This window comes from Martinezella sp. CNPSo 3964 (assembly GCF_057784375.1).
This window is the reverse complement of sequence record NZ_JBXSOW010000012.1, coordinates 171,007-222,899: the sequence shown is the minus strand read 5'-3', so window position 1 is coordinate 222,899 and position 51,893 is coordinate 171,007. Positions and strand designations below refer to the sequence as shown.

Annotated in this window: 45 protein-coding genes (1 of these 45 running past the window's edge); 27 read left to right on the top strand and 18 right to left on the bottom strand. The window is 60.7% G+C overall.

From position 1 onward, the window contains the following. The first annotated feature begins 107 nt into the window (after positions 1 to 107). From AC13Q5_RS29360 to AC13Q5_RS29335, 6 genes are all read left to right on the top strand, one after another. Positions 108 to 1,241 (top strand): aminomethyl transferase family protein, encoded by a 1,134-nt coding sequence (locus AC13Q5_RS29360; protein WP_488504074.1) that lies wholly within the window; start codon positions 108 to 110, stop codon positions 1,239 to 1,241. Between the two features lie 10 nt (positions 1,242 to 1,251). After that, the gene (locus AC13Q5_RS29355) at positions 1,252 to 1,857 is read left to right on the top strand and encodes a dimethylamine monooxygenase subunit DmmA family protein (RefSeq protein WP_457877575.1); all 606 of its coding nucleotides are present in this window, start codon (positions 1,252 to 1,254) and stop codon (positions 1,855 to 1,857) included. Next, entirely contained in the window at positions 1,854 to 2,819 is a 966-nt protein-coding gene (locus tag AC13Q5_RS29350; RefSeq protein ID WP_488504073.1) for a PDR/VanB family oxidoreductase, read from the top strand. Before AC13Q5_RS29355 ends, AC13Q5_RS29350 begins: the two co-directional genes overlap by 4 nt. Before the next feature lie 29 nt (positions 2,820 to 2,848). After that, positions 2,849 to 3,889 carry a heme-dependent oxidative N-demethylase family protein gene (locus tag AC13Q5_RS29345; protein WP_488504072.1) on the top strand — a complete coding sequence of 347 codons (1,041 nt, stop codon included), beginning with the start codon at positions 2,849 to 2,851 and terminating at the stop codon, positions 3,887 to 3,889. Positions 3,890 to 3,957: 68 nt separating this feature from the next. Beyond that, positions 3,958 to 5,295: a trimethylamine monooxygenase gene (locus AC13Q5_RS29340; RefSeq protein WP_075855098.1), complete on the top strand. Its 1,338-nt coding sequence runs from the start codon at positions 3,958 to 3,960 to the stop codon at positions 5,293 to 5,295. A 117-nt stretch (positions 5,296 to 5,412) separates the two neighbouring features. Next, a complete protein-coding gene (locus AC13Q5_RS29335; RefSeq protein ID WP_075855140.1) occupies positions 5,413 to 6,012 on the top strand; it encodes a methyl-accepting chemotaxis protein in 600 nt (199 codons plus the stop codon). Between the two features lie 178 nt (positions 6,013 to 6,190). On the opposite strand, the gene AC13Q5_RS29330 is transcribed toward AC13Q5_RS29335, so the two are convergent. Then, positions 6,191 to 6,508: a hypothetical protein gene (locus AC13Q5_RS29330; RefSeq protein ID WP_143525515.1), complete on the bottom strand. Its 318-nt coding sequence runs from the start codon at positions 6,506 to 6,508 to the stop codon at positions 6,191 to 6,193. 283 nt (positions 6,509 to 6,791) lie between these two features. Further along, positions 6,792 to 9,161, bottom strand: coding sequence for a trimethylamine N-oxide demethylase (locus AC13Q5_RS29325; protein ID WP_488504071.1), 2,370 nt, complete (start codon positions 9,159 to 9,161; stop codon positions 6,792 to 6,794). A gap of 241 nt (positions 9,162 to 9,402) precedes the next feature. Between AC13Q5_RS29325 and AC13Q5_RS29320 the strand changes: the two genes are divergently transcribed. Continuing rightward, positions 9,403 to 11,187, top strand: a complete 1,785-nt coding sequence (locus AC13Q5_RS29320) for a trimethylamine N-oxide permease (protein WP_075855095.1) — start codon at positions 9,403 to 9,405, stop codon at positions 11,185 to 11,187. A gap of 93 nt (positions 11,188 to 11,280) precedes the next feature. Here the strand turns inward: AC13Q5_RS29320 and AC13Q5_RS29315 are convergent, their stop codons facing one another. Beyond that, on the bottom strand, positions 11,281 to 12,732 hold the full coding sequence (locus tag AC13Q5_RS29315) for an MFS transporter (protein ID WP_488504070.1): 1,452 nt from the start codon (positions 12,730 to 12,732) through the stop codon (positions 11,281 to 11,283). A 112-nt stretch (positions 12,733 to 12,844) separates the two neighbouring features. Between AC13Q5_RS29315 and AC13Q5_RS29310 the strand changes: the two genes are divergently transcribed. Together AC13Q5_RS29310 and AC13Q5_RS29305 are read left to right on the top strand one after the other, a co-directional pair. After that, positions 12,845 to 13,720: a helix-turn-helix transcriptional regulator gene (locus AC13Q5_RS29310; protein ID WP_075855093.1), complete on the top strand. Its 876-nt coding sequence runs from the start codon at positions 12,845 to 12,847 to the stop codon at positions 13,718 to 13,720. 297 nt (positions 13,721 to 14,017) lie between these two features. Beyond that, positions 14,018 to 14,332, top strand: a complete 315-nt coding sequence (locus AC13Q5_RS29305) for a hypothetical protein (protein WP_488504069.1) — start codon at positions 14,018 to 14,020, stop codon at positions 14,330 to 14,332. A 211-nt stretch (positions 14,333 to 14,543) separates the two neighbouring features. Here the strand turns inward: AC13Q5_RS29305 and AC13Q5_RS29300 are convergent, their stop codons facing one another. Next, positions 14,544 to 15,443 carry a LysR substrate-binding domain-containing protein gene (locus tag AC13Q5_RS29300; RefSeq protein ID WP_488504068.1) on the bottom strand — a complete coding sequence of 300 codons (900 nt, stop codon included), beginning with the start codon at positions 15,441 to 15,443 and terminating at the stop codon, positions 14,544 to 14,546. Positions 15,444 to 15,578: 135 nt separating this feature from the next. Between AC13Q5_RS29300 and AC13Q5_RS29295 the strand changes: the two genes are divergently transcribed. From AC13Q5_RS29295 to AC13Q5_RS29245, 11 genes are all read left to right on the top strand, one after another. Further along, positions 15,579 to 17,129, top strand: coding sequence for an ABC transporter substrate-binding protein (locus tag AC13Q5_RS29295; RefSeq protein ID WP_488504067.1), 1,551 nt, complete (start codon positions 15,579 to 15,581; stop codon positions 17,127 to 17,129). Positions 17,130 to 17,151: 22 nt separating this feature from the next. Continuing rightward, the gene (locus AC13Q5_RS29290; protein ID WP_488504066.1) at positions 17,152 to 18,033 is read left to right on the top strand and encodes a dihydrodipicolinate synthase family protein; all 882 of its coding nucleotides are present in this window, start codon (positions 17,152 to 17,154) and stop codon (positions 18,031 to 18,033) included. Positions 18,034 to 18,067: 34 nt separating this feature from the next. Next, positions 18,068 to 19,027 (top strand): nucleoside hydrolase, encoded by a 960-nt coding sequence (locus AC13Q5_RS29285; RefSeq protein ID WP_488504065.1) that lies wholly within the window; start codon positions 18,068 to 18,070, stop codon positions 19,025 to 19,027. After that, positions 19,024 to 19,995 carry a nucleoside hydrolase gene (locus AC13Q5_RS29280; protein WP_488504064.1) on the top strand — a complete coding sequence of 324 codons (972 nt, stop codon included), beginning with the start codon at positions 19,024 to 19,026 and terminating at the stop codon, positions 19,993 to 19,995. Before AC13Q5_RS29285 ends, AC13Q5_RS29280 begins: the two co-directional genes overlap by 4 nt. Before the next feature lie 5 nt (positions 19,996 to 20,000). Next, positions 20,001 to 20,975, top strand: a complete 975-nt coding sequence (locus tag AC13Q5_RS29275; protein ID WP_488504063.1) for an ABC transporter permease — start codon at positions 20,001 to 20,003, stop codon at positions 20,973 to 20,975. Continuing rightward, positions 20,975 to 21,913 (top strand): ABC transporter permease, encoded by a 939-nt coding sequence (locus AC13Q5_RS29270; RefSeq protein ID WP_488504062.1) that lies wholly within the window; start codon positions 20,975 to 20,977, stop codon positions 21,911 to 21,913. The genes AC13Q5_RS29275 and AC13Q5_RS29270 overlap by 1 nt, the downstream gene beginning before the upstream one ends. 3 nt (positions 21,914 to 21,916) lie before the next feature. Then, the gene (locus tag AC13Q5_RS29265; protein ID WP_488504061.1) at positions 21,917 to 23,722 is read left to right on the top strand and encodes an ABC transporter ATP-binding protein; all 1,806 of its coding nucleotides are present in this window, start codon (positions 21,917 to 21,919) and stop codon (positions 23,720 to 23,722) included. A gap of 115 nt (positions 23,723 to 23,837) precedes the next feature. After that, positions 23,838 to 24,902 (top strand): ABC transporter substrate-binding protein, encoded by a 1,065-nt coding sequence (locus AC13Q5_RS29260; RefSeq protein ID WP_488504060.1) that lies wholly within the window; start codon positions 23,838 to 23,840, stop codon positions 24,900 to 24,902. Positions 24,903 to 24,907: 5 nt separating this feature from the next. Next, on the top strand, positions 24,908 to 25,933 hold the full coding sequence (locus AC13Q5_RS29255) for a FecCD family ABC transporter permease (RefSeq protein ID WP_488504059.1): 1,026 nt from the start codon (positions 24,908 to 24,910) through the stop codon (positions 25,931 to 25,933). Further along, the gene (locus AC13Q5_RS29250) at positions 25,923 to 26,711 is read left to right on the top strand and encodes an ABC transporter ATP-binding protein (RefSeq protein WP_488504058.1); all 789 of its coding nucleotides are present in this window, start codon (positions 25,923 to 25,925) and stop codon (positions 26,709 to 26,711) included. The genes AC13Q5_RS29255 and AC13Q5_RS29250 overlap by 11 nt, the downstream gene beginning before the upstream one ends. After that, positions 26,708 to 27,439 (top strand): molybdate ABC transporter substrate-binding protein, encoded by a 732-nt coding sequence (locus AC13Q5_RS29245; protein WP_488504057.1) that lies wholly within the window; start codon positions 26,708 to 26,710, stop codon positions 27,437 to 27,439. Before AC13Q5_RS29250 ends, AC13Q5_RS29245 begins: the two co-directional genes overlap by 4 nt. A gap of 24 nt (positions 27,440 to 27,463) precedes the next feature. Here the strand turns inward: AC13Q5_RS29245 and AC13Q5_RS29240 are convergent, their stop codons facing one another. Beyond that, complete coding sequence (locus AC13Q5_RS29240) at positions 27,464 to 28,354, bottom strand: LysR family transcriptional regulator (protein WP_457877594.1); 891 nt, start codon at positions 28,352 to 28,354, stop codon at positions 27,464 to 27,466. 172 nt (positions 28,355 to 28,526) lie between these two features. Between AC13Q5_RS29240 and AC13Q5_RS29235 the strand changes: the two genes are divergently transcribed. The 5 genes from AC13Q5_RS29235 (at position 28,527) to AC13Q5_RS29215 (ending at position 33,786) form a co-directional block, all read left to right on the top strand. Continuing rightward, positions 28,527 to 29,303 carry a class I SAM-dependent methyltransferase gene (locus AC13Q5_RS29235; protein WP_488504056.1) on the top strand — a complete coding sequence of 259 codons (777 nt, stop codon included), beginning with the start codon at positions 28,527 to 28,529 and terminating at the stop codon, positions 29,301 to 29,303. 10 nt (positions 29,304 to 29,313) lie between these two features. Next, positions 29,314 to 29,958: a pyridoxine/pyridoxamine 5'-phosphate oxidase gene (locus AC13Q5_RS29230; protein ID WP_457877596.1), complete on the top strand. Its 645-nt coding sequence runs from the start codon at positions 29,314 to 29,316 to the stop codon at positions 29,956 to 29,958. An 85-nt stretch (positions 29,959 to 30,043) separates the two neighbouring features. Continuing rightward, the gene (locus AC13Q5_RS29225) at positions 30,044 to 31,273 is read left to right on the top strand and encodes a DUF2325 domain-containing protein (RefSeq protein WP_488504055.1); all 1,230 of its coding nucleotides are present in this window, start codon (positions 30,044 to 30,046) and stop codon (positions 31,271 to 31,273) included. Positions 31,274 to 31,428: 155 nt separating this feature from the next. Next, positions 31,429 to 31,917 (top strand): peptide-methionine (R)-S-oxide reductase MsrB, encoded by a 489-nt coding sequence (gene msrB, locus AC13Q5_RS29220; protein WP_075855076.1) that lies wholly within the window; start codon positions 31,429 to 31,431, stop codon positions 31,915 to 31,917. Positions 31,918 to 31,935: 18 nt separating this feature from the next. Beyond that, a complete protein-coding gene (locus AC13Q5_RS29215; RefSeq protein WP_488504054.1) occupies positions 31,936 to 33,786 on the top strand; it encodes a cytochrome c biogenesis protein DipZ in 1,851 nt (616 codons plus the stop codon). Positions 33,787 to 33,881: 95 nt separating this feature from the next. Here AC13Q5_RS29215 and dinB read toward each other — a convergent pair whose 3' ends face one another. Then, positions 33,882 to 34,979, bottom strand: coding sequence for a DNA polymerase IV (gene dinB / locus AC13Q5_RS29210; RefSeq protein WP_488504052.1), 1,098 nt, complete (start codon positions 34,977 to 34,979; stop codon positions 33,882 to 33,884). Positions 34,980 to 35,361: 382 nt separating this feature from the next. On the opposite strand from dinB, the gene AC13Q5_RS29205 reads away from it, so the two are divergent. Next, positions 35,362 to 35,685: a hypothetical protein gene (locus tag AC13Q5_RS29205; RefSeq protein ID WP_488504077.1), complete on the top strand. Its 324-nt coding sequence runs from the start codon at positions 35,362 to 35,364 to the stop codon at positions 35,683 to 35,685. Between the two features lie 39 nt (positions 35,686 to 35,724). On the opposite strand, the gene AC13Q5_RS29200 is transcribed toward AC13Q5_RS29205, so the two are convergent. The 7 genes from AC13Q5_RS29200 to AC13Q5_RS29170 all read right to left on the bottom strand — a co-directional run bounded on the left by AC13Q5_RS29200 (position 35,725) and on the right by AC13Q5_RS29170 (position 46,213). Further along, positions 35,725 to 36,285, bottom strand: coding sequence for a GNAT family N-acetyltransferase (locus tag AC13Q5_RS29200; protein ID WP_075855073.1), 561 nt, complete (start codon positions 36,283 to 36,285; stop codon positions 35,725 to 35,727). Positions 36,286 to 36,307: 22 nt separating this feature from the next. Continuing rightward, positions 36,308 to 38,665 (bottom strand): Orn/Lys/Arg family decarboxylase, encoded by a 2,358-nt coding sequence (locus AC13Q5_RS29195; protein WP_488504051.1) that lies wholly within the window; start codon positions 38,663 to 38,665, stop codon positions 36,308 to 36,310. Positions 38,666 to 38,831: 166 nt separating this feature from the next. Next, complete coding sequence (locus AC13Q5_RS29190) at positions 38,832 to 40,184, bottom strand: NCS2 family permease (protein ID WP_488504050.1); 1,353 nt, start codon at positions 40,182 to 40,184, stop codon at positions 38,832 to 38,834. 47 nt (positions 40,185 to 40,231) lie between these two features. Then, on the bottom strand, positions 40,232 to 42,010 hold the full coding sequence (locus tag AC13Q5_RS29185; RefSeq protein WP_488504049.1) for an adenine deaminase: 1,779 nt from the start codon (positions 42,008 to 42,010) through the stop codon (positions 40,232 to 40,234). Beyond that, the gene (locus AC13Q5_RS29180) at positions 42,000 to 42,992 is read right to left on the bottom strand and encodes a LacI family DNA-binding transcriptional regulator (protein WP_457893200.1); all 993 of its coding nucleotides are present in this window, start codon (positions 42,990 to 42,992) and stop codon (positions 42,000 to 42,002) included. Before AC13Q5_RS29180 ends, AC13Q5_RS29185 begins: the two co-directional genes overlap by 11 nt. A gap of 158 nt (positions 42,993 to 43,150) precedes the next feature. Next, complete coding sequence (locus AC13Q5_RS29175; protein WP_488504048.1) at positions 43,151 to 44,983, bottom strand: ABC transporter ATP-binding protein; 1,833 nt, start codon at positions 44,981 to 44,983, stop codon at positions 43,151 to 43,153. A gap of 33 nt (positions 44,984 to 45,016) precedes the next feature. Beyond that, the gene (locus AC13Q5_RS29170) at positions 45,017 to 46,213 is read right to left on the bottom strand and encodes an aminotransferase class V-fold PLP-dependent enzyme (RefSeq protein ID WP_488504047.1); all 1,197 of its coding nucleotides are present in this window, start codon (positions 46,211 to 46,213) and stop codon (positions 45,017 to 45,019) included. A gap of 96 nt (positions 46,214 to 46,309) precedes the next feature. Here AC13Q5_RS29170 and AC13Q5_RS29165 point away from each other — a divergent pair, with 96 nt between their 5' ends. After that, positions 46,310 to 47,143: an IclR family transcriptional regulator gene (locus AC13Q5_RS29165; protein WP_488504046.1), complete on the top strand. Its 834-nt coding sequence runs from the start codon at positions 46,310 to 46,312 to the stop codon at positions 47,141 to 47,143. Positions 47,144 to 47,210: 67 nt separating this feature from the next. Here AC13Q5_RS29165 and AC13Q5_RS29160 read toward each other — a convergent pair whose 3' ends face one another. From AC13Q5_RS29160 to AC13Q5_RS29140, 5 genes are all read right to left on the bottom strand, one after another. Continuing rightward, positions 47,211 to 47,723 carry a RidA family protein gene (locus AC13Q5_RS29160; RefSeq protein WP_425298699.1) on the bottom strand — a complete coding sequence of 171 codons (513 nt, stop codon included), beginning with the start codon at positions 47,721 to 47,723 and terminating at the stop codon, positions 47,211 to 47,213. Positions 47,724 to 47,742: 19 nt separating this feature from the next. Beyond that, a complete protein-coding gene (locus AC13Q5_RS29155; RefSeq protein WP_488504045.1) occupies positions 47,743 to 48,951 on the bottom strand; it encodes an amidohydrolase/deacetylase family metallohydrolase in 1,209 nt (402 codons plus the stop codon). Beyond that, the gene (locus AC13Q5_RS29150; RefSeq protein ID WP_488504044.1) at positions 48,952 to 49,830 is read right to left on the bottom strand and encodes an ABC transporter permease; all 879 of its coding nucleotides are present in this window, start codon (positions 49,828 to 49,830) and stop codon (positions 48,952 to 48,954) included. After that, on the bottom strand, positions 49,830 to 50,771 hold the full coding sequence (locus AC13Q5_RS29145) for an ABC transporter permease (protein ID WP_488504043.1): 942 nt from the start codon (positions 50,769 to 50,771) through the stop codon (positions 49,830 to 49,832). Before AC13Q5_RS29145 ends, AC13Q5_RS29150 begins: the two co-directional genes overlap by 1 nt. Before the next feature lie 87 nt (positions 50,772 to 50,858). After that, positions 50,859 to 51,893, bottom strand: partial view of an ABC transporter substrate-binding protein gene (locus AC13Q5_RS29140; protein ID WP_488504042.1) — the 3' portion only. Its footprint extends 492 nt past the window's final position; 1,035 of the gene's 1,527 nt are visible here — the last part of the coding sequence; the start codon falls outside the window, past its right edge; it ends in the stop codon at positions 50,859 to 50,861.

Below are 51,893 nucleotides of genomic sequence, written 5' to 3'. Positions count from 1 at the left end.
ACACGGTCCGGAGCGTCGAGAAAAAACCTTCGGATCGGCTTGCCAAGGCGTGAAAGACGATTATAGTCAGGAAATAAATATTCCATAGAAGAAAATGAGGGAACGAAATGGCATTATCATGGCGTTTCTCCGCATTGGCGGACCGGCACCGTGCTCTCGGATCGAAACTCGAGGACTGGAGCGGTATGGGAACCGCCTGGACCTACGACAAGGACATGTCGCAGGAACATGTGGCGATCCGCACCAAGGCCGGGCTGATGGATGTTTCCGGCCTCAAGAAGGTGCATCTCGTCGGGCCGCATGCCATTGCCGTGCTCGACTATATCACCACCCGCGACATGTCCAAGATCTATCCCGGCCGCTCGGTCTATGCCGCGATGCTCAACGAGCGCGGCTACTTCACCGACGATTGCATCGTCTACCGCACGGGACCGAACTCCTGGATGCTGGTGCATGGCTCGGGCTCCGGCCACGAGGAGCTCGTCAAGCAGGCCGCCGGCCGCAACTGCGCCGTCCTCTTCGACGACGATCTGCACGATCTGTCGCTGCAAGGCCCCGCCGCGGTCGACTATCTCGCCAAATATGTGCCTGGCATCCGCGACCTCAAATATTTCCATCACATGCAGACGACGCTGTTCGGCGTGCCCGTGATGATCTCGCGCACCGGCTATACGGGCGAGCGCGGCTATGAGATCTTCGTCCGCGGCCAGGATGCGCCGATGGTCTGGGATCGCATCGTTGCCGAAGGCGAGGAAATGGGGATCATTCCCTGCTGCTTCAGCGTTCTCGACATGCTGCGCGTCGAAAGCTATCTGCTCTTCTACCCCTATGATAACTCGCAGATGTATCCCTTTGCCGACCAGCCGCCCGGCGACAGCCTGTGGGAACTCGGCCTCGATTTCACCGTCAGCCCCGGCAAAGCCGGTTTCCGCGGTGCCGAGGAACATGCACGCCTCAAGGGTAAGGAACGCTTCAAGATCTTCGGCATGCTCATCGATGCCGATGGCCCGGCCGATCTTGGTGACGAGGTCTATGCTGAGGGTAAGAAGGTCGGCGTCATCACCTGCCCCTGCTATTCGTCCTTGACGAAGAAATCGATGGCGATCGCCCGTCTCGACGTTGACAAGGCCGTTCAGGGCACGAAACTGGAAGTTCGTGGCAAGAGCCTCAAGGCGAGCGCGATTGCCCATACGCTGCCGTTCGACGATCCGGAAAAGAAGAAGAGGACGGCTATCGGCTAAGGAGGCGCTCATGCTTGTCGAAGGCATCAAGAGCCGACCGGTCTACAGGGGTCTCTCCATTCAGCCGCATGCCCGGCGGCATCTGTTTGCTCTGGAAGGCGAGGGGGCCAATGCCCTCCTCGACCAGACGCCGGCGCTTGACGATGTAGCGCTGTCGCGCAGCGAAATCCTTTATGTTGCGCGCGGCTCACAGGGCAGGGGTCATGACGAGAGCCTGCGCAGGCTTGGCGCCGACATGTTCTTCACTGCGCCGACGATCGCGACGTTGCTTTTCCGCCTGAAAGGCTCGCTTGCAACGGCGCATATGGGCACGCGGCTTTATATCGCCGGTACCGAGGGCTTTATCGGCCAGGCCATGATGGTGGCGCTCGACTACGGCATGGATCATGCCTCGATCATCACGGAACATCGCGGATCGCTGTCCCGTCGCGTGCAATGCGTTCACTGCAAGGGCATCACCGAGGATGTCACGCACAGTCCCTTCGCCTGCGGCCATTGCGGGTTGCCGCTATTGGTGCGCGACCACTATTCGCGTCGTCTCGGCGCTTTCCAGGGCGTCAACATCGATGCGGAAGAGCCGGGCACGGCACCCGATCCTGAGGAGTTGTTCCTGTGAGCGGTGGTACGGAAATTCCGGTTCGCGTCGCGAAGGTGACGCCGGTCGCCGATCGCATCAAGCGCTTCCGCTTCGAGCGTCTCGACGGTGCGTCGATGCCTTATTTTTCCGGCGGCGCGCACGTCATCGTTTCCATGAATGATGAAGGGCATGTGCGTCGCAACGCCTATTCGCTGATGTCGCCGCCGCATGATTGCTCGGCCTATGAGATCAGCGTGCTGCGCGTCGAGGAATCGCGCGGCGGCTCCGCCTTCATGCACGAGAAGGTGAGGGAGGGCGACGAGCTCAAGGTCAGCTATCCCGTCAATCTTTTCCAGCCGGATTGGCGCGGCCGCAAGCATCTGCTGATCGCCGGCGGCATCGGCATCACGCCCTTTATTGCGATGATGCAGCAGTTTTCGCGCGAAGGTGCCAATTTCGAGCTGCACTATGCCGTGCGCTCGCTCGATCGCGGCGCCTATTGCCGCGAACTTATCGAGCAATATGGCCCGCAGCGGGTGAAGATCTATTGCGATGCTGATCGCAATTTCATTCCTGTGGCACGTCTGCTCGAAAGCCAGCCGCTCGGCACGCATCTCTATGTCTGCGGCCCGGCCGGCATGATCGATGGCGTGTTGAGGACGGGTATCGAGGCCGGTTGGCCGGAACAGAACCTGCATTCCGAGCGCTTCCTCTCGTCACAGCCTGGCAAACCCTTCTCCATCATGTTGACGCGGTCGGGCAAGACCGTTCATGTCGGCCACCACGAAAGCATGCTGGAGGCGATCGAGGCTGCCGGCATCGACGCGCCCTTCCTCTGTCGCGGCGGCGCCTGCGGACAGTGCGAGACGAGTGTTGCCGCCTGCGACGGCAAGCTTCTGCATAATGACGTCTATCTGACCGACGAAGAAAAGGCCTCCGGCCGAAAGGTGATGATCTGTGTTTCCCGTTTCGAAGGAAGCGCATTGCATCTCGACCTTTAGGCTTCAGGCCGATACCCAGGAGAACGGACATGGCAATCGCCTTCAAGAATGAAACATTCCGGGACGATTTCAGCTATCGCAACAGTCCGGAAAATGTCCGGCGCTTTCCGTTCCCGTTCGATCGCGACGAGTACATGTATTCGGTCAACATGGAACCGCATGTGAAGGGGCAGAAGGATACGGTCTTTGAAAGCCTGATCGACGTCGACGAGCATTACGTCGCCGAGATGCACGACCGGGCTCTGGTCCTGAAGGAAGATCCACTGCGCTACCAGGCGCTGCCGCACATGATGTCCGCGCAATGGGATACGCTGGAGCTCCTGATGGAGGAGCAGGCCGCCGGCTATCCCGAGCATTTCACGCTCACCAAGAATGGCGACCAGTGGCGCTGGATCAACCGTCCCCTCGGCATCGACGACACCTTTACGTTCGGCGATGCGTCGACGCTGCCTTACGAACCCTTCGAATACATCACGCGACAGGCACAGGGCGATTTCTGCATCGTCGACCAGCGCGACGGCAATCTCTGGATGGATGCCGGCATGGTGACGACCCAAGCCGACTGGTCGCTCGATTTCGACATCGGCATGAACTTCATGGAATGGCACGGACCGGTGCCGCTCGCCCACCAGATCGGGGTCTTCGACCGTGCCCTGAAATTCCTCTTGAACCTGCAGCTGGGCAAGCCGACACGCCGGTTCAACTGGACGATGACCATCAATCCGCGCCTCGATACCAGCCCCGAAAACTATCCGAAATGGGGTCCGGATCGCACCACGGTGACGCCTGAGAATGTCGGCGAAAAGGTGCATCTTCGCGTCGAGCTGCAGAGCTTGTGGCGCCTGCCGCGTTCCAACGCCATCCTCTTCGTCATCCGCTGTTATCTGATGAATATGGACGAGCTCGTCACCGTGCCGAAATGGGCGCGCCGCTTCCCGCGTGTGCTGAAAACCCTGCCGCCGGAGCTCATCGATTACAAGGGCCTGACGCGCTTCCGCCAGACCACCATCGACTGGCTTTCGAGATATGACGACGGGGCGCCGACCAGCCCCGGCATTTTTCCGGATTGATGCCGGGCACCACGCCAAACTTCTGCAGGCAATAAGAATTTCGATAGAATCGAGAAGGGGAATGCGACATGACACGAGTTGCCGTTATCGGTGCCGGCCCTTCGGGCCTTGCCCAGCTGCGGGCCTTCCAATCGGCCGCAAAGAAGGGTGCTGATATCCCGGAAGTCGTCTGCTTCGAAAAGCAGGCGGATTGGGGCGGCCTTTGGAACTATACCTGGCGCACGGGCCTCGATGAATATGGCGAGCCCGTCCATGGCAGCATGTATCGCTATCTCTGGTCGAACGGCCCGAAGGAATGCCTGGAATTCGCCGACTACTCCTTCGAGGAGCATTTCGGCAAGCCGATCGCCTCCTATCCGCCGCGTGCCGTGCTCTGGGATTATATCAAGGGCCGCGTCGAAAAGGCCGACGTGCGCAAATGGGTGCGCTTCAGCACGCCGGTACGCATGGTACGCTTCGATGAAGAGACGAAGAAATTCACGGTGACGGCGCACGATCGCACGCAGGACCGGATGTATGACGAGGTGTTCGACTATGTCGTCGTTGCCTCGGGTCATTTCTCGACACCGAACGTGCCCTATTTCGAGGGCGTGAAGACCTTCAACGGTCGTGTGCTGCATGCACACGATTTCCGCGATGCGCTGGAATTCAAGGGCAAGGACGTGCTGCTCGTCGGCCGCAGCTACTCGGCCGAGGATATTGGCTCGCAATGCTGGAAATACGGGGCGAAATCCGTGACGACGAGCTATCGCTCCAAGCCGATGGGCTTCAAATGGCCTGCCAACTTCGAAGAAAGGCCGCTGCTGACGCGGCTGGAGAACAAGACGGCATATTTTGCCGACGGCTCATCGAAGGATGTCGATGCGCTGATCCTGTGCACCGGCTATCAGCATCACTTTCCGTTCTTGCCGGATGATCTGCGCCTGAAGACGGCCAATCGCCTCTGGGCCGACCACCTCTACAAGGGTGTGATCTTCGACAAGAATCCGCAGCTTTTCTATATCGGTATGCAGGATCAGTTCTACACCTTCAACATGTTCGACGTGCAAGCATGGTGGGCGCGCGATGTCATCATGGGCCGCATCAAGCTGCCGCCGGAATCCGAGCTGCAGGCGAACTTCGACAAATGGCGCGCCCGTGAGGAGACGCTCGAGGATGCCGAGCAGATGATCTGGTATCAGGGCGACTACGTGAAGGAGCTGCTCGCCGAGACCGATTATCCGAGCTTCGACATCGAGGGTACCAACAAGACCTTCATGGAGTGGGAACATCACAAGGCTGAGAACATCATGGGCTTCCGCGACCATGCTTACCGCTCGCTGATGACCGGCACCATGTCGCCGACGCATCATACACCCTGGGTCGACGCGCTTGACGATTCGATGGAGGAATATCTGCGCAACTGATCCGCGGTCATTTCCCCACCTAACCGGCAAGGGAGGCGAAGAGCAGCCCTTGCCGGCCCTTTTGTGCGTTGAGACGAAACGAGTTCATCCGCAACCTTCTCTTCGGGCATGGCATCCATGGATTTCCAGACAAGCGTTCTCGGCCGCATGGCCGGTTTCCTCTATCGCTGCCGGGCAGACGAAAACTATACGATGCTCGAAATGACCGATGGCATCGAGCGCATCTTCGGCTATCCGGCCGACGAGATTGTCGGTAACCGCACGCGAACGTTTACCTCGATCATGCACGAGGACGACATTCCGCTCATGGACGAGCTCGTCGGCAAGGCGCTGGAAGCTCGCACGGACTGGACGATGGAATATCGCATTCGTCACCGTGACGGACATCTTGTCTGGGTGACGGAGACCGGCGGCGGTGTCTGGGACGAGGCCGGCGAGCTGCTTTATCTCGAGGGCAGCATCCTCAATGTCGAATCCCTTTATCAGCGCCTTGATGAACAGACCGCAGGCATGCGGGTCACTGCATCCAAGACGAACGAGATCCTGCAGTCCTTGCGCTATCTGAAGCTGCTTGCCGTCAATGCCGGCATCGAGGCGGCAAGGGCAGGGACGGCCGGATCGGGCTTTGCCGTATTGGCGGCGGAAATGCGCACGCTCGCAAACTCCTCGGAAGAGGCAGCGCGTGCGATTTCGAGCGCGCAGAGGAAGGCAGAATAAAGCGTTCTCCGCGTATTTTCGTTAGTTCGGTGCAACTCAGGTTCCGATAGTGCGTGAGCGAAGGAGTTCCCTCGTAGAGCCGTGTTGCGTTGCGGCAACCTTAAAGAAGCGGCCGGCGGAGGTGGCGCATGGTTGGAAAACCATGGCCACACCCAGTCGATGCAGTCAGACGCCAGTTTTAATGGCCGGAAACGCCCGGCATGCTCTCCGCCTTCTCCAGGCCCGCCTGTTCGGGAGTAAGTTCGTCCGCCAGGCCGACCCATAGGCACTGCAGGGTTGAACCGCCAGCCAGATTCTGAATGTAGGTTGCATTGCCGTTCGCAGCATAAGAATCTGTGTGTCCTGCTGCGATATTGACGTTTTGCCAATTGTTGACGTGAACAATCGTCAGATTGTACGTCGATACATTAGGACCACGATTATAGACGTGCAAAATTCCAGGCACTGGTCCTAGTATGTGTATTTGTCCATCTGGTGGTATATTGACGACTGCCATTTTCATCTCCTCTTGTTGAATATCGCATAGCTGTCCTGCGCGAGAGGCTATGGGTTATCCTCCTTGCTCAAGGCAGCCCGACAATAGAGGCCGCTGCTTCGAGGAAATGTGCGGAACATCACAGACGGGGCGGAATATCACGGCTTGAAAGCCGCGATGTGCCGCGCGATAAATTCGCTTGTGTTGAAATCGGTCGCCGCCTGCCGCCGTCAACGATCGGGAAACGACAAGAGCACCGCGATAGCTTCAAGCAACGCCTGGAAGCGGAAGGGTCGGAAATGCTCTAAGAGCGCGGCCGCGTCTTCTGCGGGTCGTAGTGGGAGAGCGGCACGATGACTGCCGGAAGCCGCTTCTGCTGACCGTCGAGCTTGCCGATCTCGACCTTGGTGCCGACGGCCGCATGCGTGACGTCGACGCGGGCAAGCGCAATGGTCTTGCCGAGGATCGGCGACCGTGTCGCGCTGGTAATCACACCGATCTGCGCCCGGCCGATATGGATGCAGTCACCATGGCCGACGGCTTCGTTTGCTTCGACATCGAGGCCGACCATCAGATGGCGCGGATTTTCCTTCCGGCGGATCAGTGCCTCCCGGCCGATGAAATCATCCTGCTTGGATTTCAGGGGCACAGTGAAGCCGATGCCGGCCTCGAAGGGATCGGTCTGGTCGTCGAATTCATGGTGGGCAAAGACGAGGCCAGCCTCGATGCGCACCATGTCCAGTGCCTCCAGGCCCATGGGCTTCAGCCCATAGGGCTCGCCGGCTTTCCAGACCGCGTCGAAGACGGTTGCCGCATCCTTCGGATGGCAGAAGATTTCATAGCCGAGCTCGCCGGTATAGCCAGTGCGCGACACGACGACCGGCGCTCCCTCGAAGTGGCCGATACGGCCGACGGCGAAGCGGAACCATTCGAGCTCGCCGATCGTCGGCTGCCGGGGCGCAGTCCAGATGATCTCTTTCAGGATATCACGGCTCTTCGGGCCTTGCAGGGCAATATTGTGCATCTGGTCGGTGGAAGAGCGGACCCAGGCCTTGAAGCCCTTCTTCTCGGCCTGCTCGCGCAGCCAGATGCCGCTATAGTCGTCGCCGCCGATCCAGCGGAAATTCTTGTCGCCGAGACGAAACAGCGTGCCGTCGTCGATCATGCCGCCATGTTCGTAGCACATGGCGGAATAGACGACCTGAGCGGTCGATAGCTTGCGCACATCGCGCGTCAGGCAATATTGCAGAAGCTCTTCCGCATCCGGCCCCGTCACCTCGAACTTGCGAAGCGGCGAGAGGTCCATCACCACGGCGCGTTCGCGACAGGCCCAGTATTCTTCGACCGGTCCTTCCGAAGAGAAGCGGTTCGGCAACCAGAAGCCGCGATATTCGGTGTAATCGCGCGTCATGGCGGAGAGGCGCGGGTGGAATGCGGTTTCCCGCGTCAATTCAGGGTCGGCGTCAGGGGTCATGCGATAAGCCACCGCTCGTGTGAATTTTTCTTTGCCGGAAAAGGTGCGGACGTGGATATCGGTCGGGTCCCAGCCATTGGCCGCATCGATGTCATCGGGGCAAGAGGAGGAAACACAGACGAGATCCGTCAGTGCGCGCATCAGGACGTAATCGCCCGGTCTCGACCAGGGTTCGTCGAGATAGAGCTGGTTATTGTGATCGACATTGGTGTTGTAGAAGTAGTTGAGCGCCTCCCAGCCCTTTCGGCCGGCAATGCCGTAGGGCGCAAGTGCCGCGTTGAAATTGTCGGTGCAGTTGACATGGCCGGGATAGCCCATGTCGTCATAGTATCGCGAATTGCAGGCCGTTGCGAAGGCGTCGTGGCGGCCGACCGTATCCTGCACGATTTCCACCAGTGGCTCGAAATCACGGTCGAAAGCCTTGGAAGGAAGGCCGGGAGCCGGATAGCTGCGGCCAAGCAGGGTGCGGGTCACTGTGGAATCGAGTGCAAGATCGAGGCCCTTGTCGACCTTGCGGGCGGAAAAGGCCTGAAAGTCGGTGCATTGCCGGCCATAGACATCGATGATCTGAATATATTCGCCGGCACGAACGAAATAGGCCGAAGCGGTTGCCGCCTTGATGCGAATGTCCTCGATCGGATCGGCGAGCGGTTCCGGCAGCGCGGAGGCATAATCGCGCAGGATCGTCGTGTGGCGTATCCTGACCTCGATGGGTGTTGCCGTGTCCTGTGCCTCTGGCGACATAGCTGCTCCCGGCGCGCAGGCGATCAGCAGACCTTTGAGAGCGATGGTGAATTCCGCGGTGCTGCCGGTAGGCGATGACCCGCCGAAAAGGTGCAATGCGGCGGCGGTGGCCAGGTCCGCGCCGCGCCGCTCCAGCGTCTTGCGCATGCGTCCGGCACTTTCATCTGCGGACGAAAGAATGGCTTTCAATCCTGTCGCTTCGCCGGTGAACGCGGAGCCCAATCCTGCGGATTGAAAGCGGCCCTTTTCATCCAGGAAAGTCAGCTCGCAGACCTGTCCGCCCTCGCTGTCCGTGACCGTGATCCGGTCACCGGGCTCGACGCGCACGACCAGCGATCCGCCGCCCTTGCAGCGGTAGCGCTCGGTGTCGGGCGGCAGCGTCGGAATGCCCGGATAGCGGATAATGCTTGCCGAGACGGGCCGTATTCCGGCGGTCGGCGGATGGAGATCTCGCATAGAGCCCTCTCGGGAAATGAGGTGTGTCGGACACCGGAATCATGCTGACAAAATGCTGTTCGAAAGTAAAGGGATGTTGACTAAAAAGAAAATATCTTCACTATGTATAAAGGGCATGTATCTGGAAACCGCGCGCAGACTCGGCTCATGAAAACCTCCAGCAAGCCCCGCAATGCCATGGGAGGCACGTTCAGGGAGACGTACGAGAGATACGTCCGGAACAAAATGGGGAATATCACCGATGACGGATATCGTGGACGCCGGCGCTTCCGCCGGCACCGAAGGTAAGCTTATACGCGCGCTTGACTGGAAGGGCGCGTTCTGGGTGGCTGCGGGCGTGCCGCCGCTTGTTCTTTTCTCCATCGGCGGCATCGCCGGCACGACGGGCAAGCTTGCCTTCGTCGTGTGGATCATTTCGATGATCATGGGGTTCCTGCAATCCTTCACCTACGCGGAAATTGCCGGCATGTTCGGCAACAAGTCCGGCGGTGCCTCGGTTTACGGCGCGACCGCCTGGCTGCGCTATTCGAAATTCATTGCGCCGCTTTCCGTATGGTGCAACTGGTTTGCCTGGTCGCCGGTGCTGTCGCTCGGCTGCGCCATAGCGGCCGGTTATATCCTCAATGCCTTCTTCCCCATTCCAGCGGCGGATTCGCAGGCGGTGCTCAGCTGGATCAGTGCACACGCGGCCTCGATCACCGCCGATAGCCCGCGTGTTGCGGAATACATCGCGGCCCACGCCGGTACATCGCCCGACGATGCGGTAAAAGCGCTACTCAGCGCCGACGGCGTCGCAGCTTTTACGCCGGCCATTCGCAACTGGTCGCTGTTCAGCTTCAACATTCCTTTCCTCGCGACCGCCAATATCAATGCCACCTTCTTCATCGGCGGCATCCTGATGCTGATCATCTTCGCGATCCAGCATCGCGGCATATCCGAAACGGCAAGCGTACAGAAATGGCTCGCCATCATCGTACTCGTGCCGCTTCTGATTATCGGTGTCTATCCGATCGTCAGCGGCCAAATCCTCTCCGCCAACGTGACCGGACTGTTGCCGCCGACAGCGGCGTACGCTGCGACCGACGGCACCTGGAGCAATGGCGGCTGGACGCTCTTCCTCGGCGGTCTCTATATCGCCGCCTGGTCGACCTACGGTTTCGAGACTGCGGTCTGCTATACGCGGGAATTGAAGAACCCGAAGACGGATACCTTCAAGGCGATCTTCTATTCGGGCCTTGCCTGCTGCATCTTCTTCTTCCTCGTGCCCTTCGCCTTTCAGGGCGTGCTCGGTCATGCTGGCATGCTGGCTCCGGGCATTGTCGACGGCACTGGTGTCGCCGAAGCGCTCGGCGGCCTGATCGGCGCTGGCCGCGTCGTCACGCAGTTGCTCGTCATCCTGATGATCCTGGCACTATTCCTGGCGATCATGACGGCAATGGCCGGTTCCTCCCGCACCCTCTATCAGGGCTCGAAGGATGGCTGGCTGCCGAAATATCTCGATCATGTGAACGAGAACGGCGCGCCCACGAGAGCGATGTGGACCGACTTTGCCTTCAATCTCTTTCTTCTCGCTATTGCGTCGGACACGAGCGGTTATTTCTTCGTGCTTGCCGTCTCCAACGTCGGATACATCATCTTCAACTTCCTCAATCTCAATTCCGGCTGGATCCATCGCATGGACTCCGGCCATGTCGAGCGTCCATGGAAGGCACCGTCCTGGCTCATTGGCCTCAATACCATCCTTGCCTTCGTCAACGCGCTTTTCCTTGGCGCTGGCGCCAAGGTCTGGGGCTATGCCAATGCCCTTTGGATCGGTTTTGCCTTCGCGGCCCTGATCCTGCCGGTCTTTGCCTACAGGCATTATGTTCGCGATGGCGGCAAGTTCCCGGCCGGCGCCATGGATGATCTTGGCCTGGTCGGCCAGGATCTGGGTGTCAGGAAGGCGGGCATTCTACCCTATCTGGCGCTTGCCGGCGGGCTTGCCATCGTGCTGATCGCCAATTGGGCTTTCCAGCTGCCGTCATAGCGGCATCCGGTAGAAGATGAGGTTCATGCTTGCAAGTCCGGCCTGGTCACAGGCCGGACTTTGCTATTGGAGCAACTGCCGGTGACCGTTCGATCATTCGGGTGCGACGATCAGGCTGTCGTCGATCTCGGCTTCTTCAGGTTGGCTGCGCTGTCGCGCCAGCCGTAGAAGCGTAGCCGCCAGCAGGATGGCCATCAACCCGAGCTCGACGGCGATGGCCGTTACGCCGGCGGAGAGATAGGCGCTCGAATACTGCAGCACCTGGGCAAATACAGCCCCGAGGATCGCCGGTCCGAGACCCAATGACACCTGTTGCATGGTCGCAAGCATGGCGCTGCCGGCGCCGGCATGTTCATGTGGCACGTCCGCCAACCCCAGCCGGTAGAAGCTGTTGACGATCAGAGCCTGCCCGAAACCGATCAGGACCGTGGATGGGATAAGGTTGATGACGCCCGGCTGAGGCCAGACCGTTTCGAGCGTCACGATGAGCAGGATGAGCCCGCTCATCTGGATCACGCAGCCCATCGCCAGCATGAGCTCCCGGCGTATGTTTGCAAGGCGACGCGTGACGAAGGCGGCCGAGATGAAATAGGAGCCGCCGAGCGCAATCAAGGCATTGCCCGATTGCAGCGGTGTCAGCCCGGCGCCTGCCTGCAGCGTCAGCGCGAAGACGAACATGAAGCCGCTCCAGCAGGTGAAGAAGAGTATGGCGATCAAGCCTCCGAACCGCATGCTGGAGATGCGTGTGAGTGAGGGAGGCAGGATCGGGAAGGCGCCGCGCGCCTCCTTGGCGCGTTCGATGCGCCAAAGAAGCACCACCAGCGGCAGGATCGGCACGAAGCCCAGCAGGCAAAGCCAATTCCAGTGGAGCGAGGGGCCGAGCGCGGTCGGCAGCAGCACCGAAAGCGTCAGTAGCGCCAGTGTGATCATGCCGGACCAGTCGATCGGAACTCTGCCTTGGCCGCGCGTTTCGGGAACATGCCGCCACATGCTGAGCAGGATCAGGATGCAGATCGGCAGATTGATGAGAAAGATGCTGCGCCAGCCGGAGCCGGCAATATCGGCCGAGATCAGGAAGCCGCCGAGAACCTGACCGACGATGAAGGCGATGCCGCCGATTGCGCTATAGAGAGAAACGGCGCGGGCGTGATCGCGTCCGGTCAGGCTGACATGGATCGTTGCCAGTACCTGCGGCACCATCAGCGCTGCTGCAATTCCCTGCAGTGCGCGAGCGACGATCAGGAAGGTGACTGAAGTCGCCACTCCGCAGAGCAGGGACGCGAGGCAGAACATCAGGACGGCCAGGCCGAACATGCGCCGGCGGCCGAAATTGTCACCAAGGCGCGCACCCATCGCCAGGCAGACGGCAAAGGCGACGCCATAGGCGGCGACGAAAAGTTCGAGTTCGGTCTCGCCGGCATGCAGCGAGGCGGAGATGGCGGCAAGGCCGACATTGATGATGGAAAAATCGAGCTGCAGCAGCAATTGCCCGGCAAGCAGGATCAGCAGGCCGAATTGGCCAAGCCGGATTGGTGCGGATGTCATGGGGACCTCAAACGATTTCCAGAACTGAGTCCACAGCGTTCTACACCTATGTTAAACTGGTACAAGATACCTGTTTAGACTGGTATAAAAAGTATCAGGCTGGAGAATGGAAATGCACGGTACGCTCGATATCACCCACAATCAGATGCTCTCGCGGGCACAGGAACTTGGTGAGATGTTGCGAAGACGGCGGGAAACTCTTGACCCGCAGCGACTGGGTCTTGGCCGCGCCGGGCGCATTCGTACACCCGGATTGCGACGGGAGGAAGTGGCGTCGCGTGCCGATATCGGCATCACCTGGTACACCAAGCTGGAGCAGGGCCGGCCGATCCGCGTGTCGCCGCGCGTGCTTCTCTCTGTCGCCCACGCTTTGGAATTCAACGAAGTCGAGACGGAACACCTGTTCAGATTGGCCAATCTGCCGGTTCCGCCCCGGCTCGAAAATCCTCGGGTCTGCGAGCCGCTCACGGAGGCAAGCCAGCGCATCCTCGATCAGCTCTGTCCTTACCCCGCTTTTATCCAGACGAAGCGCTACAATATACGCGGCTTCAACGAAGCCTATCGTCGTCTCGTCGGCGTCGATCTCGATGCGATCCCGCTTGAAGATCGCAATTGCATCTATCTGTCCCTCGTCAATCCCGCGTGGCGGGCGAGCCAGGTCAATCCCGATGAGGTATTGGCCGGCATGGCCGCGCTGTTCCGCGCCTCGATGGCGGAACACATCGACGACCCGGCCTGGGAGCGGCAACTGGAGCGCTACATGAGCGCTTCCGATCAGTTTCGAATCGTCTGGGACCGCTATCAGCTCAAGGGCATCGAGAATGTCGTGAAGCGCTTCCGTTTGACGGATGGCACGATACTGGCGCTGCAATCCAACAATTGGTGGGCAAGCCCCAGCAATGACGACCGCATGATCGTTTACACGCCCGTCGACGAAGCCGGGATGGAGAGGCTGAGCGCGATGATGAAGCGCAGGCGGGCTTGCTGAACGATTCGCCGAGACCCTTGGGATCAGATCACCATATCGGCGCTGCGGCCGGTTTCGTAGCGGGCTCGGACACCCGGCGTACCGGCGGTGTCAAAAATGGACGTAGTCTTTAGGCGGCAGTCTGCCTAACCTGACAAGCAGCAGACATGGATGCGGCCGGTTCGGCTGGCGGCTTGCCGCCGAGGACCGTCCGTTGCGAATAGCCAAAGCTGAAGTAATGCGTTGCAATAGTATCAGAGTAGTTTCACTTGCAAGGGCTCGGCCATCTGTGATGTCGGACCGGCAGTGGAAGGAGGCATGATGGAACGCTTTCGCCACCTTATGGGAGGCAGCCTATCGCCGAAGCAAGTCGCGACACTCCAGGAGGTGCTGGACAACGTCACCAGCCAGCCCTGGTTCGATAACAACGAGCATAGCCGCAACGCGCTAGCCGGGCGGCTGACTTTTCTTATCAAAATTGGAATAGAAAGCGCCGCGCATCTCCAAACCATCGGTGTCTGTTGGGCGGTAAATGACTTCAACCGCGATGCGATGAAAACGAACCGAGGGAAGCCGGCGGAGATACCAGGGATCAGGAATGCCGAGCAGCTTCGGCTTGAGGATTACCGCTAATCCTCGCATCCCGCGTCCGAGCTCAACGGGCATCTCGGTAAGATTCCGATGTCCTGCGACAGAACGCGATTTCATTTGGATGGCGCGATTAAACGCCTGCTTCTAGCCTGAAGCGCCTTGCAATCTTTCAGGACCGCTTCTTGCGCTTTAGACCTTTGATTTCCCGCATGTCATTGTCGAAAAGCCGCTGCACACTTTTACGCGATATGTTTCAAATCGCGGACACCATGTCCGAGCCGATGAGCTCGCTCATTCGTTTGATGAGGTCGTCCAGGATTGAGATGCGGTGGCCGCCGGAAGGACGAATGGCGAAGTAGGCGACCTCGATCTGCGGTTCGAATGGGATCGCAACTATATCGATTCCGGCAGACTGCAGGCTTGTGTGGTCGACGATGCCAACGCCCATGCCCGCGGCTGCGAAATGACAGCAATTGAGCATCGATGTCTCCATCGTGCTGGTTGGCTGATGATCCTGCGCGGAGAAGGCGCGATCGAGTGCCAGTCTGAGCGGCGAATTGCGGCCGGGGATCAGCACGCGTTCCTCCATGAGGTCGGCGGGTCGAATGACGTTTCGGGAGGCCAGCCGGTGCCCCGGGGCCATGGCGGCGACAGCATGGGAACTGTGCAGGAGAACGGCATTCTTGTCCGCCATACGGGGTGAACCGAAGACAAAGCCAAGGTCGTAGCGGTTCTTGTCGACCATGTCCCAAATGTGCCGGCTGTTTTCGACATCGATGACAAGCGGAATGTCGCGCCGGTTGCCGACGACATCGAGGATGGCTTGATGAAGATATGGCCGCACAAGCGATGTCACGCTGGCAATCCTCAGAACGGTATTCTTGTGCCGACGAATATCGTCGGCTGCCTGGGCGATCTGGTCGAGGCCGAGATAGAGCCGTTCGACTTCCCGGAAGAGCTGTGTCGCCTCCACCGTCGGCACGAGGCGGGCACCCACCCGCTCGAATAGCGTGATTTCGACGATTTCCTCCAAGTCACGGATGAGGCGGCTGACGGCGGGCTGCGTGACGTTCAAGGCATCGGCTGCAGCCGTGATGCCCCCCGTCATCATGACGCTTCTGAAGGCTTCCACTTGTCTTGGTTTCAATCGCATCCCAACGCCCTTTCCATAACATTAGGGCATGGATCGAACACAAAATGCAATTTTTCTTTTTGAGCCAGGTTCTTTAGTTGCAGAGAAAATCTGCTTGGAGAGTGCGGATTTCGCAAACGCCGGAGGAACACCATCATGAAATTTCTAAAGGTCGCAGCCGTCTTGGCGGCATCCGTCCTTGCCATGCCGCTCGCAAGCCAGGCCAGGGATTTGACCGTAGGTCTTGCTGCCTCGACGACATCCATGGATCCGCAGTTCTACGTCGTCGGGCCGAACAGCGCGATGGCACGCAATATTTTCGATGGTCTCGTCAATCAGGATGAGAAGCAGCGGCTGCAGCCGGCACTGGCGCTATCCTGGAAGACAATCGACGACACGACCTGGGAATTCAAGCTTCGTCCGAATGTGAAATTTCATGACGGCAGCGATCTGACCGCCAATGATGTCGTTGCCAGCGTCAAGCGCGTGCCGCTCGCGTCCAAGAACAGCCCGAGCTCCTTTGCGGCCTATGTCAAGGCGATCACCGAGGTCACGGCGGTCGATCCGCTGACGGTCCGTATCAAGACCGACGGCCCGACGCCGCTGCTGTTGAACAACCTCAGCCGTATCGCGATCCTGCCGGCCAAGATGCGAGATATCACGACGGAAGAGATGAATTCCGGCAAGGGCGTGATCGGCACAGGCCCGTTCAAATTTGTCTCCTGGACGCCCGACGATAACGTCGTGCTCGCGCGCAATGACGCCTATTGGGGCGAAAAGGCCGCCTGGGACAAGGTCACTTTCAAGGTATTCAAGAACAGCAGCGCGCGTGTTGCCGCAATGCTTTCCGGCGATGTCGACATGATCGAAAGCATCCCCACGGCCGACACGCGACGGCTGCAGGGCTCCGACCAGCTGAAGGTCGTCAATGTTGCCGGCAACCGGATCATGTATCTCCATATGGACCAGGCGCGCGAGGAATCGCCCTTCGCCAAGGGGCCTGACGGCAAGAACCCGCTCTTGAAGCTGGAGGTGCGCCGCGCGCTTTCGCTTTCGATCAACCGCGAAGCACTCGTCGACCGTATCATGGACGGGCAGGGCGTACCCGCCGGGCAGCTCGTTCCGGAAGGCTATTTCGGCTATGACCCGTCCATCAAGGTCGATCCTTACGATCCGAACAAGGCGAAGGAACTTCTCGCCAAGGCCGGCTATCCCAACGGGTTCTCGCTGACCTTCCATGCTTCCAACGACCGCTATCCGAACGATTCAAAGGTTGCCCAGGCGATCGGCCAGTTCTTCAGCCGCGTCGGCATCAAGACCGAGGTCGCGACCTTGCCCGGCAGCGTCTATTTCACCCGCGCCTCCAATCTCGAGTTCAGTTTCATCATGGGTGGTGCGGCGGTCGAGACGGGCGAGGCATCCGGCGTGCTCGGCCCGATCCTGGAAACTTTTGGTGACAAGGCGGGGCAGGGCAATCGCGGGCGCTATTCGAACCCGGAGTTCGACAAGGCGCTGAACGAAGCACGCTCGACGCTCGACGATGGCAAGCGTGAGGAGCTTCTTCGCAAGGCGACCGAGATCGCAATGAACGACCTTGGCGTCATCCCGATCTTCTACCTCGCCAACACCTGGGCGGTGAAGAAGGACCTTTCTTATCCCGGTCGCTCGGATGGCTACACGCTTCCCTATTATGTGAAGCCCAACTGAGCCGGCGAAGGGACGATCGAAGATGTCTTTCCGCGGCGTATTTCCCTATCTCGTCTCCCCGGTTGATCAATCCGGTCAGGTGATGAAGGGCGTGTTGACCGATCTCGTGGATCACCTGATCGCTTCAGGGGTCCACGGCCTGACGCCGCTCGGAAGTACCGGTGAATTCGCCTATCTGAACTGGGATCAGCGCCGCAGCGTCGTCGATACCGTGATTGCCGCCAGCCGCAGACGCGTTCCCGTGGTGGCGGGGGTTGCATCGACATCGACCAGCGATGCCGTCACCCAGACCGAATATATGGTCGAGGCAGGGGCCGACGGTATCCTCGCCGTGCTGGAATCCTATTTTCCGGTCAACGATGAGAGTGTCGAGGCCTACTTCACGGCCATTGCCAAGGCCGCAAAAGGGCGGCCGGTGGTGCTCTACACCAATCCGCAATTCCAGCGTTCCGATTTGAGCCTGCCCGTTATTGAGCGGCTGAGTCGCGTCGATAATATCCGCTACCTCAAGGACGCCTCGACCAATACGGGGCGGCTGCTCTCCATCATCGAACGGACCCATGGCCGAATGGAGGTGTTTGCCGCCTCGGCCCACATTCCGGTCTGCGTGATGATGATCGGTGGCGTCGGCTGGATGGCAGGCCCTGCCTGCGTCGTGCCGAAGCAGAGCATCGCGCTTTATGAGGCGGCCAATGCCGGCTATTGGGCAAGGGCGATGGAGCTGCAGCGGCCGCTCTGGCGGGTCAACGAGATCTTCGCAAAATATTCGATCGCCGCCTGCATCAAGACGGCGCTGGAACTGCAGGGCTTTGCCGTCGGCGGCCCCATGCATCCGCAACTCCCGCTTGGCGAGGCCGCACGAACCGAGATCGCGGACGTTCTTCGCGAACTCGGCGCCCTTTGACACCGCGTTTACCGTCTATTGAAGGCATTTCACCATGAAGCCGATTTCGATCATTGTCGATTGTGACCCCGGAATTGACGATACGATCGCACTTCTGACCGCATTCGTGTCGCCGGAACTCAACATACTCGGCATCACGCCGGTCTGCGGCAACCAGCCGCTGGAGCGCACCGTGCGCAACGCCCTTCAGGTCTGCGAACTCGGCGGACGCCCCGATATTCCGGTCTTTGCAGGCTGTTTCCGCCCGATGCTGCGCGAGCCGATCCACGGCCAGTTTCACGGCAAGACCGGGCTTGGCAACACGATCTTGCCGGAGCCTGAAAAGACGGCGGAGAGCAAATCGGCGGTCGATTTCCTTATCGATACGTTGAGCGAAGCGGCGCGGACGGGAGAGCGTGTCACGCTCTGCTGCCTCGGACCGATGACCAACGTCGCTGTCGCCCTGCGCATGAAGCCGGGGATTGCCGAGGGCATCGAGCGGATCGTCATGATGGGAGGCGCCTATCGCGAACCCGGCAACCGGACGATGACCTCCGAATTCAACATGCTGGCGGACCCGCATGCGGCGCATGTCGTCTTCTCGAGCGGAATTCCGCTCGTCGCGCTGGCGCTCGATGCGACGCATCAGGTGATGCTGAAGCCCGAGCATGTCGCCGAATTCTCCCGCGTCAGCGGGCGCATCTCGCAGACGCTTGCCGAGCTGATGGCCTTCTGGGATCGCAACGATGTGCGCCGCTACGGCTCGCGCGGCGGCCCGCTACACGATCCGCTGGTGATCGCCTATATCCTCGCCCCGCATCTGTTCGAGACCGAGAAGGCTCGCGTATTCGTGGAATATGAAAGCGAACTCTGCATGGGTCAGACGATTGCCGACTGGTACGACAAGAGCGGCCTCGAGCCGAATGCCGACATCGTCACCAAGGTCGATGCCGAGGGTGTGATCGCCTTCTTTCTCGAGCGCTTGTCGCGCTATGTCGAGAAGGCTGTCGCATGAGACGCGAAAAGATCATCATCGATGCCGATCCCGGCGTGGACGATGCCGCCGCCATCCTGATGGCGCTCGCATCGCCGGAAGTCGATGTACTTGGTTTGTCGATCGTCGCAGGCAATGTTCCGCTTCGTGATACGGTGGTCAACGCCTGCAAGATCGTCGGTCTTAGCGGCCGTCATGACGTGCCGGTTCATGCGGGGGCTGGCGGACCGCTCGTGCGGAATCAGGTCTATGGCAAATATGCCCGGATCGGCGCCTTTGACGATGCCTTGGTCAAAGCCGGTGATATAGGCCCATCCGACGAGCATGCCGTCCATTTCATCATGCGCTCCGCGCGCGAAGCAGTAGCGGCCGGCGAGCAGATCACCATTTGTGCCATCGGGCCGATGACCAATATCGCCTTGGCGCTCATCCAGCATCCGGATGTGGCATCCGGCATAAGACAGATCGTCTCGATGGGCGGAGCCTTTAAGGCGCTCGGCCATCGCACGCCCTGGGCCGAATTCAATATCTATGCCGATCCGCACGCCGCCGAGGTCGTCTATCGCTCGGGCGTGCCGATCGTAACGATGCCGCTCGACATGACGCTTCAGGCCCTGTTTACCGCGGAGCATTTCGAGCAGTTTCGGGCCGGCGGCGAGGCAGGGAACGCGCTTTTCAACCTGCTTTCGACCTTCGACCGCAGCGACGTCGGGCGGTTCGGCAGGCCGGGCGGCCCGATCCACGACGCGACGACGATTGCCTGGCTCATACGCCCGGATTTGTTCACCGGCCGCAAGGCTTTCGTCGGCGTGCAGGTAACCGGCCTCACCATGGGCTACACCTATGCGAACTTTTACGGAAAGATGGATCGCTTGCCGAATGCCACTGTCATCACCGACGTCGACGAGGCCGGGTTCATCGCACTGCTGATCGAGCGTATCGCCCGTTATGGGCGGGATGGGCTCGGGACAACAGCGCAGGGAGGTTGAAAATCATGGGCGGATATTTGCTGAGCCGGTCGATCCAGACCATTCTTACGCTGCTCGTCATGTCAGTTCTGGTCTTTGCCGGACTCTATCTCGTCGGCAATCCCGTCGATGTGCTGTTGAGCCCGACGGCAACGCCGGCGGAACGTCTTCAGGTGATCCAGTCCTTCGGTCTCGACAAGCCTGTTTGGGAGCAATACTGGCTGTTTCTCACGCGTGCGCTATCAGGCGATCTCGGCAATTCCTTCGTCTATAATCAACCCGCGCTGACGTTGATCCTTCACCGTATGCCGGCGACCTTGGAGCTCGCCTTCGTTGCACTCGTCATGGCGCTTGTCATCGGTATTCCGCTTGGCGTCTATGCCGGCCTGAAGCCGAAGGGCCTGATCTCGAAATCGATCATGACCTTCTCGATCCTCGGCTTCAGCCTGCCGACTTTCTGGATCGGCCTCGTGATGATCATGCTGTTCAGCGTGCATTTCGGCTGGCTGCCGGCCTCCGGCCGGGGCCAGACAGTGCCGGTTTTCGGCGTGCCGCTCAGCCTCTTCACTTTGGACGGCCTTTCCCATCTGGTGTTGCCGGCCTTCAACCTGGCGCTTTTCAAGATTTCGCTCGTCATCCGACTGACCCGCGCCGGCGTCATGGAGACGATGCAGCTCGATTTCGTCCGCTTCGCCCGCGCCAAGGGCCTGACCGAACGGCGGATCGTCACCGTGCATGTGCTGAAGAACACGCTGATCCCGCTGATCACCGTGATCGGCCTCGAACTCGGCTCGTTGATCGCCTTTGCCGTCGTGACCGAGACGATCTTTGCCTGGCCCGGCATGGGCAAGCTCATCATCGACGCGATCGGCGTACTCGATCGCCCGGTCATCCTCGCCTATCTGATGATCACCGTCGTGATGTTCAGCGTCATCAATCTCCTGGTCGACATCCTCTATTCGATCGTCGATCCCCGCGTTCGTCTCGAAGGGAATTCGTAATGGCCGACAATAGCTCAGACGCTGGTTCGGTGCATGCAGGCCAGACGAATGTAGGCAAGGCGGCCTCGCGCTCACCGTTCCGCCAGACGATGTCGGCTCTTCTGCACGACAGGCTTGCGCTGGCAGGCCTCATCATCGTCGCCATCTTCGTGGTTGCTGCAATATTCGCGCCGTTGCTCGCCCCGCAGAACCCCTATGACCTGTCCCAGCTCGACATTCTCGATGGGCGCCTGCCGCCCGGCTCGCATAGCACGAGCGGCATGCTTTACCTGATCGGTACGGACGATCAGGGTCGCGATCTGATGAGCGCGATCCTGTACGGCCTGCGTACCAGCCTGCTCGTGGGCATATCGAGTGCCGCCGTGGCGCTGGTCATTGGCGCCTCGATCGGGCTCGTCAGCGCCTATGTCGGCGGTCGCCTCGATGCCTTCCTGATGCGAGTAGTCGATATCCAGCTAAGCTTCCCGGCCATTCTCATCGCGCTGATCTTTCTCGCCATCCTCGGGCAAGGCGTCGACAAGATCATCCTGGCGCTCATCGTCACGCAATGGGCTTATTATGCCCGCACGATTCGCGGCTCGGCGCTGGTGGAGCGCAAACGTGCCTATGTGGACGCTGCCCGCTCGATGGCCTTGCCCGATGGCAGCATCCTCTTTCGCCATATCCTGCCGAACTGCCTGCCACCCTTGATCGTGGTCGCGACGATGCGCGTGGCCTATGCCATCATGCTGGAGGCGACGCTCTCCTTCCTCGGTATCGGCCTGCCGGTCACACAACCGTCTCTCGGCCTGCTGATTTCCAACGGTTTCGAATATCTGCTCTCTGGCGACTACTGGATCAGCTTCTTCCCGGGCCTTGCGCTTCTCATGCTCATCGTCGGGATCAATCTCATCGGCGATGCGCTCCGCGATATCCTCAATCCACGGCGGGAAGGCTGAGCCATGACCAAACCGATCCTTTCGATCTCCAAGCTCAACACGGCCTTTCGCGTCGGAGGCGAGTGGCGCAATGTCATCAGCGATATCAGCTTCGATATCGGCCCGAAGGAAACCGTCGCTGTTGTCGGCGAATCCGGCTCCGGCAAGAGTGTTACGGCCATGTCGATCATGCGGCTTCTGTCGCCAGCCAATTCGAAGATCACAGGCAGGATCGAGTTCGAGGGACGCGATCTTCTGTCCCTGCCGCTTGCCGATATGCAGGCGATCCGCGGCAACAGGATCGGCATGATCTTCCAGGAACCGATGACCTCGCTCAATCCCGTCCTGAGGATTGGCCAGCAGATCACCGAGGTGCTGGTGCAGCATCGCGGCATGTCGCAATCACAGGCCGAAGCTGAAGCGGTGCGCCTGCTTGAGAAGGTGCGCATCCCTTCGGCGAAATCGCGCCTTAACGACTATCCGATGAATTTTTCCGGCGGTATGCGCCAGCGCGTGGTGATCGCAATCGCGCTTGCCTGCGATCCGAAGCTTCTGATCGCCGACGAACCGACGACCGCGCTCGACGTGACCATCCAGGCGCAGATCCTCGGTCTGATCAAGACGCTGCAGGAAGAAGAGGGGATGTCGGTTCTCTTCATCACCCATGACATGGGCGTCGTTGCTGAAATCTCCGATCGCACGGTCGTCATGTATCGCGGCGAGCAGGTGGAGACGGATACGACCGCAGCGCTCTTTGCCGGCGCCAGGCATCCCTATACGCGCGCGCTTCTTTCGGCCGTGCCGCAACTCGGCTCGATGACCGGAAAGGACCGCCCCTTGCGCTTTCCGCAGGTGGATATGGCGACCGGCGAGGTGCAGCCGGTGAAGCCGACCGAAGATACGGTAAAGCTCAGCGAGCCGCCCATCCTGAAGGTCGACAACCTCATCACCCGCTTTCCCGTCAAGCGCGGCTTCCTGCGTAGGACCGTCGGCAGCATCCACGCCGTCGAAGGCGTTTCGCTCGAACTCAGGCAGGGTGAAACCCTGTCGCTGGTCGGCGAATCCGGTTGCGGCAAGTCGACGACCGGACGTTCGATCATCCGTCTTGCCCCGGCAATGTCAGGCGAAATCCACATCGACGGCAAGGATGTCCTGAAGGCCGGCAAGAGCGATCTCGCCGATATCAGGCGCGAAGCGCAGATGATCTTCCAGGATCCGTTCGAAAGCCTCAATCCGCGCATGCGTATCGGCCAGGCGATCGCCGAACCGATCATTGCCCATGGGCTGGCAAGCGCCTCGCAGGCAAAGGATCGCGTCGGCCGCCTTCTCGAACGGGTCGGCCTTTCGGCCTCGATGGCGGATCGCTTTCCGCACGAGTTCTCGGGTGGGCAGCGCCAGCGTGTGTGCATTGCCCGGGCACTTGCGCTCGAGCCGAAGCTTCTCATTGCCGATGAATCGGTTTCCGCGCTCGACGTCTCCGTCAAGGCGCAGGTCATCAATCTCATGCTGGACCTGCAGGAGAAGTACGGTCTCGGCTATCTCTTCATCAGCCACGACATGGCCGTGGTGGAGCGCATCAGCCACCGTGTTGCGGTGATGTATCTCGGTGAGATCGTCGAGATCGGGCCTCGCCGGGCTGTTTTCGACAACCCGCAGCACGACTATACCAAGCGCCTGATGGCGGCAGTTCCGGTTGCCGATCCCACGCGGCGTAAGGTGCGCCGCATCTCCAATGAGGAGATCGGGAGCCCGTTCCGCACAGTCGACTACCAACCACCAAAGCGCAGATACGAGCAGGTGGGAGACAGTCACTTTTTCCAGGTGGCTTGAGAGATCGACGCGCCGCGCTGATGAGGGCGCGGCTTGCGGCTTGGTTTTCAGATTGGCGATCGTTGTATACGAAGAAATATAATGATAGCGATTGGGACCTTTTCAGGAGGATCCCATGTTTCAGCGCCAACGTCTGCTTGTTTTCGTTAAAATCGCTATCATTTTCAGCAGCTTGTTGTTTTCCGCCTCCGCCTGGGCAGACCGTGTCGTGACCGATCAGATCGGCCGGCAGGTGCATATTCCCGATGCCGTCAACCGGGTCGTCATCCTGCAGCATCAGACGCTCAATATCGCCGTCCAGCTCGATGCGATGGACAAGGTGGTTGGCGTTCTCGACGAATGGAAGAAGCAACTCGGTGCCAATTATGTGCGGCTTGCACCGCAGCTGCCCAATCTGCCGATGCCGGGCGGCCTGACCAAGGTGAACATTGAGGAACTTCTGAAGCTGAGGCCGGATGTGGTCTTCGTGACCAATTATGCGCCGGCCGATATGGTGAAGCAGATCGAGGATGCCGGCCTTTCCGTCGTGGCGATCTCGCTGCTCGATGTGCCGCCAGCAGAGGCCGTCAAGCTCAACCCCTCCGTCAAGGATGAGCCAGCCGCAATCGACGCCGGCTTTGCGACCGGCGTGCGCCTCATCGCTGACGTGCTCGGACGCAAGCAACAGGGCGAGGCGATGATTACGGCGACCACGAAGACCCGCAAACTCGTTGCCGATCGTCTTGCCGATATCCCGGCGGACAAGCGCGTGCCGGTCTATATGGCCAATCCGGACCTGACGACCTATGGCCGCGGCAAATATACCGGCCTGATGATGGAGCGCGCCGGCGCCCGCAACGTTGCAAGCTCGGTCAGCGGCTTCAAGCAGGTGACGATGGAGGACGTGCTGACGTGGAACCCCGCCGTCATCTTCGTTCAGGAGCGCTATCCGGCCGTCGTGGATGAGATCAGGAAGGCTGCCTCCTGGCAGACGATCGATGCCGTCAAGAGCGGGCGCATCTACCTCATGCCGGAATATGCCAAGGCATGGGGCTATCCGATGCCGGAAGCCATGGCGCTCGGCGAGCTCTGGATGGCGAAGGAGCTTTATCCCGAGCGGTTCAAGGATATCGACATGCAGAGGCAAGCGGACGCCTACTACAAGGAATTCTACCGCACCGACTATCGCGCCGCGCAATGAGCGCGATGGCTTCCAGCCGATATGGGTCTAGAGCAACGATCGCCACGTTGGCGATCCTGCTTCTGATCGTCGCCGTCGTTTCACTCGGCGTTGGCCGCTACGATATTCCATTCCAGCGCGTCGTGGAAATCCTCTGGTCGCCGATCTCACCGCCGGCGGTGCCCGTGACGGCGACCGAGGCGAACGTCGTCTTCACGGTGCGCATGCCGCGTATCCTGCTGGCGTTGCTTGCCGGTGCCGGACTGGCGCTCTCGGGTGCGACGCTGCAGGGCGTGTTCCGCAATCCGCTGGTGGGGCCGCAGGTGATGGGCGTTTCGTCGGGGGCGGCATTCGGCGGCACGCTCGCCATCCTGCTAAGCTTCTCGCGCTACGGTCTGCTCAGTTCCGCTTTCGCATTCGGTCTTTCGGCGCTTGTTATCGTCTACGCGCTGAATGGCATTGTCGCGCGGCGCAATATCCTGGCGCTGGTCCTTGCCGGTGTCGTGGTAAGCGGCTTCTTCGGAGCGCTGGTGAGTCTCGTGCAATATCTCGCCGACACCGAAGACAAGCTGCCGGCCATGGTGTTCTGGCTGCTTGGCAGCTTTGCGACGGCGAACTGGGAGAAATTCTGGCTGATTGCGGCACCCGTCGTCATCGGCAGCCTGCTGCTGCTCGGTCTGCGCTGGCGCATCAATCTGCTGTCGATCGGCGATGAAGATGCCCGTGCCCTTGGTGTCAATGTCGAGCCGCTGCGCTGGCTGATCCTTGTGCTGGTCTCTTGCATCGTCGCCGCGCAGGTTGCCGTCAGCGGCATTATCGGCTGGGTCGGTCTCGTCGTGCCGCATATGGCGCGCATGCTGGTCGGGCCGGATCATCGCGTGATGATGCCGGCATCCCTGCTGATCGGCGCGCTTTACCTGCTCATCATCGACACCATCGCGCGCACCGCGACCAGCTCGGAAATCCCGCTCGGCATCCTAACGGCGCTGATCGGCACGCCGGTCTTCGTTTTGGTGCTCAGGCAAACTCAGCGAGGCGCGCGTGGTCTCTGATCCGGTCAAGCTGCGCATCGAAAACGCGAGCCAAACCTATGATGGCAGGCGCTGGCAGTTCCGCGATCTTCATCTCGATCTCCGCGCCGGCCAGATCACAGCTATTCTCGGGCCGAATGGTCGCGGCAAGTCTACCTTGCTGCGCGTGCTCGCCGGGCTCTTGAAGCCGAGCGTCGGCAACGTCACGCTGAACCTACAGACAGGCTTCGTGCCGCAGGAGTTTTCCGGCTCCTTTCCCTATTCCGTGCTCGACGTGGTGCTGATGGGGCGTGCCCGTCACATCGGGCTGTTCCAGACACCGCGCAAGGTCGATGTCGAGAAGGCTATGGAGGCGCTTCATCTCACCGGCATGGCTGATTATGCGCCGCGCAACATCGAAGCGCTTTCCGGCGGCGAGCGGCAACTGGTGCTGATCGCGCGGGCGCTGGCCGGCGAAAACGCCGTGCTGCTGCTTGACGAGCCGGCCTCGGCGCTCGACCTCAAGAACCAGGATGTCGTGCTGTCGCTGCTCGCAACCCTTGCCGATCGTCAGGGGTTGGCGATTGCCTTCACCACGCATCAGCCGAACCACGCGGTCGCCATCGCCGACAAGGTGCTGCTCATGCTCGACGAGGCAAGAGCCGTCTTCGGCACCACCGATGATGTGATGACGGAAGAGAATCTCGAGGCGCTTTATGGTATTCCCGTCCGCTCGGCGACGCTCGGCAGTGGCGAACTCATGGAGACCGCGTTCGTGCCGCTGTTCCGGCAACGAGACAGGAAAGGAAATCGCCCGTGAGCAACGCAGTTCAAGTCTTGTCGGCCGGCAGTCTGCGCCATTCCTTTCCGGCGATCATCGGTGCTTTCGGCCATGAATATGGTATCGGCATTTCGCTGACGCTGGGGCCTGCCGGACTATTGCGCGAAACGATCGAGGAGGGCACCAGCTTCGACCTCTTTGCATCCGCCAACATGGCACATCCGCAGCGGCTTGTTTCGATGGGGCTTGCAGAAGATGCGGTCTGCTTTGCCCGCAATCGGCTCTGCGTGCTCTCGCGCGCCGATCTTGGGTTGACGACGGAGAACTTTCTCGCGGTTCTGTCCGATCCCGCCGTCGGCATCGGCACATCGACGCCGGGCGACGATCCGGGTGGCGACTATGCGTTCGAGGTTTTCGACCGCATCGAAGCCCGGCATCCGGGCAAGGGCGAGGCGATCAAGTCGCGGTCGCGGCAACTAGTCGGCGGGCGCAACTCGCCGCCGGCGCCGCCAGGCAAGGGCGGCGGCTATCTGATTGCCGATGGCGTGGTCGACCTGATGATGAGCTATTCTTCGAATGCGCGCCTGCTGGCAGGCGATCCGGCTTTCAGCGTCATCGATATCCCCGACGAGTTTCAGCCGCTTATTGAATACGGCATGGCAATCCGAAGGGACGCGGATGACGAAACCCAATGTCTACGTGAGTTTCTGCTGTCGGAGACAGGGCAGGAAATTCTCGGCAAAGCCGGCTTTTCTCCGGTCGGCTGATCTGCAACACGCTCGTATCGGGGATCAATTCCTCGGTGGCGCGCTCGAGCGCAGATAGGCGTCGGTCTCGTTCTGCAGCCATTCGCAGAAGAGTGCGGATTTCCGGTTCCGGCGGGCGCGGCGCAGCGCGACATATTCGTGGCCGCTTTCCAGGAAGCCATAGGGCGCCATCAAGCGGCCGAAGCGGATATCGTCGCTGACATAGGGCCACGGGGCGACGCAGACGCCAAGGCCTGCGCTTGCCGCCTCCAACATGAAATAGAAATGCTCGTATTCGACACGTGGCCCGGTGGCGACCGATCTTTCGGAGCGGGCCAGCCAATCACCCCATGCCCGCAACCTTGTGCGCGTGTGGAGCTGAGGCAGGCCGTCGAATGCGGGCGTCGACTCGACATAGAGCGACGGCGCAAGCACCGCACCCGTCTGCTCCGGAAAAAGGGAAATCACATCGGCACCAGCGGGCCATGGCGCGACACCGACCCGGATCGCCACGTCAAAGCCGTCCCGGTTGAAATCGACGGGTTTTGACGAGGCCGACAGACGAACTTCTATGTTGGGGTATTTCGCCTGAAACCGGTAGAGGCGAGGGATGAGCCATCGCATCGTGAATGTGCCCGGACAGGAGACATCGAGCTGACCGTCTTCGGTGTCGGCGACGGCGCGCACCGACAGATCCATCTGGTCGAACGCGGTCGTGAGCCCTGTCAACAGGGTCGTCCCGCCTTCGGTCAGTCTCAGCCGGTTCTTCGGCCCTTCGAACAAGGGAATGCCGAGCACATCCTCCAGATGCTGGATCTGCCGGCTAACGGCGCTGTGCGTCACATTCAGCTCATCCGCGGCAAGCGTCATGCGTCCCAGCCGGCCGGCCGCTTCAAAGGCGCGCAATGCGTTCAGGGAGGGTATTCGTCTAGCCATGTGCATTTTCCGAACATTGACTGTTCGAACATATCGTTTTTCTTTCGAGAGAATAGTGTGTTTCTTGCCGACGAAACGAATGGACAATGTGAATACCGAACAATGATGCGGCGATGCAATGGCATTTTCGCAGGTGGCGAAGCTTTGTCCGAAAATACCACGGAGACAGGACATGCAAGGCAGACATCAGGACGGCAGCGCAGGCGATGCGAACTACGGCGTCATCGGATCGGGTTATACCAACTACCGCCAGCCGGACCCCCATATCGCCGAATTCATCCGCGCTGCTCTCGGCGAGGCCAAGACCGTCTTAAATGTCGGTGCGGGAGCTGGTTCCTATGAGCCGGTTGATCGGCAGGTGACAGCTATCGAGCCCTCCGCCTCCATGCGCGCCCAGCGGCCGGCGCATCTTCCTGTCGCGATCGACGGCACGGCCGAACATCTTCCTTTTGTCGATCGCAGTTTCGATGCTGCCATGGCGACGTTCACTGTGCATCAATGGTCTGATCTCAGCCAAGGGCTTGCCGAGATGCGTCGTGTCACGCGCGGTCCTGTTCTTGTCCTAAGCTGTGATCCGGATCTGCTGGAGCGGTCTTGGCTGCATGCCTATGCGCCGGAGATGATTGCTGTCGAGGCGAGACGTTATCCGGCTATGGATATGATAGCGGCGGCCCTCGGTGGCGATGTGGATATCAAGGCAGTGCCCATCCCGCTGAATTGCGTCGATGGCTTCGGCGAGGCCTATTATGGCAGGCCGGAACGAATGCTCGATCCCGGCGCGCGGCTTGCCAATTCGGCATGGAGCTTTGTCGACGCCTCCGTTGGTGAACGTTTTGTCGATGAGCTCGGCCGCGATCTCGCCGATGGATCCTGGGATCGCCGTTATGGCATCCTCCGCACACAGCCGTTCTTTGAGGGGTCGCTGCGGCTCATCATTGCCAGACCATAAGGAGAATGCCGTGAGAGACGAATTGCGCATATTGAAATCGTTGGCAGGGCCGTTTCCGGCGTTTGAAGCGGATTTGACGCCGGACGAGCCGCGAGAGTTGTTTTCAACCTGGCTGCGTGATGCCATCGAGGCTGAGATCAAGGAACCGCACGCCATGGTGCTTTCCACGGTCGACGAGAATGGCGTGCCGGATGCCCGTGTTCTCATCCTGAAAAACCTCGACCAACGCGGCTGGCACTTCGCAACGACGGGCAGTGGTCCGAAGGGCCGGCAGATCGCCGCCAATCCTTCCGTGGCGCTCACCTTCTATTGGCCGCAGCTTGGGCGGCAGGTGCGGCTGCGGGGCATGGCGTTTCAGGCCGAAGCCCATGAGCGCTATGCCGATTTTCGTGCACGCGCGGCAGGCGCCAAGGCCGTCGCCTTGACCGAGCGACAGAGCGAGGTTCTCGGCTCGTCCCAGGAACTCGACGATGCATTGGCACTGCAGCATCGGCGATTGCAGGACGAGCCCGATCTCGTTTCTGCGAACTGGGCACTTTTCATCGTGATGCCGCATGAGGTCGAGTTCTGGCAGGGCGATAGCGAGCGGCGGCACCATCGCCTGCGATACAGGCGGGAAAAGGCGGGTTGGCTGAAGGAGCGGGTCTGGCCCTGATGGTGTCGGTTTGGATGACCGGGCTTGCCTGTTGGCGAAAGACGCACTAGCGTAATATTCGAAGAAATATAACGCTAGTGCTCATATGTCGGTTCTCCTCAATCATAAACGGCCCTTTGCGCTTCCGATCGTCGAACAGCGGCTGGATGAGCGGCCCGCTCTTTCGGCGGCGGCGGTCAGGACTCAGCGGCTGAAGACCTGGGAACTGCCGCCGATGTTCCACTGCTCCATCGTCGGCACATGCCTGACGACGACGGAGCTCCGGCAGGTACTGGCGAAAGTGGGCGATATCGATACGAAGGTGGCGACCGACCATGCCCTGCACAGCCGCGGTGTCCGGGCCGCCGGCCAGCGTGATATCGCCGCCAAGCTGTTGAACAAGGCGCTCGATCGCCGTCACGAGCGTATCCTCAAGCAGTTTGCCAAGCTTGCGACAACGACGGAGATCAAGGCGCAGTGGGACAAGGCTGTCGATGACGGCGATATATCAGGAGCCTATTGGGCGGCCATGAGCCACCCGGCCAGCGATCGTCCGCTGATGAATGATATTTTTGGCGAAGTGCACATGCTGTCGCATCTCGTCGGCAGCTCCAGCCGGCTTGATCTCGCGCGCCTGCGTCGGCTGCAATTGGATGTCGAGGCGAGAGATGAGAAGATTCTCCGCCAGGAAGTCCGCCTCCAGGCGGCGGCTCAAGACAACATCCTTTTGCAGAAGCGCCTCGATGAATTGGAGGAGAGCCTGCGGCGCGTGCAGGCGACGGCCGGCGAAATCCCTTCTGCAAGCGCGGGGCAGCGCCAGGATGCAAGGCTGTCTGAGAAGCTGCAGGCAGCCGGAGAGCGTTCGGAAGCCTACGAGAAACGCCTTGCCCAGTCGGAAGCGAAGCTTGCTGAAACCCAGTCGCAGCTATCGTCTTTCGCAGACGAGAATCTGGCATTGAAGCGCGAGCTGGATCTGCTGGAGGCAACTATTGCAGCGGCTGCTGATCCTGTCATCGCCGGGAGTTCGACTCGGCATGAGACGCTGCTCTATGTCGGCGGTCGCCCGAACCTCCTCGACCGCCTGCGGAAGCTTGCCGAAGGGCGCAACATTGAACTCTTGTTTCACGATGGCGGTGTCGAGGACAATCTCTCCCTGTTGCCCGCGCTGGTCGGACGGGCGTCATCAGCCGTTTTCCCAGTCGACTGCATCAGCCATTCGGCGGCCGACATGGTGAAGCGGCTCTGCCGCGATAGCGACAAGCCGTATCTGCCGTTGCGCTCGGCAAGCCTGGCGAGTTTCGTTGCCGTCATTGCTGCGCCCCTGGCGGCGGAATGAAGACTGTTCACGTTTCGGTGTTCTCATCGGCATGTGTGTAACAAAACGGCCCTCTTTTCCGTAGTCCATAGCGACGGGACACGCCCCGTCGCCGAAGCAATATCGGACTTGGATGTCCTGTGAGCTCGGCTTGTCCGCTGAAGGAGAACGGTGCGATGCTGAACAGACGAGGAGTGCTTCTGGCAACGGTTCTTGGCGCCATCGGCCTGCGGTTGGGCTACGGCACGGCCGCTGCCAAAACCGCCGTGAATTTCCCTGTTTCTCACACGGATGAGGAATGGCAGAAGATCTTGACGGCGGACCAATATGCCGTCCTGAGGAAAGAGGGAACCGAGCGCCCCTTCACCAGCCCGCTCTTGAACGAGCATGGCAAGGGCAATTTCGCCTGTGCCGGCTGCAATCAGGATGCGTTTTCCTCGGCCACGAAATTCGACAGCGGCACCGGCTGGCCAAGCTTCTGGGCGCCGCTCGACGGCGCCGTGGCGACATCGCGCGATACTTCCTTCGGCATGGTGCGCAACGAAGTGCATTGCAGCCGCTGCGGCGGTCATCTCGGGCATGTCTTTGATGACGGGCCTAAGCCGACCGGCCTTCGCTACTGCATGAACGGCGTCGCCATGACATTCCATAGGGCTGCTGCCTGAACGATCAGAGACCGAACGATGCTTCTATTCATCCTTGCTTATCTCGGCGGCGTCCTGACGATTGTCAGCCCTTGCATCCTACCCGTTCTGCCATTCGTCTTCGCGCGGGCGGGCCAGCCCTTCCTGCGCAGCACGCTGCCGCTGCTGGTCGGCATGGCAGCCACCTTTGCGGCGGTCGCGACGCTTGCTGCCTTCGGCGGCGGCTGGGCCGTAACGGCCAACGAATATGGGCGCTATGCGGCCATGGCGCTGCTTGCGGTTTTCGGCATCATTCTTCTCTTTCCATCGCTGTCCGATCGTTTGACGCGTCCGCTCGTCTCGCTCGGCGCGCGGCTGTCGCAATCGGCTGATCGTGCGAGCCGCAGCGGTGGGTCGACGATTGTTGCATCGCTGTTGCTGGGTGTGGCGACCGGCCTGCTCTGGGCACCCTGCGCCGGTCCCGTGCTCGGCCTCATCCTGACGGGAGCCGCGCTGCAGGGGGCAAGCGTTGGTACGACATTGCTGCTGCTCGCCTATGCGCTGGGGGCTGCCACATCACTTGCGCTTGCGCTTCTGATCGGTGGCCGGGTCTATCAGGCGATGAAGCAATCGCTTGGCATCGGCGAGTGGCTGCGCCGCGGCGTCGGCGTTGCCGTGCTGGTCGCTGTCGTCGCAATCGCCATGGGGCTCGATACCGGCCTGCTGACGCAGGCGTCGCTTGCAAGCACGGCATCACTTGAACAGAACCTCATCGACCGTTTCCACGCCCAAGACCCGAACAAGCCCTCATCCGTCGTCATGAAGAGTGATGGCGGTGCGATGATGAGCGCGACAAATCCGGCGATGATGAGCACAAAGCCTGACGGAGCGGCCGGCAACGGTTCCATGACGGCGGCCACTGCACAAAAGCCTGCTGTCACACAGCTGCCGGTCGAAGGTCCCGTTCCTTCATTCGATGGCGCGGTGCAATGGCTGAATTCGCCGCCGCTGACGGCTACCGGCCTGAAGGGCAAGGTCGTGCTTGTCGACTTCTGGACCTATTCCTGCATCAACTGCCTGCGCGCGATACCCTATGTCGAAGCATGGGCGCAGAAATATAAGGATCAGGGCCTCGTCGTCATCGGCGTGCACGCACCGGAATTCGCCTTCGAAAAGAACGTCGACAATGTGAAGAAGGCCATTGCCGATCTCGGTATCACCTATCCGGTTGCGATCGACAACAATTATGCGATCTGGCGCGCCTTCGACAACGAATATTGGCCCGCCCATTATTTCATCGATGCACAGGGGCAGGTGCGCCATCATCATTTCGGCGAAGGCGATTACGATCAATCCGAAAGGGTGATCCAGCAGCTTCTCGCGGAAGCCGGCAAGAGCAATGTCGCCAGCGACATCGTGAACGTCAAGGCGACGGGGGCGGAGGCCGCCTCCAACGAGGCCGACGTCCAGTCACCGGAAACCTATGTCGGCTATCTGCGGTCGCAGAATTTCGTCGACGATGCCGGCACGGTCAACGATGCGTCCCACGATTACGCTGCCGCGACGCCGAAACTCAACGAATGGGGCCTTGCCGGCAACTGGACCGTCGGCCCGCAGGAGGCGACCTCAAACAGCGCCGATAGCCGGCTCTACTACCGTTTCCATGCGCGCGACCTGCATTTGGTGCTTGGACCATCGGCGGACGGAAAGCCGGTGCGCTTCCAGATCACCGTCGATGGCAAGCCGCCGGGCGACGGCCATGGCGTCGATACGGACGCAAACGGCAATGGCGTGGTGACGGGGCAAAAGCTCTACCAGCTCGTTCGTGCGAGTGGCCCGGTGTCGGATCATACGTTCGAGATCAAGTTTCTCGACCCCGGCGCCCAGGCCTATGCCTTCACCTTCGGCTGAGGAAACGGTTTAGCTTTCCTCGTTCGCGTACTTGGCCGCGCAAGGTAAACAAATTAGGGGCACTATCCTCAGCGATGGAAGGAAGGTCGGTCCTCTCAGATGCCGAGATCGAGCTGGGACTGTGCTCCAGCGTCGTCGCTCTCTTGGTTCGTCAAAGACGAAAGTGTGATGCCGAGCAGCCGGATTGGCCGTGCGAACGGGTGGACGGTCGCCAGAAGTGCGGATGCTATCTGGAGGACTTCGTCCATGTCGGCAACCGGATAGGCGCTTGTCCGGCTGCGCGTCGCCTGGGTGAAATCCGAATATTTGATCTTCACGGTCACCGTCTTGGAGCTGATGCCGCCTGTTTCGCAATAGCGCCAGACCTTTTGCGCAAGCGGGCGCAGTTCCGCCGTCGCCAGCGCGAGATCGTCGATATCCTCGGCGAACGTATCTTCCGCACCGATGGATTTGCGAACCCGGTCGGGTTTTACCTGCCGTTCGTCGATGCCGCGGGCAATGCCGTAAAAATAGGGACCGGCCTTTCCGAAATGCTCCTGCAGAAAGGCGAGGGATTTCGACTTCAGGTCTAGCCCGGTTTCGATCCCGTATTTGTGCATCCGTTCGGCTGTTGCCGGCCCGACGCCATGGAACTTCTTGACGGGAAGTGTCTCGACGAATGCCGGCCCATGTTTCGGCGTGATCACTGCCTGGCCGTTCGGCTTGTTGAGGTCGCTTGCCATCTTGGCGAGGAACTTGTTGTAGGAAATACCGGCCGAGGCGTTGAGCCCGGTGACTTGCTTGATCTTCGTGCGGATCTCCAGCGCGATCTCGGTGGCGATGTCCATACCCTTGAGGTTCTGGGTGACGTCGAGATAGGCTTCGTCAAGCGACAGCGGCTCGATCATCGAAGTATATTCGGCGAAGATCTCGCGGATTTGCTGCGATACCGCCCGGTAGACGTCGAAGCGCGGCGGCACGAAAATCAGGTCCGGGCATTTGCGCTTCGCGGTGACCGAAGGCATCGCGGAGTGAACGCCGAAGGCGCGGGCCTCGTAGCTTGCGGCCGCCACCACGCCGCGGGCCGCGGACCCGCCGACCGCAAGCGGCTTGCCGCGCAGCTCCGGATTGTCTCGCTGTTCAACCGACGCATAGAACGCATCCATGTCCACATGGATGATCTTTCGGATGGGGCTTGAGCTCGTGTCGTTCATGGCGGTCTCGGTCATCACACTGCAGTTTCAGCACGGGCCTTCAATTGTAGAAGCTGAAACAAATGCAGAACATATCATCCTGCATGACGATATCAAACCGGCTCTGTTGCCTTGCCGGAGAGAGGCAGGGAAATCGCCGCATGCCAGCCATGACGTGGACGCCACCTTGAGATGCGCCCGCGGCTTCCTATCTCTAGTCGGTCCCCACACGGAGCCTCAAGATGGGCCAAATCGCAACCGATCCGCTTTCCGACCTGCATATGGAGATCCTCCCGCCTGAGCGCGACGAGGAGTCCCGTGCGGACGGCATCGCATGTCTTTGCTGTCGAAGGACGCGATCGGCGCGGAAGATGGATGAGGACGGCTGCGGCATATGCGACGAATGCCTTGCGCCATGACGGATAAGGCGCCGCAGCTGCTGCCGGCCGAATTGTCTGGATTCGAACATGCGCTTGCGACGCTACCTGACGGCTATTCGGAGGGGCGTTTTCAAGGTCGCCCCTGGGGTGTGACGATCAAGCGATCGGCCGATGGGAAACGGGTCTGGCCTTACGGTGAAGAGCTTGGCGGGGCCGACATCGTCAGCTTCAATCTCTATGTGCTATCCAGAGCAAGCCTCACCCTCAAGCCTTGCGAAATGGCCTCATCGAAGGTCGTGGATTTCGTGTTGGGTTTCAGGCCCGCTTCGACGCGACGCCCGGCATAAGCGCGAAGCTTTGCCGGGCGGGCAGCAACTCGCCCTGTCTCACCGGGTGGAGAGCGGCGGCGGGGGCGGCTGTGTGGTCGAGCCGGGACCGAGCGAACGCTGGACCATCACGGTATCGGCCCAGCGACCGTAACGATAGGCAACTGCCGGCAACAGGCCGACCCGAGCGAAGCCGAAACGTTCGTGCAAGGCGAGAGAGGCGGCATTGTCGGCATCGATATAGCCGATCATCTGACGGAACCCGGCAGCCGCACAGGCGTCGATCAGCCCGCGCATGAGCAGGCTGCCGACGCCCTGGCCGACATGGTCGTGATGCACATAGATCGAGTGCTTGACCGTGTAGCGATAGGCAGGGCGCTTGCGGAACAGCACCACATAGGCATAGCCCACGACCTTTTCACCCTCGATCGCCACCACATGCGGGAAGCGGCGGTCCTTCAAATTCTTGCGTCGCTCGCGCAGATCGTCGGGCTGCGGAGTGTCGCTATCGTCCACCCCGGCCTCGACGCCACGGTGAATGTGGCGGCGATAGATTGCCAGCATGGCATCGACGTCGCTCTCCCGGGACGGGCGAACGATGATTGTTTTATCCTGCTTCATGTTCGAACCTGAATTTCCAAGCCTATTCCGCGACGACGTAGGTATAGAGCCGGATTTTGCCGGATGCATCAATCTCGCGATAGACCCCCTGGATTTCCACCTCGAAGCCGGGGAAGGTATTGAAGCAGGTCTCGAACATCTTCAGATAATCGATCATCGGCTGGGCCTGCTCCGTCAGGCGTTCGCCGGGCACGATCGTCGCGATTCCCGGCGGATAGACGACGAAGGGCGTCGTTGCGATGCGGCCGGCAATGGCGTCGATCGGCAGATAGTCCACATCGTTGCGAACGAGGCATCGTGCGGCATCGTGCGGCGACATGGCGATCGGCGGCAGGTGGTCGGCGGAAAACTGCTTTGTCTGCAGCGCACTGACATCGGCCTGGCGGAAGAAATTGTGCATTTCAGCGCAAAGGTCGCGCAGACGCACGCCTGCATAACGGCCAGGCCGGCGACGATAGAATTCCGGAATTGCCTCTTCCAGCAGCGCATTGTCGTCGTGAAGCTTCTTGAAGGCGACAAGGCCGCTGATCAGGGTGCCGGCCTTGCTGGCCTCGACACCGGGGGTGAGCAGGAACAGCAGCGAATTGAGATCGTTCTTTTCCGCAACAATGCGGTTTTCACGTAGATATTGAGCAACCACTGGCGCGGGTATGCCATGCTCCGTGTATTTGCCACTCACCCGGTCGAAACCGGGGGTGAGCAGGGTCAGCTTGTTCGGATCGGTCATGGCAAAGCCCGATTCCACTCCGGAAAAGCCGTGCCATGCTGCATGGGGCGTCAGATGCCAGAAAGCGGGATTGGTGGCGAGCTGGTCAGTTGCGACACTCTCCCACGCTACGTCATGCACGGCGCCCGGGCTTGACACATCGGGGATCGCGACGCGATCCGGCACAAAGGGCTCGAAGAACCAGCGTCGCTCGGGGCGATGTTCCTTCTCCTCGAATTCGCGGCGCACGGCGCGGATCTTCTTGCGCAGCTCGATGCCGAGGCGGATCGTGTCGTCCCAGAGCACCTCGCCGGAGCGTCCCTTCATCATCTGCGCGCCGACGTCGAGCGAGGCAAACAGCGGATAGAAGGGCGAGGTCGAGGCGTGCTGCATGAAGCTTTCGTTGAAGCGGCGGTGCTCGACGCGGCGCTTCTGGCCGGTGATGTGCCGATCCTTCATGTGGATCTGCGAAGCCTGCGAGAAGCTTGCCAGCTGCTTATGGGTGGATTGGGTAGCGATGATGCCAGGCGCATCCGGGCCGAGGTCGGAAAGACCCATGGCAAAGCGCCCGGCATAGAGCGGATGGAACTTCATGAAGCCGGCCCATGCCTCGTCGAAGAGGATGTAATCGCATAGATGGCCGATGCGTTTGAGGATCATCTCGGCATTGTGGATCGTGCCGTCATAGGTGCACTGTTCCACGACCGCGACGCGGAACGGGCGCGGCTTCTTGTAGGCTTCGGGATCTTTCACGAGCGGGTGCGTGCGAATGCGCTCGCGCAGGGCGTCCTCGTCCATGGTTGCGAAATCCATGGGGCCGATCAGGCCATAGACGTTGCGTATCGTCGGCAGGTAGACCGGAATGCCGCCGGAGATCATCAGGGCGCCATGATGGGCGGCCTTGTGGTTGTTGCGGTCGAACAGCACGAGATCGCCGTCGGTGACTAGGGCTGACAGAGCGACCTTGTTTGACGTGGAGGTGCCGTTCAGCACGAAATAGGTCTTTTCGGCGCCGAAGATCTTGGCCGCTTCCTTCTGCGCGGCAAGCGCAGGCCCCTCATGGGTCAGAAGATCGCCGAGATCGAGCACGGAATTGTCGAGGTCGTCGCGGAAGACCGCTTCGCCGAGATGTTCCATGAAGACACGCCCGATCGGGCTGCGGCTATAGAAGATGCCGCCATTATGGCCGGGGCAGGTCCAGAGATGGTTGCCCTCTTCAGCATAATCGACCAGCGCGCCGAAGAACGGCGTCTTCAGCGTCTCGGCATATTGCTTGAGCCGGCTGATGAGGCTTTTTGCGATGAAGGCAGGCGTTTCTTCCGACAGAAAGACATAGCCGTCGATGAAGTCGAGCACCTCGACCGGCACGTCCTCGAAGCGCTTGCGGCGGATCAGCAGGATGATGGGGAATTCGAGGCCGCGCCGGCGCATGAGGTTGATAAGGGAGGCCGTCTTGCCCTCGAGCCCCTTCTTGCCCCAGTCGACCAGCATGCAGCCGATGGCGGCGTCCGTCTGCACTGCGATCTCGGCATCTTCGAGATTGCGCGCACGCACCACCTCGAAGCCGGAACGTTCGATCTCCTCGACGATCTGGTTGTAGCGGGCGCCTTCCAGATCCTCATTGTCGAAGGTTGGCGTTGCGAACAGAAAGTTGAAACGTCTGAAATAATCCATGTCGATACCCGCTCCTGATTTGGCATGAGGTGTCGGCGTATTTCATGACATGGATGTGACAGAAAAGAGGACGCGCCAAACCCTATCGACAGGCATCGCCGATCAGGTCGCCGGTCTGCAGTTTCATGCTGGATCGCCGCTGCGGAATTTCTGGATTTATGGCCGCTTAGTGAGCAGCCACGGTCCAGAAATAATAGGCAAGCGGGATGGCGAGAAGGTACATGCCAATGGAGACCTGTCTTGCTTCGCCGGACAAGACCTTGACGATGACGTAGAACAGCAGTCCACCGGCAATACCGGTGCCGAAGCTGTTGGAAACCAGGGTCAGCAGGACCATCATTAGGGCGGAAAGACCGTCTGAGAAATTCTCCAGATCGACGCGCTTCAGCGCGCTGAACATCGACATGCCGACGAGGATCAGGGCGGGTGCCGTGGCCGCTGCCGGAATCATCAGCGCGATCGGGGTAAAAAGCAAAGTCAGGGCAAAAAGGGCTGCGGTGGCAAGCGAAGCAAAACCGGTGCGGCCACCGGCTTCTGCGCCGGTGGCGCTCTCGACGAGAGCCGTGGCCGAGGGAATGCCGAGCAGCGGGCTGATTGTTGCGGCAATCGAATCGACGAGGAACGGCTTGCCCAGATCCGCCATGTTGCCCTCCGCGTCGACCAGACCGGCCTTGGCACCAACGGCAAGCGTCGTGCCCAGGGTCGAGAAGAACTCGGATGCGAAGAAGGCAAAGAGATAGGGGAAATGTTCTACTTTCAGCGCCCCGAAGAAATCGAGCTGGAGGCCGATCTCTGAGATGCCATGCGGGGCACCGAAGAGTGTCGCAGGCACCTTGGTAACGCCAAGCGGAATGCCGAGCAGCGTGCTGCCCAGAATGGCCCAGAGGATCGGTCCCGGCACCTTGCGCCCACGCAGAAAGACCGCGAGGAAGATGCCGAAGACGGCAATGATCGCCTGTCCCGAGTTGAACGAGCCAAGCATCAGAGCGTGGCTCTTGGCGTTGACGTCGACGAGGCCGGCATTCTTGAATCCAAGAAGCGCGATGAACAATCCGATCGCTGCGCCGAGGCCGAGTTTGATCTGGGCCGGAACCATGCGGGCGATGACCTGGCGTACGCCAAGCACCGTCAGCAGAACGAAAATGACACTCGACCAGAAGGAGATCGCAAGACCTGTCTGCCAGGGGATGTGTTCCACCGCCGCCATCGTCGGCCCCACCAGAACCGATCCGCCGATGCCCGGCCCCACAACGAAGGGCATATTGGCATAAAGCGCCATGAACAGGGTCGCGCCGATGATGACGAGAATGGTTGCCGTCGTTGCCGCAGCGCGGTCGATACCTCCCGCAGACAGAAGCGAGGGGATCACGACGAGAAGATAGGCCGACGCCAGGAAGGACGTCATCCCGGCAATGACTTCCGTCTTCGTATTGGTCTTACGCTCACGCATGCGAAAGTAAGTCTTCCACCCCGGTTCGGATGTGTCGCCTGGCTGCCCGACATTTGTATTTGAGGTCATTGCGTATATCTCCTAAGTCGGCAAATGCTGCCGTTTGGCAGGTGACCTCAATTTTGGCTTGTAGCCAGAAGCGGTCTGATCTCCTGGGTGGTTCCGTCGGTCAGTCCGAGATCGGTGACGTGCGGGCCGGGGTTGCAGGCAAGGCTTGCCCCGACGACTGCCTTGAAGGTGCGAATGGGCGGCATCCAGTCGGCGATCGAATCGGCTGCCGCGCGCAGCCTGGCGAAATCGTCGGCCACCGCTGTTGCAGGCGCATCCGACAGCAATCCGCAGACGGGCAGGGGGAGGACGGCCGTGACCTTGCCGTCGGCTGCCGTCGCCATGCCGCCGCCGGCCTCGATGACGGCATTGGCCGCCGCGGCCATATCGGCGGGATCGCGACCGAAGACGGTGAGGTTATGGCTGTCATGCGAAATCGTCGTCGCCAGGGCGCCACGCCAATGACCCCAGTCTTCGAGGATGCCGATGACGGGTGTCGGGTCCTTCCTTCCGTGCCTGTGGATGACGGCCATCAGGAGCGTATTGTCAGGCAGTACGAGCTTGCCGCCGTCCACCTTGACGACCGCCTCTCCCCATTTCGTGAAGCGCGGACTGACGACGGTGTTGACGCGTACCTCGGTCGCGCCCGGCAGTTTGATCGCGAAGTCGGCAGCAGAAAGCCGTTCTAGCTTTACGGTGTCGCGATAGGCATTCGAGGCCACGCTCCTGCTGCTTCCAGTAAGGCGCCCGTCTCTGGCAACTTCGCGCCCGGATGCATAGACGCGGTCAACCGCGATCTTTTCCAGATCGGAGAGGATGACGATGTCTGCACGGCGACCGGGCGCGACCAGCCCCAGATCGTAGCGGTTCAGCCACATGGCGGCGTTGAGCGTGGCGGCTCGCACCGCATCGATCGGCTTCATACCATAGCCGATCAGACGCCTGAGGACGGATGACATCGCGCCGTCGTTTACGAGGTCGTCAGGGAAAACGTCATCGGTGCAGATCGTCAGTGTTTGCGGCAGATGCGGCAGTTTTTTCAGCGCCTCGATCACACCCGGCAGGACATAATCATGGGAGCCGCGCAACTCGACGGTAAAGCCGGCTCGCAATTTCGCAAGCAGGTCCTCGCCCGAGGTGAGCTCGTGATCGGATTGGATGCCTGCGGATGCGAAGGCTTGCAATTCCGCGCCTTCGAGGCCGCGGGCATGGCCGCAGACACGCTTGCCGCTTGCAAGTCCGGCTTCGACGATGCCGCGCATCGGCTCGCTGCGCTCAAGGACGCCGCGCATGTTCATCACTTCGGCGACGCCGGAAATGTCCGGCCAGCTCAGCATGGTTGCCATTTCGCCGGAGCGGAATTCCGCGCCCGCAAGCTCGAGACCGGGCGCCGAAGGGACGCAGGACGGCGCCAAGGTCAGGAAACGCAGCGGCAATTGCCGTGTTTCCTCAAGTGCCCATCTGATACCGTCGAGGCCGGCGACGTTGCCGATTTCATGCGGGTCCCAGCAGACCGTCGTCGTACCCTGGGGAACGACCGTTTCGGCATATCGCCTTGGTGTCACCATCGAGCTTTCGACATGCATATGCGTGTCGATGAATCCGGGCGTGATGAATCGTCCCGAGGCATCGACGATCTGCTTTGCGTCGCTCCTGGTGCCGGAGGGATGAACGCTCGCGATCAAGGGACCGACAAGGCCGATGTCGGCCGGCCTCATCTCCGAGGTCGCGACATCGACCAACGTTCCGCCGGTAATCAGCGCATCGAACGGCTCAAGCCCCAGTGCCGCCCGCACGGCACGATCGCGCAGTTCGGAGGAATGGAGGTCGTGGGGTTCATTCGGCATGTTTGCCTCCCTTGGCAAATGCGGATGGGCGAGCGGTCGACTGCCGCACGACAAGTTTCGTCGGGAATATTCCGCTGGTCCCGGTTTCCCCGGCAACGAAGGCGAGCGCGTGGTTCGCGACCGCTTCCAGGTCCTGCCGGACTGTCGTGAGCGGCGGAGAGACGATTTGCGCCCACATCAGATCATCGAAACCGGTGAGCGACATGTCTTCCGGAATGCTGCAGCCCCTGTCCTTGACGGCGATAGCAAAGCCGATGGCGAGGGCGTCATAGGCGGCGGCACAGGCCGTAAAATGCCGCAGATCGAGCTCGCGGCCGAGGATGCTGCCTGCTTCGAAAGTCGCATCGCTGTGTTGCAATGCCGGTTCGACCCCAGCCTGGCGGAAGACTTCGCACATGCCTTCGACGCGCTCGCGCGCGACCAGCGAATTTTCAGGACCGGCGAGGATAAGAAGCCTCTCATGACCAAGCGCGAGCAGATGGCGGGCAATCAGGCGCCCGCCCTCGCGATGATCACTGGCAGCGATATTGCCTGTTGTGGCAGCGCTGTCGATGACGGCAATCGGAACATCCGCCTGCGTAATGGTCGTGCCGCGCGTCGGTATCACGATCAGCGCATCGACGCCGCGGGCGACCATGTTTCTGATTTCGAAGTCCTGCTGTTGCGGATCGCCCTGACTGTCGCCGATCAAGACGGCAAGGCCGCGCCGTTTGGCTGCCCGCTCGATGGCCTGGGCAAAGGCAGGAAACAGAGGTTGCCCGATGTTCGGAACCAGCAGGCCGACCGTATTGCTCTTGCCGGTGCGCAGCGCGCGTGCCGTATGGTCAGGCACATAGCCGAGCCTGTCTGCTTCCAGCCGAATTTGCTCCGCAAGGGCTGATGATACCCGCCCCGTGCCGCGCAGGGCATTCGAGACCGTTGCCGTGGAGACACCCAGCTTGGTTGCGATTTCGCGAATGGAAGAGGGGCGTGCCTGGCTCATTCAAGAGTCCACTCTGGTTTCCTTGATTAAACGATTAATCAAAGCAACGTGCTTTTGCAAGAGTATCTTTGCGGCGCGCGGATGAAGCACGGTCTGCCGTATTGGCGACTGCTCAATTTACGGATGACGAAGGGCGTCAGGCCGATCGGAGTGAGGCGTCAGACCGCGACCAGATGATTGGGAGAGACCGTTCGATACTCGCGCGGCTTGACCAGGTAATCGACCGGCCGGATCGGGCTCTTTAATTCGTCGCCGGCTGCCATGCGCTTTTCGCGCCTGCGGTCGGGGTCCGGTACCGGAACGGCCGCCATCAGCTTCTTCGTGTAATCGTGCTGCGGATTGCCGAAGACGGCGGCACGCGGACCAATCTCGACGATTTCGCCGAGATACATGACGGCGACGCGATGGCTGACACGCTCGACCACGGCCATGTCGTGGGAGATGAAGAGGAATGAGAGGTTCAGGCTCTGCTGCAGGTCGAGCATCAGGTTGATGACCTGCGCCTTGATCGACACGTCGAGCGCGGACACGCTCTCGTCGGCGACGATCACCTTCGGCTGCAATGCCAACGCGCGGGCGATGCAGATGCGCTGGCGTTGACCGCCAGAGAACTCGTGCGGATAGCGGCTGGCCATGTCAGGCGTCAGCCCCACCTTATGTAGCATGTCGGCGACCACGGCCCGAGCTTCCCTTGCCGTACCCATCCTGTGTTCGAGATAGGGTTCGGCGATCGCCTGGCCGACGGTCATGCGCGGGTTGAGCGAAGCGAAGGGGTCCTGGAAGATCATCTGCACGGATTTGCGCATCTCGCGCATGTCACGTTTGCCAAGCGAGAGCACGTTGCGGCCGTCGACGATGACGGAGCCGGATTGCGGCTCGATCAGCCGCATGATGGCGCGCCCCGTCGTCGATTTGCCGCAACCGGATTCGCCGACAAGCGATAATGTTTCGCCGGCAAAGAGATCGAACGAGACGTCTTCGACCGCATGCACGCGGCCTCTGAGCTTCCCGAAGAGGCCCGAATGGATGTCGAAGCGTTTGATGAGGTTCTTTACCTGTAGCACCGGCTTTTCCGTCACTACCGTATCCGGCACCTCGACAGGCGTATCGGACTCTCCCGTCTTTGTATTGACGATCGGAAAGCGGAGCGGCCGCTCATAGGCCTGCATCGAGCCAAGCACGGGCACGGCCGACAGCAGAGCGCGGGTATAGGGATGCTGGCCGCGGTGGAAAATGTCCGCTGTCGCGCCTGTCTCCACCTGCTCGCCGCGATACATGACGACGGTGCGATCGGCGATCTCGGCGACCACGCCCATGTCATGCGTGATGAACAGGACGGAGGTTCCTTCTTCGTCCTGTAGCATCTTGATGAGATCGAGGATCTGTCCCTGGATCGTGACGTCGAGCGCCGTCGTCGGCTCGTCGGCGATCAGCAGTTTCGGCTTCGAAGCGAGCGCCATGGCGATCATGACGCGCTGGCGCATGCCGCCGGAAAAGCGGTGCGGATATTCGTCGAAACGCGAGGCGGCCGACGGGATGCGGACTTTCTCCAGGAGCCGGATCGTCTCGGCCTTGGCGTCCGCCGCCGACATATCCTTGTGGCAGAGCAAGGCTTCGGAAATCTGGTCGCCGATAGTGAAGAGCGGATTGAGAGAAGTCATCGGCTCCTGGAAAATCATCGACACATCGTTGCCGCGTACCTTGCGCATCTCATGCTCGGGGAGCGGAAGCAGGTCGCGCCCTCCGAGCATGATCCTGCCTTCGATGCGGCTTGAATCGCTTTGCAGCAGTCGCATGATCGAGAGCGAGGTGACGCTCTTGCCTGAACCGCTCTCGCCGACGATCGCCACCGTCTCGCCCGGCGCGACCGAGAAGGAAACATTGCGCACGACAGGTTTCCATGCGCCATCCACCAGGAATGAGGTGGTGAGGTTCTCGACGGAGAGGATAGGTTCGGCGGCTCCCGCGGCCTTTGCCTGCGACATGCTCATGCTCGTTTCCTTCTTGCGATCCCTACCACAGCTTTAGTCTGGCCAGTTCAGCACGCCGTCGAAGCGATGCCTGCTGCGGTTCTCGATCGGCGTCGCGATGATCTCGTTGGAGGCGCGCGCCTTGTCGAGTTCTTCGGCAAGCCGGGTCGCGACGATCGTCTCCTGGCCGGGGTGCAGGTTGCACGGGTCGAGATAGAAATAATGGTGTTCCACCTCATGGTCCCGGACGATGACAGGCGGGTTGCCGCGGCTGAGTGCTGCTGCGAGATCCCAAGCGCTGATATGCGCCTCGGGCGCCGAGATGATGACCCGCATGCGGTCGAGCGGGTTGTTGGTGGGATCGGGCTCGATCAACGCGGTGACGCCGGGGCGGCCGTCCAGGGTCCGCTTCCACAGGTTCAGATAGCCGGTCTCGCGTTCGCGGATGCCGGCGTGGTCGCGCTTTTCCCAGGCCTCCAGCGCCGCCATGGTGCCATAGACGCTTTCCTTGCCGACCTTCATGCCGCGCCCGATGCCCATATTCTGCAGGAAGGCGTTGCGCACCAGCTCCTTCTTGCCGGCGACGATGCCGGAGGTCGGGCCGCCGAGGAACTTATGGCCGGAATAGAGCACGATGTCGGCGCCCTGCGCCAGGAAGAGCTTCAGGTCATATTCCGAAGCCGCATCGACGATGACGGGCACGCCCTTGGCATGGGCAATCTCGACGAATTCGGTGAGGTGCAGCAGGCCGTAGTTGACCACATGATGGGATACCACATAGACGGCTGCCGCCGTTTTCTCGGTGATGGCGTTTTCCATGTGGAAGCGATGGGTCGACGTCGCCTGGCCGATCAGGACGACCTTGCCGCCGGCAAGGCGGATTGCCTGATCTACCGGCGCGCCATAGCTCACCACATGGCCCATCTGCACGATAACTTCGTTCTTGTCCGGGGTGACATCAGGCAGCTTCTCTATGGCAAGCAGGTTGTTGTCGGTGATGGCGCCGGCGACGGCGAGGCTGATGCCCGAGGAGCAGGACGCCGTCACGAAGCCCGCCTCGCCGCCTGTCAGCCGCGCGATGATGGCGCTTGCCTTGCGCTGCAGGTCGTTGACTTCAACGAATTGCGGCAGGATCGCCGCCATTGCCGCAACGGCTTCGGGCACGACGATCGACGCGCCGAGGCTGGTCATGGTGCCTGATACGTTGATGACGGGCCTCAGGCCGATCTTGCCGCGGATATCATCGGACATTCTATCTCTCCAAAGTGACGACTGACTGCCGATTGCCATCGACAGCTATACCATAGTAATGTAATAGCTTCTCGAAATCTCGTGAGGAGCGTTGATTTGGACGCCAAGACCCTACCCGCCGCACCCCCTGAAGACGTTGATTCCACGGGGGAAACGGAAGCCAAAGGCGTACGCCGCTCGCGCGTAAGCGGCATCGACCGCGCGCTGCAGGTGATCGATTATCTCTACGAAACCGGCGCACCGGCTGGAGCCTATGCGATTGCCAAGGCGATCAAGGCGCCGCTTTCGACCGTCTATGTCATCATCGATGATCTGGTCGAAAAGAACATGCTCGGCCGCAATGCCGACGGTTCCGTCTGGCTCGGCGCGCGTCTTTATCATTACGGTCTCGCCTATGCCCGGTCGCTGGATTTCATGAGTGTCGCCACCCGCGAAATGCATGACCTTTGCCGGCAGGCGAGCGAGACCGTACAAGTCTGCGGCCGCGACGGCGACAATATGCTGGTGCTGGCGATGGCGGACGGACCAAGCCATTTCCAGGTCGCCTCTCGGGTCGGAACCCGCGTGCCGCTCAACTGGACGGCCTCCGGCCGACTGCTGGTCGGCCACTTGCCGGAAGACGAGAGGATCGAACTTTTCAAGCGCTGTGCCCGAACCTCGCCGACCGGTCGGGCCGAGGTCGATGCCGGTGTGCTTTCCGATGCTGCGGGCAAGGCGTTTGAGGAGCGCTTGTCGGTTCAGGTGGCGGAGTCCGATTATGCGGTTGCGTGCATCGCCTCGCCGGTCGTTGACCGGGACGGCCAATGTGTCGCGACCATTTCGATCGTGCTGCCCGAACAGAAAGTCGTTTCCGACGGCAACCATTATGGCGAGCAGGTGCGCGCGGCTGCCGAGCGGATCGAAAAGCTGATGGGCTGGCGCAACCACTGAATTCGTCCTCCTTAGAGCAATTCCAGCAAAAGTGTGACGCGGTTTTGCGTCCGGAATTGCGTAAAAACTAGTCGTTGAGCGACACGATCGCTTCGATTTCGACCGTGATGTTGCCGGGCAGCGAGCCGAAACCGACGGCCGAACGGGCATGTTGGCCTGCTTCGCCGAAGACCTCGATGAAGAGGTCCGAGCAGCCGTTGATGACGCTCGGATGGTCCTCGAAATGCGGCACGGCATTGACCATGCCGAGCAGCTTCACCACCCGCTTGACCCGGGAGAGGTCGCCAAGCGCTCCGTGCATGACGGCAAGAAGGTTGATGCCGGTCAGCCGCGCGTGCTGATAGGCCCGATCAACACCGACGTCACCGCCGACCTTGCCGGAATGAAGATGGCCGTCCAGCTCCCGCGGGCCCTGGCCCGACAGATAGAGCACGTTGCCTTCGCGGACATGGGTCACAAAGTTGGCGATCGGCGGCGGCGGCGGTGGAAGCTCGATCCCGAGCGCAGCCAGTCGCTGGTAAGGTGTTTGCGCTGCTGAAGCGGCCTGTGTTGGGGACGTGTTCACGTATGCTCCTGCTATGCGATCCTTGGTGTTTCGATTAGCGCCACGAATAGCCGTGGCTGTGGCGGACGAGCTTGCGGGCGCGCGGTATGTAGCGGCTGGCGGTAATCGCCTCCGCGCCGATCACCGCGTAACGCGGCTCGAACAGCTTGCGCAGGCGCGAAACGTCGCCGTTTGAATCGGTCGCCTCGAGATCCGCATCCACCAGGTCGAAGATGGTGAAGTCGGCGCGCTCGCCGACCGACAGCCGGTTGTCCATTGCAAGCTTGATGACCGAGGCCGGCGCATGGGTGACGGCGTCCACGACCTTGTCGAATGGCATGCCGACCGAGAGCAGCTTGGACATGGTGGTTGCGAGATCCCAGACCGGGAAGTTCATCGAATGGCCGTGCAGGTCGGTCGAGATCGAATAGGGCAGCAGGCCGCGCTTGATCGCTGCTTCGGCGACCTTGAAGGAGAAGGATGCGCCTCCATGGCCGATATCGAGCCGGATGCCTTCGCCGGCGCAGCGTTCGGCAAGATTGTAGAGATCCTCGTCCTCCATGATGCTCGAACCGGCCTTGCCGTTGAAGCAGTGGGTGACGACATCGCCCGGTCCGAGGATTTCGAGCACTTCGTCATAGAGCGCCGGCGGCTCGCCGACATGCACCATCATCGGCACCTTCAGGATCTTGGCGATCTTCTTACCGAGCTTGACGGGCGTGACACCCCAGGAGCCGGTGATGACGTGGCTGGCGCGCACCTTGATGCCGACGATGTGCTCGCTGTTCTCAGCATAGCATTCGAGGATGCGGTCGAGGTCGATATCCTTGATATCGCGAAGTTCGGGAACGCGATTGCAGGCGACGAGGCCGATCGAACCGAGATTGAGGAAGGCCTTGATGCGCTCCCTGGAGGGTTCGATGATATATTCGCGGAACCCGTGAAAATTGGCTTCGCCGGACGAACCCGCATCGACAAGCGTCGTGACGCCGCGCTCGGCGCCACATTCGGACGGGCGGATCGAAATGTCAGTGCCGCCATGCCAGATATGGACGTGCAGGTCGACCCAGCCGGGAGAAATCCAGGCGCCCTTGCCATCGACGCGTTCGACATCGCCGGGCGCGGCAAGTTGCGGGCCGAAGGCGGCGATCTTGCCGTCGGCGCCGATGAGGATATCGATGACCCCCGCGGCCGCGTCACCGCCGAAGGCCATGGGTTTCACATTGGTGAGGAGGAGCGGCTTGCCCGCTTTTTCACCGGTCATTTACAGGTCCTTTCGAAGTCTTGGATCGAGCATGTCCCGCAGGCCGTCGCCAACCATTTGCAACGAGAGCACGGAGAGGATGATGGCAAAGCCGGGGAAATAGGTCATCCAGTCGGCCTGGCCGATATATTGGCGTCCGGCGGCGATCATGGTTCCCCAGGTCGGAATTTCCGGGCTGACGCCAAGGCCGAGGAACGAGAGCCCGGCTTCGGCGAGCATGGCGCTAGCGAAGAGGAAGGAGCCTTGCACCAGGATCGGCGACAGGAGGTTTCTAAGCACATGCCGCGTCATGATGTGAAACGTCGAGATGCCGAGAGCCTTGGCCGCCTCCACGTAAGGCAGCTCGCGGATGACAAGTGTCGAGGCGCGGACGATGCGGGCCAGCCGCGGTGCGTACACGATCGACAGCGCGACGATGACCGTCGTCAGCGACGGCCCGAGGGCCGCAACCAGCGCGATGGCAAGCAGGATGTCAGGAAATGCCATCATCGCATCGATCAGACGGGCGATCGGTGTATCGAGCCTCTGGAAGAAGCCGGCGAGCAGGCCGAGCGTGACGCCGATCGCTGCCGACAATGCCACCACGGCCGCTCCGACGAGGAGCGACAGCCGGCCAGCATAGATGGTGCGGGAAAAGACATCGCGACCGAACTCGTCGGTGCCGAACCAGTAAATCCCACTCGGCGGCTTCAGCCTGTTGACGATCGAAAGTTTCGAGGGCGAGTAGGGCGCTATCCAAGGCGCGAGGACGGCAAGAAGCACGAAGATCGTCAGCACGATGAGGCCGGCGGCGACCGTCTTCCGCTTCAGAAGCCGGCGAAGGAACTTGCTTCGCTCGCTCGATGCCCGCTTTGATGTATCGGTTGCGATATCGGCCATCAGTAGCGTACCCTCGGATCAACCAGCAGGTAGAGCATGTCGATCGCAAAATTGATCAGGACGTAGAGGCCTGCGATGACGAGCAGGGCTCCCTGGATCACCGGATAATCGCGGCGCAGCACCGCGGAGACGACGAGGCTTCCGACACCCGGTAGGCCAAAGACAGTCTCGGTCACGACCGCGCCGGAAATCAGCACAGCGGCGGTCAGCCCGAGGACGGTGAGAATGGGGATCAACGCGTTCTTCAGCGCGTGCTTGAGGACCACGCGCCGCTCGATAAGCCCCTTTGCGCGAGCGGTGCGGATATAGTCGTCTCCGAGCACGTCGAGCATCGATGCACGGGTGAAGCGCAGGATCAGCGCCGAGGAGACGAGGCCGAGTGCTACGGCCGGCAGCGTCAGATGATACATGCGATCCATGAAGCTTGCACCCGGTCCGCCATAGCCGGAAACCGGGAACATCCCCAGGCGCACGGCTAAGAACTGCATCAGGATAAGACCGAGCCAGAAGCTAGGAATGCTTGCCGCCAGCATGCCGATTGCCATCGAGGCCTGGTCGACGAACGATCCACGCCGATAGGCGGCATAGATGCCGATCGGCAGCGCGATGACACTGGCGATCAGAAGCGAGAACAGCGTCAGGAAGAAGGTTGGCTCGGCCCGTTCGAGAAGGGCGGAGCCGACCGGAATGTTGAGGAAGATCGACTGGCCAAGATCCCCCTTCAGCAGTTGACCGACGTAAAATGCGTACTGGACGAGGATGGACTGGTCGAGGCCAAGCCGGGTACGGAGTTCGGCAATATCCTGCGCGGTCGCATCCGGACCGAGCATGACGGCGGCCGGATCGCCCGGTGTCACGCGCACGATCACGAAGACGATCGTGACGACGAGAAACATCACGACGATCATGCCGGCAAGGCGTTGAAGGATGTAGCGTATCATTGGGTCGGTCCCTGGAGCGGTTCCGCTTCTTTTCGAATCTCGGGAACAGGCGCCGGCCGTAACCGGCGCCCGAGCGCCTTGGGAGGCTTATTTCTTGATCGATGCGTTCCAGAAGTAGGGCCATGGCGCCGGGTCGACGCCTTGAAGTTTGGTGGAGATCGCCGCAACGGCGTTGAAGTCGCCGATCTTCATCATGGGAGCTTCGTCATAGATGGTCTTTTGAACGTTCGCCCAGAGTTCGATACGCTTCTTGGGATCGACCTCGGTGTTGAATGCGTCAATTGCTGCCTTGCTCGTCGGCGTGGTCCACCAGCCGGGAGAGCTTGGCGACAGCGTGCCGATCAGCGCCGGTTCCGGCAGGAAGGGGCTGTGGCTGATATAGATGTCCCAGAGCGCCTTGTCGGTGCGGCGCTGGGTGAGCGTTGCCCAGTCGACCACCTGAAGATCGACCTGGAAGCCCGCCTGTTTCAGATATTCGGCCGCGACCTGCGCCATTTTGTAATGGAACTCGTACTGGCGGCTGGTCAGGATGCGGATCGGTTCGCCCTTGTAGCCTGCAGCCTTGGCGGCCGCCGCCGCGCCTTCCGGATCGGCGATGTTGTAGTTGCCCTTGACGCCCGCATTCGTGCTCCAGGTATAGGGGGCAGGGTACATGTTGCCGTCAACCGTATAGAAATTCGTGCTGCCGAAGGCGGCCGCCAGCATATCTTCCATGCTGAGCGCCTGACGGATCGCCTTGCGGATCGCGATATTCTTCGTGATGCCGTCGGCGGTATTGAAGACGAAGACCGGATAGCCGAATGGCTTCAGGAGCAGCGGCTGGGTCGCCGATGACGACTTCAGCTTGTCGAAGGATTCGACCGGAAGACTGTCGATGTAGTCGTACTGACCGGAAATGGCCGCCTCGACGCGGGTATTGGCGTCGGGAACCGGTACGAAGCGGATTTCGTCGAGATATTGGTGGCGGGCGCCGCCGTAACCGTTGCTTTCGCCATCGCGCGGCTTGTAGCCGTCAAAACGCACCAGCTGGATATACTGGTCGGGCTTGCGCTCCTTCAGCATGTAGGGACCGGTGCCGATGAAGTCGGTCATCGTATCCGCCTGCTTGCTGGCCGGGATGAT

Bases quoted from the DNA above. Each gene is read 5' to 3' on its own strand.
- AC13Q5_RS29275 (WP_488504063.1), top strand. From the start codon at position 20,001: ATGGGCGGATATTTGCTGAGCCGGTCGATCCAGACCATTCTTACGCTG.
- AC13Q5_RS29320 (WP_075855095.1), top strand. From the start codon at position 9,403: ATGACGGATATCGTGGACGCCGGCGCTTCCGCCGGCACCGAAGGTAAG.
- AC13Q5_RS29315 (WP_488504070.1), bottom strand. From the start codon at position 12,732: ATGACATCCGCACCAATCCGGCTTGGCCAATTCGGCCTGCTGATCCTG.
- dinB (WP_488504052.1), bottom strand. From the start codon at position 34,979: ATGAACGACACGAGCTCAAGCCCCATCCGAAAGATCATCCATGTGGAC.
- AC13Q5_RS29280 (WP_488504064.1), top strand. From the start codon at position 19,024: ATGAGACGCGAAAAGATCATCATCGATGCCGATCCCGGCGTGGACGAT.
- AC13Q5_RS29330 (WP_143525515.1), bottom strand. From the start codon at position 6,508: ATGGCAGTCGTCAATATACCACCAGATGGACAAATACACATACTAGGA.
- AC13Q5_RS29340 (WP_075855098.1), top strand. From the start codon at position 3,958: ATGACACGAGTTGCCGTTATCGGTGCCGGCCCTTCGGGCCTTGCCCAG.
- AC13Q5_RS29145 (WP_488504043.1), bottom strand. From the start codon at position 50,771: ATGATACGCTACATCCTTCAACGCCTTGCCGGCATGATCGTCGTGATG.
- AC13Q5_RS29335 (WP_075855140.1), top strand. From the start codon at position 5,413: ATGGATTTCCAGACAAGCGTTCTCGGCCGCATGGCCGGTTTCCTCTAT.
- AC13Q5_RS29310 (WP_075855093.1), top strand. From the start codon at position 12,845: ATGCACGGTACGCTCGATATCACCCACAATCAGATGCTCTCGCGGGCA.
- AC13Q5_RS29300 (WP_488504068.1), bottom strand. From the start codon at position 15,443: ATGCGATTGAAACCAAGACAAGTGGAAGCCTTCAGAAGCGTCATGATG.
- AC13Q5_RS29260 (WP_488504060.1), top strand. From the start codon at position 23,838: ATGTTTCAGCGCCAACGTCTGCTTGTTTTCGTTAAAATCGCTATCATT.
- AC13Q5_RS29355 (WP_457877575.1), top strand. From the start codon at position 1,252: ATGCTTGTCGAAGGCATCAAGAGCCGACCGGTCTACAGGGGTCTCTCC.
- AC13Q5_RS29175 (WP_488504048.1), bottom strand. From the start codon at position 44,983: ATGAGCATGTCGCAGGCAAAGGCCGCGGGAGCCGCCGAACCTATCCTC.
- AC13Q5_RS29235 (WP_488504056.1), top strand. From the start codon at position 28,527: ATGCAAGGCAGACATCAGGACGGCAGCGCAGGCGATGCGAACTACGGC.
- AC13Q5_RS29360 (WP_488504074.1), top strand. From the start codon at position 108: ATGGCATTATCATGGCGTTTCTCCGCATTGGCGGACCGGCACCGTGCT.
- AC13Q5_RS29205 (WP_488504077.1), top strand. From the start codon at position 35,362: ATGCCTTGCGCCATGACGGATAAGGCGCCGCAGCTGCTGCCGGCCGAA.
- AC13Q5_RS29215 (WP_488504054.1), top strand. From the start codon at position 31,936: ATGCTTCTATTCATCCTTGCTTATCTCGGCGGCGTCCTGACGATTGTC.
- AC13Q5_RS29200 (WP_075855073.1), bottom strand. From the start codon at position 36,285: ATGAAGCAGGATAAAACAATCATCGTTCGCCCGTCCCGGGAGAGCGAC.
- AC13Q5_RS29150 (WP_488504044.1), bottom strand. From the start codon at position 49,830: ATGGCCGATATCGCAACCGATACATCAAAGCGGGCATCGAGCGAGCGA.
- AC13Q5_RS29180 (WP_457893200.1), bottom strand. From the start codon at position 42,992: ATGAGCCAGGCACGCCCCTCTTCCATTCGCGAAATCGCAACCAAGCTG.
- AC13Q5_RS29295 (WP_488504067.1), top strand. From the start codon at position 15,579: ATGAAATTTCTAAAGGTCGCAGCCGTCTTGGCGGCATCCGTCCTTGCC.
- AC13Q5_RS29305 (WP_488504069.1), top strand. From the start codon at position 14,018: ATGATGGAACGCTTTCGCCACCTTATGGGAGGCAGCCTATCGCCGAAG.
- AC13Q5_RS29185 (WP_488504049.1), bottom strand. From the start codon at position 42,010: ATGCCGAATGAACCCCACGACCTCCATTCCTCCGAACTGCGCGATCGT.
- AC13Q5_RS29345 (WP_488504072.1), top strand. From the start codon at position 2,849: ATGGCAATCGCCTTCAAGAATGAAACATTCCGGGACGATTTCAGCTAT.
- AC13Q5_RS29170 (WP_488504047.1), bottom strand. From the start codon at position 46,213: ATGTCCGATGATATCCGCGGCAAGATCGGCCTGAGGCCCGTCATCAAC.
- AC13Q5_RS29195 (WP_488504051.1), bottom strand. From the start codon at position 38,665: ATGGATTATTTCAGACGTTTCAACTTTCTGTTCGCAACGCCAACCTTC.
- AC13Q5_RS29255 (WP_488504059.1), top strand. From the start codon at position 24,908: ATGGCTTCCAGCCGATATGGGTCTAGAGCAACGATCGCCACGTTGGCG.
- msrB (WP_075855076.1), top strand. From the start codon at position 31,429: ATGCTGAACAGACGAGGAGTGCTTCTGGCAACGGTTCTTGGCGCCATC.
- AC13Q5_RS29190 (WP_488504050.1), bottom strand. From the start codon at position 40,184: ATGACCTCAAATACAAATGTCGGGCAGCCAGGCGACACATCCGAACCG.
- AC13Q5_RS29240 (WP_457877594.1), bottom strand. From the start codon at position 28,354: ATGGCTAGACGAATACCCTCCCTGAACGCATTGCGCGCCTTTGAAGCG.
- AC13Q5_RS29225 (WP_488504055.1), top strand. From the start codon at position 30,044: ATGTCGGTTCTCCTCAATCATAAACGGCCCTTTGCGCTTCCGATCGTC.
- AC13Q5_RS29155 (WP_488504045.1), bottom strand. From the start codon at position 48,951: ATGACCGGTGAAAAAGCGGGCAAGCCGCTCCTCCTCACCAATGTGAAA.
- AC13Q5_RS29270 (WP_488504062.1), top strand. From the start codon at position 20,975: ATGGCCGACAATAGCTCAGACGCTGGTTCGGTGCATGCAGGCCAGACG.
- AC13Q5_RS29325 (WP_488504071.1), bottom strand. From the start codon at position 9,161: ATGCGAGATCTCCATCCGCCGACCGCCGGAATACGGCCCGTCTCGGCA.
- AC13Q5_RS29290 (WP_488504066.1), top strand. From the start codon at position 17,152: ATGTCTTTCCGCGGCGTATTTCCCTATCTCGTCTCCCCGGTTGATCAA.
- AC13Q5_RS29285 (WP_488504065.1), top strand. From the start codon at position 18,068: ATGAAGCCGATTTCGATCATTGTCGATTGTGACCCCGGAATTGACGAT.
- AC13Q5_RS29265 (WP_488504061.1), top strand. From the start codon at position 21,917: ATGACCAAACCGATCCTTTCGATCTCCAAGCTCAACACGGCCTTTCGC.